Annotated in this window: 50 protein-coding genes, 1 tRNA gene, 2 pseudogenes and 2 riboswitches (1 of these 55 running past the window's edge); of the genes and pseudogenes, 10 read left to right on the top strand and 43 right to left on the bottom strand. The window is 44.6% G+C overall.

The features are described from left to right. The 3 genes from LI091_RS08300 to LI091_RS08290 form a co-directional block, all read right to left on the bottom strand. On the bottom strand, positions 1-558 hold the 5' portion of the coding sequence (locus tag LI091_RS08300) for a U32 family peptidase (RefSeq protein WP_173734262.1). 447 nt of this gene lie to the left of the window's left edge; only the first 558 of its 1,005 coding nucleotides appear in the window; it begins with the start codon at positions 556-558; the stop codon falls past the left edge of the window. A gap of 90 nt (positions 559-648) precedes the next feature. Continuing rightward, positions 649-2,031: a hypothetical protein gene (locus LI091_RS08295; protein WP_173734261.1), complete on the bottom strand. Its 1,383-nt coding sequence runs from the start codon at positions 2,029-2,031 to the stop codon at positions 649-651. Between the two features lie 86 nt (positions 2,032-2,117). Beyond that, positions 2,118-2,993 carry a NifB/NifX family molybdenum-iron cluster-binding protein gene (locus LI091_RS08290; protein WP_265191042.1) on the bottom strand — a complete coding sequence of 292 codons (876 nt, stop codon included), beginning with the start codon at positions 2,991-2,993 and terminating at the stop codon, positions 2,118-2,120. A gap of 204 nt (positions 2,994-3,197) precedes the next feature. On the opposite strand from LI091_RS08290, the gene LI091_RS08285 reads away from it, so the two are divergent. Continuing rightward, positions 3,198-3,971, top strand: a complete 774-nt coding sequence (locus LI091_RS08285; RefSeq protein WP_173746375.1) for an alpha/beta hydrolase — start codon at positions 3,198-3,200, stop codon at positions 3,969-3,971. 11 nt (positions 3,972-3,982) lie between these two features. Here the strand turns inward: LI091_RS08285 and LI091_RS08280 are convergent, their stop codons facing one another. The 11 genes from LI091_RS08280 to LI091_RS08230 form a co-directional block, all read right to left on the bottom strand. Next, positions 3,983-4,729 carry a class I SAM-dependent methyltransferase gene (locus LI091_RS08280; RefSeq protein ID WP_015526666.1) on the bottom strand — a complete coding sequence of 249 codons (747 nt, stop codon included), beginning with the start codon at positions 4,727-4,729 and terminating at the stop codon, positions 3,983-3,985. Position 4,730: 1 nt separating this feature from the next. Continuing rightward, a complete protein-coding gene (locus LI091_RS08275; protein ID WP_173746373.1) occupies positions 4,731-5,483 on the bottom strand; it encodes a class I SAM-dependent methyltransferase in 753 nt (250 codons plus the stop codon). 3 nt (positions 5,484-5,486) lie between these two features. Then, entirely contained in the window at positions 5,487-7,055 is a 1,569-nt protein-coding gene (locus LI091_RS08270) for a nickel ABC transporter substrate-binding protein (RefSeq protein WP_244094848.1), read from the bottom strand. A 29-nt stretch (positions 7,056-7,084) separates the two neighbouring features. Further along, positions 7,085-8,023 carry an oligopeptide/dipeptide ABC transporter ATP-binding protein gene (locus LI091_RS08265; protein ID WP_059086421.1) on the bottom strand — a complete coding sequence of 313 codons (939 nt, stop codon included), beginning with the start codon at positions 8,021-8,023 and terminating at the stop codon, positions 7,085-7,087. Positions 8,024-8,032: 9 nt separating this feature from the next. Beyond that, positions 8,033-8,824 carry an ABC transporter ATP-binding protein gene (locus tag LI091_RS08260; RefSeq protein WP_114002683.1) on the bottom strand — a complete coding sequence of 264 codons (792 nt, stop codon included), beginning with the start codon at positions 8,822-8,824 and terminating at the stop codon, positions 8,033-8,035. After that, the gene (gene nikC / locus LI091_RS08255; protein WP_265191040.1) at positions 8,805-9,668 is read right to left on the bottom strand and encodes a nickel transporter permease; all 864 of its coding nucleotides are present in this window, start codon (positions 9,666-9,668) and stop codon (positions 8,805-8,807) included. The genes LI091_RS08260 and nikC overlap by 20 nt, the downstream gene beginning before the upstream one ends. 15 nt (positions 9,669-9,683) lie before the next feature. Next, complete coding sequence (locus LI091_RS08250; protein WP_015526672.1) at positions 9,684-10,613, bottom strand: ABC transporter permease; 930 nt, start codon at positions 10,611-10,613, stop codon at positions 9,684-9,686. A 136-nt stretch (positions 10,614-10,749) separates the two neighbouring features. Beyond that, positions 10,750-10,923, bottom strand: a riboswitch (cobalamin riboswitch). 147 nt (positions 10,924-11,070) lie between these two features. Then, on the bottom strand, positions 11,071-12,429 hold the full coding sequence (locus LI091_RS08245) for an MATE family efflux transporter (protein ID WP_114002684.1): 1,359 nt from the start codon (positions 12,427-12,429) through the stop codon (positions 11,071-11,073). Positions 12,430-12,584: 155 nt separating this feature from the next. Further along, positions 12,585-13,259 (bottom strand): ABC-2 transporter permease, encoded by a 675-nt coding sequence (locus LI091_RS08240; protein WP_092071575.1) that lies wholly within the window; start codon positions 13,257-13,259, stop codon positions 12,585-12,587. Continuing rightward, positions 13,256-14,104: an ABC transporter ATP-binding protein gene (locus LI091_RS08235; RefSeq protein WP_114002685.1), complete on the bottom strand. Its 849-nt coding sequence runs from the start codon at positions 14,102-14,104 to the stop codon at positions 13,256-13,258. Before LI091_RS08235 ends, LI091_RS08240 begins: the two co-directional genes overlap by 4 nt. Before the next feature lie 2 nt (positions 14,105-14,106). Next, positions 14,107-14,481 carry a GntR family transcriptional regulator gene (locus tag LI091_RS08230; protein ID WP_015526677.1) on the bottom strand — a complete coding sequence of 125 codons (375 nt, stop codon included), beginning with the start codon at positions 14,479-14,481 and terminating at the stop codon, positions 14,107-14,109. A gap of 239 nt (positions 14,482-14,720) precedes the next feature. On the opposite strand from LI091_RS08230, the gene LI091_RS08225 reads away from it, so the two are divergent. Both LI091_RS08225 and LI091_RS08220 read left to right on the top strand, forming a co-directional pair. Then, the gene (locus LI091_RS08225; RefSeq protein WP_114002686.1) at positions 14,721-15,359 is read left to right on the top strand and encodes a DUF3786 domain-containing protein; all 639 of its coding nucleotides are present in this window, start codon (positions 14,721-14,723) and stop codon (positions 15,357-15,359) included. Then, on the top strand, positions 15,346-15,927 hold the full coding sequence (locus LI091_RS08220) for a TetR/AcrR family transcriptional regulator (protein WP_114002687.1): 582 nt from the start codon (positions 15,346-15,348) through the stop codon (positions 15,925-15,927). Before LI091_RS08225 ends, LI091_RS08220 begins: the two co-directional genes overlap by 14 nt. A 142-nt stretch (positions 15,928-16,069) precedes the next feature. Here LI091_RS08220 and LI091_RS08215 read toward each other — a convergent pair whose 3' ends face one another. Continuing rightward, complete coding sequence (locus tag LI091_RS08215; protein ID WP_114002688.1) at positions 16,070-16,285, bottom strand: DUF6462 family protein; 216 nt, start codon at positions 16,283-16,285, stop codon at positions 16,070-16,072. A 282-nt stretch (positions 16,286-16,567) separates the two neighbouring features. Continuing rightward, positions 16,568-16,669: pseudogene (locus LI091_RS18735) on the bottom strand (methionine--tRNA ligase subunit beta); the annotation flags it as partial. 6 nt (positions 16,670-16,675) lie between these two features. Between LI091_RS18735 and LI091_RS08210 the strand changes: the two are divergent. From LI091_RS08210 to LI091_RS08195, 4 genes are all read left to right on the top strand, one after another. Continuing rightward, entirely contained in the window at positions 16,676-17,143 is a 468-nt protein-coding gene (locus LI091_RS08210; protein ID WP_084449142.1) for a S24 family peptidase, read from the top strand. 98 nt (positions 17,144-17,241) lie between these two features. Continuing rightward, positions 17,242-17,442: a helix-turn-helix transcriptional regulator gene (locus LI091_RS08205; RefSeq protein ID WP_004611564.1), complete on the top strand. Its 201-nt coding sequence runs from the start codon at positions 17,242-17,244 to the stop codon at positions 17,440-17,442. A gap of 149 nt (positions 17,443-17,591) precedes the next feature. Then, positions 17,592-18,437, top strand: coding sequence for a MerR family transcriptional regulator (locus LI091_RS08200; protein WP_114002690.1), 846 nt, complete (start codon positions 17,592-17,594; stop codon positions 18,435-18,437). Between the two features lie 542 nt (positions 18,438-18,979). Further along, positions 18,980-19,618: a DUF1847 domain-containing protein gene (locus tag LI091_RS08195; RefSeq protein WP_059086447.1), complete on the top strand. Its 639-nt coding sequence runs from the start codon at positions 18,980-18,982 to the stop codon at positions 19,616-19,618. A 124-nt stretch (positions 19,619-19,742) separates the two neighbouring features. On the opposite strand, the pseudogene LI091_RS18545 reads toward LI091_RS08195, so the two are convergent. The 22 genes and pseudogenes from LI091_RS18545 to LI091_RS08080 form a co-directional block, all read right to left on the bottom strand. After that, positions 19,743-20,687: pseudogene (locus LI091_RS18545) on the bottom strand (tyrosine-type recombinase/integrase). Positions 20,688-20,979: 292 nt separating this feature from the next. After that, the gene (locus LI091_RS08180) at positions 20,980-21,432 is read right to left on the bottom strand and encodes a VOC family protein (protein ID WP_015517515.1); all 453 of its coding nucleotides are present in this window, start codon (positions 21,430-21,432) and stop codon (positions 20,980-20,982) included. Between the two features lie 224 nt (positions 21,433-21,656). Then, a complete protein-coding gene (gene lysS / locus LI091_RS08175) occupies positions 21,657-23,696 on the bottom strand; it encodes a lysine--tRNA ligase (protein WP_118609127.1) in 2,040 nt (679 codons plus the stop codon). Positions 23,697-23,760: 64 nt separating this feature from the next. Continuing rightward, positions 23,761-24,246, bottom strand: a complete 486-nt coding sequence (gene greA, locus LI091_RS08170; RefSeq protein ID WP_015526720.1) for a transcription elongation factor GreA — start codon at positions 24,244-24,246, stop codon at positions 23,761-23,763. 269 nt (positions 24,247-24,515) lie between these two features. Beyond that, positions 24,516-25,466, bottom strand: coding sequence for a glycosyltransferase family 2 protein (locus LI091_RS08165; RefSeq protein WP_015526721.1), 951 nt, complete (start codon positions 25,464-25,466; stop codon positions 24,516-24,518). 115 nt (positions 25,467-25,581) lie between these two features. Next, positions 25,582-26,550 (bottom strand): tRNA dihydrouridine synthase DusB, encoded by a 969-nt coding sequence (gene dusB / locus LI091_RS08160; protein WP_334301030.1) that lies wholly within the window; start codon positions 26,548-26,550, stop codon positions 25,582-25,584. A gap of 9 nt (positions 26,551-26,559) precedes the next feature. Beyond that, positions 26,560-26,928 carry a DUF6145 family protein gene (locus tag LI091_RS08155; RefSeq protein ID WP_015526724.1) on the bottom strand — a complete coding sequence of 123 codons (369 nt, stop codon included), beginning with the start codon at positions 26,926-26,928 and terminating at the stop codon, positions 26,560-26,562. Positions 26,929-27,059: 131 nt separating this feature from the next. Further along, the gene (locus tag LI091_RS08150; protein ID WP_059086451.1) at positions 27,060-27,866 is read right to left on the bottom strand and encodes a biotin--[acetyl-CoA-carboxylase] ligase; all 807 of its coding nucleotides are present in this window, start codon (positions 27,864-27,866) and stop codon (positions 27,060-27,062) included. Next, positions 27,866-28,864: an ornithine carbamoyltransferase gene (argF, locus tag LI091_RS08145; RefSeq protein WP_015526726.1), complete on the bottom strand. Its 999-nt coding sequence runs from the start codon at positions 28,862-28,864 to the stop codon at positions 27,866-27,868. Before argF ends, LI091_RS08150 begins: the two co-directional genes overlap by 1 nt. 26 nt (positions 28,865-28,890) lie before the next feature. After that, positions 28,891-29,832 (bottom strand): SPFH domain-containing protein, encoded by a 942-nt coding sequence (locus LI091_RS08140; protein WP_092071867.1) that lies wholly within the window; start codon positions 29,830-29,832, stop codon positions 28,891-28,893. Between the two features lie 3 nt (positions 29,833-29,835). After that, entirely contained in the window at positions 29,836-30,276 is a 441-nt protein-coding gene (locus tag LI091_RS08135) for an NfeD family protein (protein WP_021652591.1), read from the bottom strand. Between the two features lie 15 nt (positions 30,277-30,291). Then, positions 30,292-31,068, bottom strand: coding sequence for a TrmH family RNA methyltransferase (locus LI091_RS08130; protein ID WP_015526729.1), 777 nt, complete (start codon positions 31,066-31,068; stop codon positions 30,292-30,294). A gap of 36 nt (positions 31,069-31,104) precedes the next feature. Further along, complete coding sequence (locus LI091_RS08125; RefSeq protein WP_114002749.1) at positions 31,105-31,764, bottom strand: potassium channel family protein; 660 nt, start codon at positions 31,762-31,764, stop codon at positions 31,105-31,107. 13 nt (positions 31,765-31,777) lie between these two features. Next, positions 31,778-33,166: a potassium transporter TrkG gene (locus LI091_RS08120; protein WP_331463614.1), complete on the bottom strand. Its 1,389-nt coding sequence runs from the start codon at positions 33,164-33,166 to the stop codon at positions 31,778-31,780. A gap of 11 nt (positions 33,167-33,177) precedes the next feature. Next, a complete protein-coding gene (gene pfkA / locus LI091_RS08115) occupies positions 33,178-34,167 on the bottom strand; it encodes a 6-phosphofructokinase (protein ID WP_021975953.1) in 990 nt (329 codons plus the stop codon). Positions 34,168-34,235: 68 nt separating this feature from the next. Then, positions 34,236-37,703 (bottom strand): DNA polymerase III subunit alpha, encoded by a 3,468-nt coding sequence (locus tag LI091_RS08110; RefSeq protein ID WP_021652587.1) that lies wholly within the window; start codon positions 37,701-37,703, stop codon positions 34,236-34,238. A 105-nt stretch (positions 37,704-37,808) separates the two neighbouring features. Further along, a complete protein-coding gene (locus LI091_RS08105) occupies positions 37,809-38,651 on the bottom strand; it encodes a CvfB family protein (protein WP_015526733.1) in 843 nt (280 codons plus the stop codon). Between the two features lie 177 nt (positions 38,652-38,828). Beyond that, the gene (locus LI091_RS08100) at positions 38,829-40,415 is read right to left on the bottom strand and encodes a Na+/H+ antiporter NhaC family protein (RefSeq protein ID WP_334301029.1); all 1,587 of its coding nucleotides are present in this window, start codon (positions 40,413-40,415) and stop codon (positions 38,829-38,831) included. 185 nt (positions 40,416-40,600) lie between these two features. Then, positions 40,601-40,771: riboswitch (Lysine riboswitch) on the bottom strand. Between the two features lie 193 nt (positions 40,772-40,964). Next, the gene (locus tag LI091_RS08095; protein WP_015526736.1) at positions 40,965-41,207 is read right to left on the bottom strand and encodes a helix-turn-helix domain-containing protein; all 243 of its coding nucleotides are present in this window, start codon (positions 41,205-41,207) and stop codon (positions 40,965-40,967) included. A gap of 204 nt (positions 41,208-41,411) precedes the next feature. After that, a complete protein-coding gene (gene araD, locus LI091_RS08090; protein WP_015526737.1) occupies positions 41,412-42,113 on the bottom strand; it encodes an L-ribulose-5-phosphate 4-epimerase in 702 nt (233 codons plus the stop codon). A 64-nt stretch (positions 42,114-42,177) separates the two neighbouring features. Further along, complete coding sequence (locus tag LI091_RS08085) at positions 42,178-42,885, bottom strand: acyl-[acyl-carrier-protein] thioesterase (protein WP_022426129.1); 708 nt, start codon at positions 42,883-42,885, stop codon at positions 42,178-42,180. 147 nt (positions 42,886-43,032) lie between these two features. Next, positions 43,033-43,104 (bottom strand) — tRNA-Gln (locus LI091_RS08080). A 275-nt stretch (positions 43,105-43,379) separates the two neighbouring features. On the opposite strand from LI091_RS08080, the gene LI091_RS08075 reads away from it, so the two are divergent. Both LI091_RS08075 and LI091_RS08070 read left to right on the top strand, forming a co-directional pair. After that, positions 43,380-44,840, top strand: a complete 1,461-nt coding sequence (locus LI091_RS08075) for a nicotinate phosphoribosyltransferase (RefSeq protein WP_265191034.1) — start codon at positions 43,380-43,382, stop codon at positions 44,838-44,840. A 72-nt stretch (positions 44,841-44,912) separates the two neighbouring features. Then, positions 44,913-45,476, top strand: a complete 564-nt coding sequence (locus tag LI091_RS08070; RefSeq protein ID WP_173761328.1) for a M15 family metallopeptidase — start codon at positions 44,913-44,915, stop codon at positions 45,474-45,476. A gap of 75 nt (positions 45,477-45,551) precedes the next feature. On the opposite strand, the gene LI091_RS08065 is transcribed toward LI091_RS08070, so the two are convergent. After that, on the bottom strand, positions 45,552-46,100 hold the full coding sequence (locus LI091_RS08065) for a stage V sporulation T C-terminal domain-containing protein (protein ID WP_015526740.1): 549 nt from the start codon (positions 46,098-46,100) through the stop codon (positions 45,552-45,554). Positions 46,101-46,213: 113 nt separating this feature from the next. Next, the gene (ppk1, locus tag LI091_RS08060) at positions 46,214-48,295 is read right to left on the bottom strand and encodes a polyphosphate kinase 1 (protein WP_265191033.1); all 2,082 of its coding nucleotides are present in this window, start codon (positions 48,293-48,295) and stop codon (positions 46,214-46,216) included. A gap of 377 nt (positions 48,296-48,672) precedes the next feature. Here ppk1 and trhA point away from each other — a divergent pair, with 377 nt between their 5' ends. Continuing rightward, on the top strand, positions 48,673-49,338 hold the full coding sequence (trhA, locus tag LI091_RS08055; protein WP_114002755.1) for a PAQR family membrane homeostasis protein TrhA: 666 nt from the start codon (positions 48,673-48,675) through the stop codon (positions 49,336-49,338). 164 nt (positions 49,339-49,502) lie between these two features. Here the strand turns inward: trhA and LI091_RS08050 are convergent, their stop codons facing one another. The 3 genes from LI091_RS08050 to LI091_RS08040 form a co-directional block, all read right to left on the bottom strand. Further along, on the bottom strand, positions 49,503-50,300 hold the full coding sequence (locus tag LI091_RS08050; protein WP_265191032.1) for a leucine-rich repeat protein: 798 nt from the start codon (positions 50,298-50,300) through the stop codon (positions 49,503-49,505). Between the two features lie 10 nt (positions 50,301-50,310). After that, on the bottom strand, positions 50,311-57,153 hold the full coding sequence (locus tag LI091_RS08045) for a leucine-rich repeat protein (RefSeq protein ID WP_265191030.1): 6,843 nt from the start codon (positions 57,151-57,153) through the stop codon (positions 50,311-50,313). 230 nt (positions 57,154-57,383) lie between these two features. Continuing rightward, the gene (locus LI091_RS08040) at positions 57,384-57,575 is read right to left on the bottom strand and encodes a hypothetical protein (protein WP_265191028.1); all 192 of its coding nucleotides are present in this window, start codon (positions 57,573-57,575) and stop codon (positions 57,384-57,386) included. Positions 57,576-57,671 lie beyond the last annotated feature (96 nt).

The following is a 57,671-nucleotide window of genomic DNA, read 5'->3' as shown; positions in this document are numbered from 1 at the left end:
CTCCATTCCCGCCTCCGGTCGGATCCCGGCCTGTTTTTCCACTTCTCTCTGAGATGCAATAACAGACTGCATATCCCGGAACGTGTTTTTCCGATGAAAGATCAATCTCTTCAGAGGAAAGCGCCGGAACATCTTCAGCATTTCGCTGTTCACTTCCCCTGTCTCTCCGCTGAGATGGATCTCACAGGAAATCCCCCTGTTTTTCAGATAAACAAGAAGCGCCGGATCTGCAATGATATAGCTTCGAAACCCAATTCCCATGCACTTCTCTATGATATCTCCGATCTCCGGATACTGTTCCGGAAGATAATACAGGGAATTGAAGGTGAGATGCACCGGCTTTTTATATTTTTTTACCATCCGGGAAAGAATTTCCAGCTCACTGTATGCTCCAAGCTGAACATTACAGCAGAGAACCTCCCTGCGATTTAACGGCATTACTGTGCCGTATTTTTCCGCCCAGGAAAATGGTACATAGCCACAGAAAAATTCATCTGCTCCTGCCTGCGCGAAACGTTCATATTCATCTATGGAGCCTAACCCGGCTGTTATTTTCATACTGTTCTCCATGTCCTGTTCCTTTTTTCCGCAATGTATTTTTGTCAAACGGATATTCGCGATCCACCTTCGAAGCCTGCTCATCACCTGTCATATATTAACAACAATGCGATCCGGCTTTGTGCCTTTTATATTTTTCCACATTTCCGTTGACTCCGGAAGTGTTTTATCCACACCAAACAGGGAGTTATACCGCCCTGCCATGTGTAAATGTTCCGGATAAAGCAGTGCGTATTTTTCACAAAATTTCGGACAGTGCTCCGCAAGCTGCTGTGTACCGCGATCTCCGGTGATGCACAAAGCATACAATGGACAGTACTGCGAAGTGTTTGTCTGATAAAAAGGCAAATGCAGACTGTTTTTTCCCGGCGGAAGCTCCTGTGGATATCCGCAGGACTCCCATTCGTATCTGTGAATATGAAATTCTTCAGCCAGAAAACCCCGATAAAACCCCGCATTCAGGCTGTTTTGCTGAAATAATAAAGTATCACCGGATTTATATTTCATTCGCGGATCCTTTTTTCGTTTATTGAGCAATGTGCCCAGAACAGGATGCAGGCGGGATGTTTTTCCACAGAGCATTTCCACCATGGCCCAGTCATTGACTACGATTTCCACATTCACCCCATGAATACAGCACCAGTTATCCACCTTTTCCAGAAGCTTTCCCACAGACGAAAGCATAAATTCCCGGATATACGAAAATGCCAGTGTGATCTCAGATCCCTCCGAATACATTTTATCCATGATAGAAAAAAGCTGCTCTTCTGTCGGAAACAGATTATGGCAGAACTGATTTCCAATATAAAATCTGTCCGGTATCCGACCTGCAAAATAACTGTGAGTGAGATAATTCTTCTGCCAGTAAGACGCCAGAAAAGCCTGCAGCGGCTGGCACAGATATTCTTCATACAGGGAAGTGCAGTTTAATTCCAGGGCAAACTCTGCATTATCCAAAAGCCTTAATTCTTCTGCACCCATTGTATCCTGTGGATTTCCGGAAGCCTTTTCATTTTCTCTGAAAAACCACCGCTTCTTCTGTTCCTCCAGACTCCTGCAGTGCATCTCATCCAGCTCCGCAGGATAACCAGTCAGTGATTTCGCCAGCTCTCCATCGTCTCCATCCAGCTTCAGACGGATATATCTGTTGTACTCTCCGGCCAGCCGCCGAACCTCCTGTACATAATCCTTCTGTTCCACTCTCACAGAATATTCCCTGTAAAAATATTTTCCGGTTTTCTTTTCAACTGGCTGTTGATCCTGCAGGCATTGCTCCTCTGCTGCACTCATCCCAAACCTCCGGATCTCCACTCTCCTGTACCCGGCTTTTTTCATATCATAAAAACAAATCAGAAACTGCTCCGGTTCCGGGCATTCCTCTGCCAGCCGAAATCGAAATCCATCTTCACCCAACTCTGTGATCCGGATTTCTTTGCTATCCATAAAACCGGACAGTAATCCAAATGGTATCATAGCGATCCTCACCAGGAAAGCTTCCTCCCTTCAGACAAAAAAGGAGATGCCATATGCTCCCATACAGCACCTCCCACTGTTCCTGCTTATTTCACTTCTACTAATTCAATTCTGAAATTCAGCTCTTTACCTGCCATCTCATGATTAGCATCGAAAGTAATGGTTTTTTCATCTTTTGCGTTAACTTTAACCGGGAACGGCTGACCATACTGATTGGAGAGGTATACCTGCTGTCCTACAGTAAGATCCTCAGCACCCGGAAGCTGTTCGATCTCAAGTGTAAAAATCGCATCCGGATTCGGCATACCGTAAGCTTCCTCAGGCATCAGATGAACATCTACCACCTGGCCAACCTCCATGTTTGCAACTGCCGCATCAAAGCCTTTAATCATCTGTCCTGCTCCGCAGATGAATTCCAGTGGCTCGCCACGGTCATAGGAAGAATCAAACTGTGTTCCGTCATTAAAGGTTCCTCTGTAATGTGTACGGCAGGTTTTTCCGACATTAGGACCTGTGATAGATGGCTGGGAACCGCATCCGCCGCCACAGCCTCCGCAGGAATGTCCGTCTTCATGACCGCCGCAGGAGTGTCCATCCTCATGGCTTCCGCAGGAATGTCCATCTTCATGATGGTGATGATCACAATTCACACCTGTGGATACCAGCTCGCCCTTCAGATAAGCATCCACAGCCGCATCTACGTCACCCTGTGCTCCGGAACATAACTCAATGCCAGCCTCAGCAAGTGCACTCTGTGCTCCGCCGCCGATTCCTCCACAGATCAGAACGCTGATTCCCTGCTCTGCAAGAAGTCCTGCAAGTGCACCATGTCCGGTGCCATTGGAACCGATCACTTCACTGGAAACAACCTTGTTATCCTCTACCTCGTACACCTTGAAAAACTCCGTTTTTCCAAAATGCTGGAAAATATTTCCGTTGTCGTATGTTGCTGCAATTTTCATTTGTAAAACCCTCCATTAATCAGATATGTATTATATTAGTATATCGTGCAGGCAGGATAAAAGCAAGGTTTAACTTCTCTCACAAAAACACCTCGCGGGACATTGCCAGTGAACAGTAACCTCTTGCTGTCATTCAATGAATCCAGTATAATAGAAGAATCTGTAAAAATAAACGATTTTTTAAATAAGAAGGTTTGAATTAAAATGAAATCATACGAAGAATTACTTTCAGATATTGAAGAAGACATGGAGCTCATGGGTTCCTCACACATTGTTTATTCCATGGAAGAGGACGGCGTTGTTACTGATTATGATTATCTTCCATCCGATTCCTGTACGATCTCCATTACCTTAAAGGAACTTCAGGAAAAGCTTCAGCTGCAAATGCTCTATACAAAAGTTTCCGCTCATACAGCCGGAGCAGATAAAAATGCCCCAAAATTAGCTGTTGTTTTTCCGGGCATCGGATACACTGCTGACAAGCCGCTTCTGTACTATACCAGCCGCCTTGCCAGCAAACAAGGCTACCAGATCCGCACGGTATCCTATGACAACCTCCCGGAAAATGTAAAAGGTGATCCGAAGAAAATGAAACAGGCCTTTGACCTTGCCCTGGAACAAACAGAACGCTCCTTAAGCAGCATCGACTGGAATTCTTATGGCAGCGTTCTGTTTATTTCCAAAAGCATTGGTACAGTCATCTCCTCAGCCTATGCTTCCCGACACGATCTGACTGTAAAAAGCATCCTGTTCACGCCTCTTGCAGAGACCTTTTCCTTCCCACTTGCCGGAAGCATCGCCTTCCACGGCACCGCAGATCCCTGGGCCGAAACCGATTCCATACGGGAACTGGCAGCGCAGAAAGATGTCCCTCTCTTTCTCACCCAAAACGCCAACCATTCTCTGGAAACCGGTGATGTACTGAAGGATATCTTTATTCTAAAAACCACAATGGAGCGGGTCCAGCGTTTTATTTAACGCCGGTCCGCTTATTTTTCTCCACCCACTAAAAACTGAGGTGTCAGCTTGTTCAGCTCACGTTCCATGGAAGTTCTGGAAATATCACTAATGTCCTTCAGGGCAAACACTTTGGAAAAGCCGATCTCCATCATGTAATCCAGATCCCATACTGGACGCTTTTTATCACTCATAAACAGCTTACTGCTGAGCTCTTTCCCTGTTTCCGCATCTTCATGAGCATGGATACCTCTTCCATATTTTTCCCACATAGCAGCATCATGTGCCTCGTAAATCTTTTTCTTTTCTTCATCATAAAGATGCAGATACCAGCAGGCGTCCGATACCAAAAGACGTCCGCCTTTTTTCAGTACACGCAGCCACTCCTTGTAAGCCTTCTGTGGATCGTCCAGCGTCCATGTGATATTTCTGCAGATAACCATATCAAATGTCTCATCCGGAAAATTCAGATTGTGGCAGTCCATAGTCATCAGATCTGCGGATAAACCTGCTGCCTTTACATTTTCCTTTGCTTCATGGATCATATTTTCAGTAATATCGATCCCGGTCACATGATGTCCTTCTTTTCCCAGCATAATTTCAAAAAATCCCGGCCCGCAGCCTACGTCCAGTACTTCCAGATGTTCTTTTTCCGGCGCATACTCCAGAATCAGATTCTTCCAGTTTTCTGCTGTTTCACTTTTCAGTTCTGCCTTGATCCCTTCGCTGTAAATGCCGGCTTCTCCTTCCCAGTACTCTTTGATCTTATCGTTTTGCATGTCACTTCTCCTTCTTTGTGGCTACTACAATAAATTTTTTTCCCTGATATCCGTATTTCCAGAAATCCATCGTCCATGGTCTGTTTAGCCAGCGGTTCTCTCTGATCTGGATCCTGGCAAAGCGTACCTTTTTTAATATCTGAAAGTCCGCTTCCGGACGCTTCTGCGATGTAAATGGCAGCTTTTCATAAATTCCGCTGTTTTCCTTCACGTCAGATCCATATGTTTTTCTTTCTGTAACATAAATAAGAAAATCAGCAATTTTCATACGAATCTTATTTTTTAATGTGGGTTCGATGGTACGATAATCCCCATCAAAATAAATGATCCTTCCGCCTGGTTTTAATACAGCCTTCCAGCGTCTGAAAGCTTTTTCCGGATCATATAATGTCCACACCGCATCTCTGGAAAGTATCACATCATAGCTTTGTTCCTGTTCCAATGGCAAAGTTACACCATCTTCCTCACAGATTTCCACCTGCTGATGATACTGTCGCATATTCCTTCTGGCTTTTTCTACCATTCCTGATGAACCATCGATCGCTTTTACATCATGTCCCAGACGCGCTGCTATGATGCTCATAAAACCCGGGCCGCAGCCCACTTCTAAAATACGAAGGGGCTCAGGTCCAAGAAGTCTTTTCAATTCTTTTGTCCAGTGAGATACCGTTCTTTTGTTACTCAATTGTTTTTGGATCATATCATCATAATCGCCGGAATCTTCTGTCCATTTATTCTCGATCTTTTCAAACATTTTTTACTCCACTACATCCAGTGTTGCCCAGTTAATGCCTTCATAGGCAGTCGGTGCAAGCTCTACATTGGTCAGTCTGGTATTGTTATAGATATAATCACGGTTCGGATAATACAGCGGCACTGTTACTGCCTGATCATTGATACGTGTGAGGATCTTATCGTATAATTCCGTCCGCTTTTCTTCATCCTGTGTCTTTAATACTTCTCCGAGATCTTTGTTCAGCTCCTCATCGTACCAGTTTACTGCCTTTGCTCCATCTTCCGCACAGAACATTGATTTCAGGAATCCATGAGGCATCCAGGAATCTTCATAGCTACGGTAAATGCACAGATCGTAATCTCTGGTGTTCCAGATCTCATCATAGTAAGCTGCGGATTCTTTTTCTACCAGTTCAATACCTACACCGACCTTCTCATATTCAGATTTCAGGAATTCACAAAGAGATTTCCATGAAGCATATTCTTCAGTCTGGAATACCAGTCTGAGGCTCAGTGGTTCTCCGTCTTTTTCTACAATACCATCTCCATCTGTATCCTCATATCCTGCTTCCTTTAACAGTTCCTTTGCTTTATCCGGATCATATGGATAGCCCTTGCTGTTTTCTTCTGTTACATAAGGAACTGTCGGAGACATAAGTCCGGTTGCAGGATTGCCGTAACCATCCAGCAGATCATTTACAATGCTTTCTTTATTTGTTGCATAATTCAGTGCCTGACGTACGTTTACATCCTGAAGCGCCGGTGTATCATAATTTTCGATCAGATAGTAAGAAAGTGTGGAAACCTGTTGTTCTGTCGATAAATTTTTATCTGCCTGGATAATACTGAAGCTTTCGGATGGAATATCCTGAAGATTCAGATCTGCCTCTCCACTCTGAAGTGCCATCACTCTGGCATCACCGTCTACCACCTGTTTCAGAACTACTTTATCAATATTTGGTTTCTCACCGTAATAATTAGGATTTGGTACCAGGACAACCTCCTGACCGCTTTCATAACTGTCGATCATCCACATTCCGGTACCCACTTCCTGACAAAATTCTCCATCTTCATCCAGTGCACTTTCACAGGTAAAACGGAACGGTCTTGGATAGCTGAATTCGATCAGCAGAGTATAACATGGTTCTGCGAACTTAAATTCTACAGTATAATCATCTACCTTTGTAACATTTTCCAGTTTGGCTGAAAAGTTACCGATCACATCCTGTTCCACCCATCTGTTATAATTCCACATCACATTGTCTGCATTAAACTCTGTGCCGTCCGAGAATTTCACATCTTTTCTTAAATGGAACGTATAGGTTGTGCCATCTTCGCTGATATCCCAGGATTCTGCCAATGCCGGTTTGATTTCTCCATTTTCTCCGTAACGTACCAGAGGATCATAGATCATTTCATAAAGACGAAAGTCCGGACCACTTTTTATAGGGTCACAAAGTTCAGGAGTCAGATCAATGGATGTCATTGCCGTAACTACTTTTTCCTCTTTTGCCTGTACATTGACACCTGTCAGTAAAGTTGCCGCCACCATGCTCAATGCTATCAATTTTGCTACACGTCTTTTCTTCATTTCTTCCTCTCCTTTGTTTGTTTTATATTTTACAGCATATGACATGCCGCAAAATGTCCTGTTTCAATTTCTGTCAATTCCGGTATATGCTCTCTGCATATATTTGTACATCTTCTGCACCGGTTCTGATATGGGCAGCCCTGTTCCGGAATGGTATCTGAAAATATTTTCTTTTCCTGCGATCCGATTCTTCGCATTTTCGGTTCTTTTACCGGAATAGAATCAAACAGATCTTTTGTATAAGGATGTACGGCAGTCTCCTTTAAGCTGTCCGTATGATCAATAAACTCGACCACGCGTCCCTGATACATAATAGCCACCTCTTTGCAGAGATATGGAACGTTGGACAGATCGTGAGTGATCAGTAAATAGGTCATCTCATATTTTTCCTGCAGCTCATTTAACAGATGCAGGATCTGCTTTCGTATGGAATAATCCAGACTGGATACCGGTTCATCACAGATCACAAGTTCCGGTCTTAATACCAATGCTCTCGCAATATTAGCTCTCTGACACTGACCTCCTGAAATCTGTCCAACATAACGGTTGCGGATATCCGGATCAAGCCCCGTCTGGATCAAAGCCTCCTTTACTCGCTCTTCATACTCACCCTCTTGCAGTTTTTCATGTAATTTCAAAATTTCCAGAATATTTTCTCCAATGGTATAACCGGGATCAAATACCCCGCTGCTGCTTTGAAAGACCATCTGAAGATTCTTGCGATATGGACGAAACTGCTTTTCAGACAAATCCTGCATTTCCTGTCCCTGAAACCAGAATTTTCCATCTGTAGGTTTCTCCAGGCCGGCGATCAGCTTTCCGAATGTAGTTTTACCACTTCCACTTTCACCGATCAGGGCCATGGATGATCCTGCATGGATTTCCAGACTTACATCATCCACTGCCTTCACAATTTTTTTCTTGCCATAATATTTTTTTAAATGTTCTGTCTTTAGTAACGTACTCATACTTTTCCCCTATAAAACTGCATCCAACAGTTTTTTTGTATATGAATGCTGCGGATGATAAAAGATCTCTTCAACCGTTCCGTTTTCCACTATTTCGCCGTCTTTCATGATCGAAACATCATCTGCGATCTCTGCCACCACACCCAGATCATGCGTAATAAATAACACGCCCAGATTTTCTTTCCTGGATAGCTGATAGATTTCTTCCAGGATCTGCTTCTGTACGGTTACATCCAAGGCTGTCGTCGGCTCATCTGCGATCAGATAATCCGGTTTCATGGACATGGCAATGGCGATCATAACACGTTGGCACATACCACCAGACAATTCGTAAGGTTTTTTCTTCATCAGTTCTTCCGGATCACGCAGATTCATCATCCGCAGACTTTCCAACGCTACTTCCCTTGCCTGTTTTTTGCTCATTTTGCGATGTTTTCTCAGTCCTTCCAGAAGCAGTTGTTCAACTGTAAAAAGCGGATCAAGAGCAGCAGTCGGATCCTGAAAGATCATTCCGATCCTGTCTCCGTATAACTGTCGTTTTTCTTTTCCTGATAACTTCAGAAGACTCTTTTCGTTCAGTGTCACATCTCCGGATATCACCTTTCCATTTCCTGCAAGCAGATTCATGATCGTCAGAGAGGTAACTGACTTGCCGCTTCCACTTTCTCCCACCAGAGCATGGATCCTTCCGCGTTTTACTTCCAGGCTGACATCTTTTACTGCATGAACCATTCCGTGAGATGTCTGAAACTCCACATGTAGTCTTTTTACCCTTAGGACATCATTTTTGGGCTGTTCCATTCTGTATTCCCTCCCCCAGATAATTAAATGCCAGAACAATGATCATGATCAGTATGCCCGGATAAAACATCAGTCTTGGATAAGTCTGGATATAACTTCTACTGTCACTGAGCATGATCCCCCATTCCGGTGTCGGTGCCTGCACACCAAGGCCGATAAAGGAAAAACCGGCAATTGACAGAATGATCGAACCGATTTCCATTGTTGCCAGTGCGATCACAGATGGCAGGATATTTCTCAATACATGCCTAAATATGATCCTTGCGTGGCCGCAGCCGCCGGCTTTTAGTGCGGTCATATAATTTTTATTTTTTTCCTGAAGTGTCAATGCTCGGGCAAGCCTTGCATATTCTGCCCAGGATACGACCGATAAGGACAGAATCAGATGAGCGCCGCTGGCTCCTACGGTTCCTGCAATGGCAAGTGCCACAATAAAGACCGGCATAGCCATAAATACATCAATGATCCTCATAATTATGGAATCGATTTTTCCACCTACATATCCGGCAAACAGTCCGATCGGCACCCCGACACATACAGTAATCAGAAGCACCGTAAAGCTATAGCTCAGTGAATACCGGCTGCCCCAGAGAAGTCTTGATAAAATACATCGTCCCAGCTGATCAGTACCTAAAGGATATGCCGCCGACGGATTCTTTAATTTTATCGAAACATCCACAAGCAGTGGATCATGCGGCGCCAGTACAGGTGCAAAAATAGCTGCCAATGCAAAAATTATGACCACCATCAATCCTATTTTTGTTTTCGGTGACCGGAATACCTGTTTCCAGTACAGATTCTGGATCATGCTTTTTTCTGTTTTCTGCTTTTTTCTGCTTCCCATTCTATGATCTCTCCTTTACTTTAACTGGATTCGCCGGTCAATCGCAGAATAGGCGATATCCACAAGAAAATTTAATACTACAATGCCAACAGCCAGAATAAAGATAAAACATTGCAGCACCGGAGTGTCTTTTGAGATCACGGATTTCAATGCCAGATTTCCGATTCCCTGAATTGAAAAAATACTTTCTATCACAGCTGAGCCACAGAAAAAACCGATCACAATTGATACCAGACGTGTCAGCACAGGAATCAGGATATTTTTCAGACCATGACGCAAAATTACATTTACAGATGACAATCCCTTAGCTCTGCTGGCACGTATGTAATCCTGCTTCAGCACCTGTATCATATTGGTACGGATCAATCTCGTCATAATTCCAAAGAAACTGATATCCATGGCAAATGCCGCAAGAATCGGGATGCCTCCGGCATCTCCTCCGATCACGGAAATCACTTTTAGCTTTACTCCAAATATATAGAGCAGCATCAGACCGATCCAGAAAGACGGCATAGATACACTGAGGGACGACAAAATGCGAATGACTTTATCCAGAACTCTGTTTTCATAAATTGCCGACAAAATTCCAAGAGGGACTGACACGATCATCAACAATAAAAACGAAGTAACTGCCAGTTTAAATGTCTGTGGAAAATATCTTTTTAATTCCTCAAAAGCCGGTTTTCTGGTAGAATATGATTTTCCAAAATCGCCATGAAGTGCCTGATCCAGCCATTTCCCGTATTGTACCAGCACCGGCTGATCCAGTCCTTCCTCATGCCGTACTTCTTCTACCTGCTCCGGTGACGGATGCTCATATTTTTTCTCCGCCAGCACTCTGGCCGCATCACCTGCCGATATAAAACTCAGCATAAAAATAATAAATGTAACCGCCAGCACTACCGGAATCATAAATATAAAACGCTTTGCAATTACTTTTCCCATTTTCATTTCTCCTCATTTTTCATCTGTTTATTCGGTTAAAATAAAAAAAGCTGATATGATCCAGCATCATATCAGCACAAAAAACAAACCTCTACCTCAGGCAGAGCTTATTCCTTCTGTATCCCATCCGAATCAGAATTCTTCTGTCAAAAAGGCAAGTCTCCTGACTCCAGTTCTTCCTACTTACCATCTTCCCGGATCTCTCCAGTGATATTTTGGTTTTCGTCCCTGTCACAGTAGCGGTGGCTGTTCTGGCATTTCACCAGATTCCTTATTAAGTACTTTGTACACCCTTCTGACTATTCAATTTTCATAGTTGCAATGAATAAATATTATAATATCATACTTTTCTTTTTATATAAATAGTTTTTTGTCAAATATAAAATATCTGAACATTTCATAGTGAAACCCGGATATTTTCTGCCTGTATTATTATAAATCTCTTAAGTAAATAACATTATGTATGAACGGTGACTTCTTTATATTTCCGTATAATGATCATATAACTTACGAATAATAAAACAGCTGCGCTGCTCCATGCACAGATCTCTGCATAGTATATTCCATCTTCACCGATCAGTTTTGGCAGCAGCAGCGCAACACTGACACGCATTATAAATTCTGCAATGCCGCTGGCAAGCGGAATCAAAGTATTACCCAGGCCCTGGATAGCGGAACGATACACATACAGCAGATACAGCACCCACAAAAAGACAGCCATAATAAACAAATACTTATATGCTATATCCAATACCTGTCGGGTCTGATCCGGTTCACCGGATACAAACAGGGACAGTACATTACGTCCAAACAGTACCATCATGCCGGAAATGAAAGCCGAAGTGAGCACTGCCATATAAGTGCCGCTGCGCACGCCTTTTCGAATCCTCTGGTATTTTTTTGCACCAAGATTCTGGCCCACATAGGTTGTAATAGCATATCCATATGAAACGGCAGCCATCTCCAAAACCCCATACAGCTTGTTCGATGCCGTAAATCCCGCCACAAACAGAAAACCAAATCCATTGATCACATACTGTACCACAAGTCCTCCCACGGAGATGATCACATTCTGTATCGCAAGAGGAACCGCCAGTTCCAAAAGCCGCAGGCTCATAGAGGGCTGCCTGTAAAAGTCCTTCTTTTCCAGGCGGATATCCGGGATTTTACGTAATACGATCAAACAGTACAAGGCTGAAAATCCCTGTGCGATAACGGTTGCCACTGCTGCTCCGGCAATACCCCAGCCAAAAACCGCCACAAATAACAGATCCAGTCCCACATTGATCACTGCTGCCACTGTCATTGCGATCAACGGAGATCTGCTGTTTCCAAGTGCCCGAAGGATCGCTGCAAATATATTATAAGCAGCTATGATCGGGATTCCCGCAAAGATCAGCCGCAAATATAGCATTGTCAGATTAATGACATTATCCGGTGTCTGTAAAAATAAAAGAACATGATAAACTGTACCTTCACTTACTGCGAGTACGACCACAGACAGTAATGCTGTCATGATATAGCTTTTCGCTACTGCACATTTCAGATTTTCCTTTTCCCTTGCTCCATAATACTGAGATACAAGAATAGAAAAACCCTGTGTGATACCTGTCATGATCCCCAACACCAGCCATACCAGCCAATCTCCGGCACCTACTGCCGCCAGTGCTTTAACTCCTACCACTTGTCCGACAATCATGGTGTCTGCCATTGTATAAAACTGCTGAAAAATATTTCCAAGCATCATTGGTATGGCAAAAGTTATGATCAGTTTTCCGGGAGATCCGGCAGTCATATCTTTTTCATTAGTTCCCATAAGAATCTCCTTTTCTTTTCATCCTTGTCCGTTATTTTACAAGGGACTCTTACGAAACACAAGACTATTTTTTCACAAAGTTTTTCTCATATTTTTGGTAGCTATTACATCTTTATGATCATTATTTTTAATGGATCATTTTTGCCACGCCTATATTAAAACTCTTTCTTCTTCATGGCGCTCATACTATACTTATACGAAGCAAACCATATAAGCAGACTTAGCACAATAAGGGCAATCCCGATTTCAAAATCCCCTATTCCCCCTATCATATGCAGAATACTTTCTTTTAATCCCAAGTTAGTCTTCACAAAAGATCTAATTGTATAACAAATCGCAAAAATAATTAAAATTGCGATTGGCAGCACAATTCGCCCTTTCTCTCCTTCGAACCTTATCCTGATCGCGATCATAATTCCCGCAATTGCCTGAAACACAAAAAATGTGATCAACTCCATTGCCAGCATTTCCAGATCAAACACCTCTTCAGGATTTATGAGTACCATAATTCCTGCACAGATCATTCCAATGCACCATCCACATGCTGTCATGATAAAGGAAAAAATATATTTTTCTCTGACATATATTTTTTTATTTACGGGTAAAGAAAATAAATATGTGTAACCATGGCCATTTTCATCATAACTGATCGTATTACCTGAATATATCGCCAGAACAGATGGGATATACATTGCAATGAAAGCAGCTGCCGTTTTTCCTGTAAGTATAAAAAACAATGCTACAAACACTAACACCAAAAAAAGATTACCACCCTGTCGAAAAAACAATCGAAAATCCTTTTCCAAAAGCCCTCTGATTCCTTTCATCATCTTTCGCCCCCTGTCAACATCAGGATCACCTGATCGAGTGATCCGCTCTCTACTACGATTTCCGGATAATTTTCTATATAATACTGCTTCTCGTTCGTCAGACAGGCAACTCCAAAAAACTCTTTTTTCTCTTTCAAAAGATACCTTTTATCCACTGCCTGATATTGTTCCTCACTGACCTTCAACACTGCATATTTTTCAAGAATCGTATCCATCGCTTCATGAAGTACAATCTTTCCTTTATGTATCACATAAATGTCATCACACAGATGTTCTAAGTCCGAAGAAATATGTGAACTGATCAGGATACTTCTCTCCGGTTCTTCTTCCATATACTCTCTTAAAATATCCAGCATCCTTTCCCTCGCTCCGACATCAAGCCCTGCTGTCGGCTCATCCAGCATCAGGAATTCTGCCTGATGTGTCAATGCAATGATCAGATTCAGCTTTGCTTTCATTCCTGTTGAGTACTCTTTTATAAATTTATCCAACGGAATCTGATATTCTTCACACATCTGATGAAATTTTTCTGCTTCAAACTTTGGATACAATTTGGCAAGGACTGCCTCAACATCTTTCCCTTTCAAGTATCCACTGAATCCGGTTTCTGCCAGGACAACTCCCAGCTCTTCTTTCTCTTTTTCACTTAACTCTTCCGGTATTTTTCCCAGGATCTTTATCTCACCGGCATCATAAGAAATGAGTCCGAGCACTGCCTTGAACAAAGTACTCTTACCGGCTCCGTTCTCTCCAACCAGACCGGTGATTCTTCCTTTTTCTACATTTAACGAACAGTCTAACTGAAATTCACCGTAGCTTTTCTTTACTCCTTTGATCTCCAACATAATCATTCATCCTCCATGATGAGTTCAAACAACGAACGGATCTCTTCCTCTTTCATTCCGCAGCGCCTTCCCTTCTGAATTGCTGCTTCCAGATCCGCCTCAACCTCTTTCCTGCGCTCTTCTTCCATCAGCTGTGTATTCGAAGCCGCTACATACGTTCCTTTCCCATGAACTGTGACTGTCATGCCCTCTGCTTCCAGATTGTCATATGCTTTCTTCACAGTAAGTGCACTGATCTTCAATTCCTTTGCCATTGTTCTCACGGACGGCAATATATCATTTTCTTTTAACTCTCCGGAGATGATCTGCGCCTTGATCTGCTCCATGATCTGTTCATAAATTGGTACCATCGATGTATTATTGATTATAATCTTCATATGTTCCCTCCTGTTGCAAACAGTATATAACAGCGTAATACTGTTGTCAACTGTTATATACTGTTTTGCAGTAGTTGACTGCCGGGATTCTGTCATCTGCCATTAGAAGGTATGGGAAGTCTTAGTCATTTACTTTTCATGATCATTAATTTTTATTTGTTACGCAAAATGTATTGGCTTTATAGACCGATTAGTCTATTTTGTAAATAACTACAACCAAAATATTCTTGGAGAAATATATGACGAAAGCTATCAATAATTATGATAAAACAAAAATTTCAATGGCACATGTTTTCCTGCAATATGATCAGGCTACAATGATACATAAATATTCATTAGATTACAATTCTGACTGGTTATATATTACTTTTATTAACCGTACCTATCGTATTAACCGAAAAACGGGAAGTGTTCAGTGGTCAGATAATGATTTTGAAACAGTTCATGAAGCCAATCATAATGAAGCAATGACTATTTATGATGTTTTATGTTATTCAAAGGATAGATGCCATCTGTCACATGAATTTGTAAATATAAACAGCCTTTCCTCTGTCCGAACAGGAAATCTCTCACCGAACAGAGGATTTTTTCAGAATACCGCTGACTTTTTTAACGGAAAAACCGTTGAATTGCGTAATGCCTGTATATCACTTTCCGGAAAGGAACTGGAAAAAGGAGATGTTGCTTTTAAATTAAATCTTTTTCCTTTTTTGCCGATTATCATTCGTTTCTGGGAAGCTGATGACGAGTTCCCGGCAAGTCTTCAAATTCTTGCAGATAGGAATACTTTAGATTACATGCATTATGAAACGCTTATGTTTGCACTTACACATCTGCTTTCCAGACTGAAGGAGGAAATGCGAATTGAAAAAGGGTGAAGAATCCAGACAACGCCTGATCGAGTGTGCTGCTGAATTATTTTGGAAAAATGGGTATTCTGCTACTGGAATCAGCGAAATTCTCAAACAAACAGAGCTTCCAAAAGGATCTTTTTATTTTTATTTCAAAAGCAAGGATGACCTGGCAACAGCGGTAACGGAATACTATCAAAAAATCTTACTGGAACAATTTCAAAATAGTTCTCAGGGAAATGACTGGGAAAGTTTTATTGAAGAAATCTTTGATTTTTTATCTGAAAGGACAAATGGACAAACATTTGCAGGCTGCCCGTATGCGGTGATGGGCATGGAAACAGCACTTAGCAAGCCTGCAGTTGCATCTGTATTTATGGAAGGACTGAAAAAATTTGAGCAGATTTTTCAGGAAGTATTGTTATGCTCCGGATTGTCTCCAGATCATGCAAAAATTCTTTCTCAGCGCATGCTTTCTATCTATCAGGGATATTTTCTTCTTGGACGAATCAGCGCCGATACTTCTTATTTGAAAAATGCAAAAAAAAATATGATTGAAATGTACCGGGAATACCGGGCATTTCATGGAATCTGAGAGGAACTTCAGTCCAATGCTGTAAAGCTCAGCCCCTTCCTGATAGCGTACAAATTTCTTTGCCATTTTCTTTGTTTTCTCTACATCTTTACGTGCATATCCCATACACCACCTTATCCTTTCCTGTCGCTGGTTCATGGAATTATTCCAGATAGGCATCAAAAATATCCCGGTTGATCAATACGGTTCCATCTATTCTGTAAATCGCACCTGCATCACTGGCAAGTTCAAATAATTTCTTATGAGAAATACTGTAAATAATCTCTGCCTGTTGATAACGCAGATACTGTCGGCGCAATTTTCTAAGCTGCTCCGATACTTCCTTCATACTTGTGATTGGTTTATAATTTTTATCCATGATATTTTCGCATAATTCACTGTTTTACAGAAGTTGACTGCCGGGATATATTTTTTAGTGCGAAAAAAAAGCACCTCTCAGATTAACTCTAAGAAGTGCTCTTGTTGTCATGCATATCAATCATTGATCCAGTGAATCAATTTTGATTTCATTCTCAAACCTGTGTCCTTTCACCTGAAATTCGTCATGCTTCATAACGATTCATCATTCTCCCAAATTTTGTTGTCAAATTGTTGTCAACTGTGGTCTGACATCATGGTTTTAGAGATTTTATATTTAATTTTAGTACAGCTTAGCACCTGCCGGAATATGGTTATCAACCATCAGAAGATGAAGCTTTTCTTCGCCTTCTTCTTCATGAATAGCACTGAGGAGCATACCGCAAAAGCTATGGATTATATCAATCTGCTCCACGCATCCGGAATGTATGAAAAGCAGACTGCTAAGATAATTCCATTCCGTAGCATTGATATTTTTGAAAATGCCGTATCAGCCGGAACCGGTAACTTCCTTGTAGACGGACCGAAAGAGACTGTACGCATAGATGAATCTATCCTGCCGGAAGATACTACTTTCGGTGTCCGTATTAGTGGTGACAGTATGGAACCTGAATTCCATGATGGTCAGATTGCATGGGTATTACAACAGGAATCTGTTGCTAATGGAGAAATCGGCATCTTCGCTCTTAACGGAGAAGCCTATATTAAGAAATTACAAAACGATAAAGACGGAATTTTCCTTATCTCTCTTAATGAAAAGTATGCACCTATCAAGGTTAGTGAAAATGACCGCTTAGACATATTTGGAAAAGTTCTTGGAAAATCTGATGCTTCTGCTATTACAGGACATTGCCGATAAAGCATTGCCGATAAAATTGCAAGTCCTTTTTATTGGACACATTATTTTGCATAATTGACAATAAGAAAATATCTATAGAACTGAAAGAAGGGATTTTTATGGCGGTTACCAATAATATCAGAGAAATCCGGGAACAGCGTGGCATTTACCAGGATGACCTTGCCGCTGCTATCGGATACAGCACCAAAACTGTTGGCAGGATAGAACGTGGGGACAGCACCCCATCTGCCGAATTTATGCTGCGGATATCAAAATACTTTAATATGCTGGTGGAAGATGTATTCCACGTGGAAGATTGAGTCGGAGCAGCAATCCGGTTCACCTTCTATTTTGGACAGCTTTTCATGTCCTTATCAACAACTATAGTTTTTTGATAAATGCTTGACTGTAAACCTTGTTTATAGTTTATTATTAAGTAAAATAGAGTTGCTCGAAAGGAGGGCATAATATGACTATAAAAGACGTAGAAGAGCGAACAGGTTTATCCCGTTCTAATATCCGTTTTTATGAAAAGGAAAAACTTATTGAGCCTTCGAGAAATGAAAGTAATGGTTATAGAGATTATTCTGAAAATGATGTGGAAAATATAAAGAAGATTGCATATCTACGTACATTGGGAATTTCTATTGAAGATATACGAAGTATTATATCCGAAAAAGTAACATTGCAGGAAATGCTTGAGAAGCAAAAGGAAGTATTAAAAAATCAGATTACTGATTTGAATAAGGCGAAACTCATGTGCGAAAAAATACTGGATGAAGAAAGTATTAGTTATGAAAAATTACAGGTAGAACAATATGTAACAGATTTGCATGACTATTGGAAAGATAATCGAACTGTTTTCAAACTGGATTCCGTCAGCTTTTTGTATATATGGGGAAGTATGCTTACCTGGACTATGATTACCGCACTATGCTTGATTATTGGGGCTTTGTCTTATTCTAAGTTGCCGACAGAAATTCCAGTACAATGGAGTAAAGGAGCGGCAACATCCCTAGTTAATAAAAACTGGATTTTTATTTGTCCTGTTATATGTATCATAATCCGTTATTTATTAAAACCTTTTATCTATGCGAAATTACAGATGAACAATTATTATGGAGAAATTATAACAGAGTATTTGACAAATTATATGTGTTTTATTGTGTTGTCAGTGGAAATCTTCTCCATACTTTTTACTTTCGGAGTGGTAAAAAGTGTTGTTGTACTGTTATTTGTGGACACGGCAATTTTTATTGGATTGTTAGTAGTTGGTTTGGTAAAAATGGATTTGAGAGGGAAAGAAGTTTTATGATTCAAATTTTATATTTCAAAAATAACAATAAGATACTATTTTTCCCACGCCTACTATGAGAACGGCGGCTATGAGATAGAAATTGCATATACTGGCGAATAAAAGAACCGCTGTTGCATGGTTTATTGGCTTCCATGTAGCTAGTATTCGGCTGAGGTATTGAAAGAGCTAGGATTAAAATGAGGGAAGTGGATAAATGTTTTGATTGACGAAATAACCTATACATGATAGTATAAATCCAAAGATGATGGTCTATCAGAGAGACTGTTATATATCTTCAAGTTTAAAAAGATAATTTTCAATAATTTTTCAAAAATCAGAATCGACAATTCATGACAAATCAACCCTGAATCGGGGAACGTTTCTCATAGAAAAGAACTACAAAAAATAAGAAAATAAAAACGGAAAACCATTGTCTGTAGTATAAGTATTTGTTATTATGAAGTAAATAGAGGATATTTTACAAAGTAAAGCTTAATCTAGAGAATCTGCCAGTGGCAGGCCTCTGTAGATACCAAGGTATACAAAAGGAGAGTGAAAAAATGAAAAAAGAAGCCATGTCCTGTATCGACTGCGCAGTAAAAAACTGCAGCAAAATGGACAAAACCTATCCGGATTTCTGTCTGACAACACACATGGATGAAGAAGTTCTAAATGAAGCTATGGAATGCTACAATGAAGACGAGAACCGCAAAGTAACAATCGCTGCAGCTGAAGTAGAGTATGAGAATTACTGCAAACATACCCGTGTCGAAGAAATCATGGATTTTGCAAAGAAGATTAATGCGAAAAAGATCGGGATCGCAACCTGTGTCGGATTGTTGAAAGAAAGCCGTATCCTGGCAGATATCCTGCGCAGACATGGCTTTGAGGTGTATGGTGTCGGCTGTAAAGCCGGAACACAGAAGAAGACATCGGTCGGCATCCCGGAATGCTGCGAAGGTGTCGGTGTGAATATGTGTAATCCGATCCTGCAGGCAAAGCTTCTGAACAAGGCGAAGACGGACCTGAATGTTGTGGTCGGACTTTGTGTGGGGCATGACAGTCTGTTTTACAAATATTCCGAGGCACTGACTACGACAGCAGTGACGAAAGACCGTGTATTGGGGCATAATCCGGTGGCGGCGCTTTATACTGCGGATAGTTATTATTCGAAGTTGAAGAAGAGTGAAGAAGAGTAATATTTCTAATTTGGGCGTTTAAAGATACATAAAGATATCCCATTCAAGCATTTCTCTTTTTATCCAACGAAAAAAAGAACACACAACACTCTGTATGTTCTCTTTCTGTATGTGAAGTCCAATATTATACTTTGAAGTAGCTATCCAATCCTTTGAACTCTTCCGCTTTCATTTCTTTTGTAACATCAGCATAGATGTTCAGTGTAGTTGAAATATCTGAATGTCCGAGTGCGTCTTGAATGACCTTTATATTTACTCCAGCTTCACACATTCTTGTTGTAAATGTATGTCTAAGCGAGTGGCAGCTAAAATGAGGAAGTAACACATCAGGTTCATCACTGTACAAAAACTGCTCATCATTGCAATCACGGATAATTCTTCGGATTGCTTTGTTGAGTGTGGCTTGGTGCTGTGCCTGACCAAAACGATTGATGAAAATAAAATCTGTATATCCGTCAATCGTGACCTCGCAATGAAGTCCTAAATCTTCCTGCTTCTGTTTCTCATGTTCCAATGCTTCTTTCACAAAACCGAGCATTGGAACCTACCTCATACTCGCCGGAGTCTTCGTTGTATTTACATTGAAATAACAGCCACTTTTACTTCCCTCGGTTCTGTGGTCATAATATACAAGAGTATGATTAACATCAATCATTCCACTTTCCATATCAATATCACACCATCTCAATCCAGTTACTTCCCCCACACGAAGTCCAGTTCCTATCATTACTGCAAAGACCGGATACCAGTGTTCATATACAGGGTGGGTTTTCAGGAAATTCAGAAATAGCTCCTGCTCCGGTTTCGTCAACGCTCTACGCTTTTCCGACTGAAAACAATGTGCTTTTTTCAATTCTCTCAACACATTATCTGACGGGTTATTTCTGATAAAGTCATCATCGACAGCAATCTGTAAAACCTGATGAAGAACCGTATGTATATTATCAATCGTTGAAGGCTTCAAATTTCTTTCATCAACAAGATAATTGTAGTATTTCTTAATATCCGATTTCTTCAGCGTTGATATTCTTTTACTTCCAATCACTGGTCGCACAAAAGTATTGTACATATATTTGTAATTTTCAAAGGTATTATTCTTCAGCCTCTTTTCATATTTGCCCAAGCGGTAAGTTTTTCTCCGACCACTCCGAAACAAGTTCCGGATGTACTTCTGCTAAACTGTTATTCATAGCCAAACCGGGGCCTCCTTGTGCTTAGAATATATGAAGTTTTAGCTTTGTCTTGTAGTTTGCGAATATCCGTATAAATAGAAAAAGCCCTTTGAGAAAAGGATTTCTCCCCTCTCAAAGGACAACCAGACAAACTGAAAGTTGCCACTTTCCTGTACTTACCATTTTTCATTAAAGCGGCTGCATCATCTCAAGAATGATTCCATCCGGGTCTCTAAAATAAAAAGCTCTACTTTCCCCAAATCCATCTGCTCTAAAATCGAAATACTGCGGTTCAGACAAGCACTCCACATTATTATCTACGAGATGTTTGTAAGCAGAATCAATATCATCTGTGTAGAAACATACTTCCGAGATAGATGTTGTAAACAAATCAGAGGGAACTTTCTTTACTTCGTTGTTTACAAACTGAATCAGCTCAACTGGCGGTGCTTCAACAGCCTTGGAGCCATTCAAATAAGCGACCCTTGCTTTGCAATTTACTCTACGAAACATTTTATCTGTTTCTTCGCCTTCCATAAAAATCTCTCCTTGAAACTCAAGCCCAAGGACATCTCTGTAGAATGCAATTGAGCGTTCCAAATCAGAAACCGTTAGTCCTACATGATAAATTCTTCCAACCATATATATTTCTCCTGTAAATTTCGATATGTATTTTTGTTTGTTTAAAAAATGGGCAATCCCGATTGGAATTGCCCACTCATTGTACTAATTATGCGATTTTTTCTTGCTTGCACCGATTTCTGCATCAAATGATGTAAGTTTGATGTAAATCGCTGTTTTTTTAGTTTTTTATCAAATGAAGTACGTCCCGTCTATTCGGTAAAACGGTACATCTTTACATCATCTTAATAGAGCTTTGCACCTGCTGGAATATGGTCATCAACCATCAGAAGATGGAGCTTTTCTTCGCCTTCTTCTTCGTGGATAGCACTGAGGAGCATACCGCAAGAGTCAATGCCCATCATAGCTCTCGGTGGAAGATTTGTGATAGCGATAAGCGTCTTTCCAACCAGTTCTTCAGGCTCATAAAAGCTATGAATACCGCTTAAAATGGTTCTGTCTGTGCCTGTTCCGTCATCAAGCGTAAACTGTAACAGTTTCTTTGACTTCGGTACTGCAACACACTCTTTAACCTTTACTGCACGGAAATCTGACTTGCTGAATGTGTCAAAATCAACTGCTTCCTCAAACAAAGGCTCAATCTTTACCTTAGAAAAATCAATCTTTTCAGGCTCAGCTTTCACTTCTGCAGCTGCCGGAGCTGCTTCGGAAGTCTTGGAAGCTTTCTTATCAGCGTCCAGGGACTTCATTGTCGGGAACAGAAGTACGTCACGAATTGCCTGGCTGTCTGTCAGGAGCATAACGAGACGGTCGATTCCGTATCCGATACCACCTGTTGGCGGCATACCGATCTCCAGTGCATTCAGGAAGTCTTCATCTGTGTGGTTGGCTTCCTCATCACCTGCGTCTGCAAGAGCATCCTGTGCTTTGAAACGCTCTCTCTGATCGATCGGGTCGTTGAGCTCGGAATATGCATTACACATTTCCCATGTATTGATAAAGAGCTCAAAACGCTCTACCTTGTTCGGATCGGAAGGTTTCTTCTTGGTCAGCGGAGAGATCTCGATCGGATGATCCATGATAAATGTCGGCTGGATCAGCTCTTTCTCACAGTACTCCTCGAAGAAGAGGTTGATGATATCACCCTTCTTATGACGATCCTCATACTCGATATGATGCTCGTCAGCAAGCTTCTTGGCTGCCTCATCATCTGCTACTTCGTCAAAGTCGATTCCTGCATATTTCTTGATGGCATCGTTCATGGTCAGACGTGCGAAAGGCTTTCCAAGATCGATCTCGATACCATTGTAGGAAATCTTTGTGGAACCGCAGACCTTCTCTGCAAGGTAACGGAACATGGACTCTGTCAGCTCCATCATTCCCTCATAATCAGTATATGCCTGATAAAGCTCCATCAGAGTGAACTCCGGATTGTGACGGGTATCAACACCCTCATTACGGAATACACGGCCGATCTCGTAAACTCTCTCAAGTCCGCCTACGATCAGTCTCTTAAGATAAAGCTCCAGGGAAATACGAAGCTTAACGTCTTCGTTCAGTGCGTTGTAATGTGTCTCGAATGGTCTTGCAGCTGCACCGCCTGCGTTGGAAACCAGCATTGGTGTCTCAACTTCCATGAAGTCACGTCCTGCAAGGAAGTTACGGATCTCCTTAAGGATCTGGGAACGTTTGATAAATACATTCTTGCTGTCTTGGTTCATGATAAGATCCACATATCTCTGACGATAACGGGTATCTGTATCTGTCAGTCCGTGGAATTTCTCAGGAAGGATCTGTAAGCTCTTGGAAAGAAGAGTCATCTTCTCTGCATGAATGGAGATCTCACCTGTTCTTGTTCTGAAAGCAAATCCCTCCAGACCAAAAATATCACCGATATCAGATTTCTTGAAATCTGCATAGGAATCGGTTCCAATGGCATCTCTTGCCACATAAACCTGAATGTTACCCTGTAAATCCTGGATATTGCAGAAAGAAGCTTTTCCCATTACACGCTTGAACATCATACGTCCTGCGATCGATACATGGATCGGGCTTGCGTCCATGATGCTTCTTCTTTCTTCATAATCCTTCTTCTGAGCCTCTTTTGCCTGCTCTTCATCAAGACCTGTTACATCAAGCTCCTTGCGATCTTTGAGAAGCTCTGCCTCATGTGCTTCATAGAGATTCTTTACCTCAAGGGAATGATGTGTCTGATCAAATTTTGTGATCTGAAACGGGTCCCTGCCATTTGCCTGAAGGTCTGCCAGTTTGTCACGACGTACCTTAAGCAGCTGGTTTACATCCTGCTTCTTCTGCTCTGCCACTTGTTGGCCTCCTTAATCTATCTGTCGTTCAAGCGGATCTGTGCGATCCGCTCCGTTGTCTGCTTTATACGTTTCTCTGGATCTCAAGAACCTTGTATTTCATGATTCCGGACGGCATCTCAACCTCAACGATATCGTTGGTGTGTGCACCGATCAGTGCTTTACCTACCGGAGACTCATTGGAGATCTTTCCCTCAAGGCTGTTAGCCTCTGTGGAACCTACGATCTTCAGCTCCATATCTTCCTCAAATTCATAATCATGAACCTTAACCTTGCAGCCTACGCTGATTCTGTCAAGATCGACTTCGTCCTCTACTACAACCTCAGCGTTCTTGAGGATCTTCTCGATCTCCTCGATACGTGCCTCGATATCTCTCTGCTCATCCTTTGCTGCATCGTACTCTGCGTTCTCAGAAAGGTCTCCCTGCTCTCTAGCCTCTTTGATCTTTCCTGCTACTTCTTTTCTCTTAACAACTTTCAGATCGTGCAGCTCGTCTTCCAGTTTTCTAAGTCCTGCGTATGTGAGTAAGTTCTTCTTTGCTTCTTCCATTTTGCCTTACTTCCTTTCAAAACCGTGCTGTTTTTTCTGAAAAAAATACAGCTTCGGATATTTCTGTTGCTACCATTCCCAAGAGCTCTTTTTTCTAAAAAAGAGCGTAAAAATCTCAGGATATTCACAATTCCTGTATTATACCGAAAAGCCCCAGTATTGTCAAGCATTCCACGTCGAAAAAGGGTCCCTGAAATATGCAAAAAAAGCCGCGCGAAATCTCAGATTTCAACACGGCTTTTCTGTATTATCCTACCCGGTCTGATTCCTTATTTCTTCTCCGGAAAAAGATCTTTATAACGATTAGTCACCATCTGTGTCTGATACTCAAAATCCTGTTTATGCTGATTGACCAGTGTAGAAAGGATGATCCCGGAAAACCAGCAGATGATAGCTGTCAGGATCACAAACCCGCTGACGATCAGTGTCGGGATCTTTTCCACTGTCCCAACCTCCAGAAAATGTACCAGCACCGGAATAAAGAATACCATTCCCACCACAAACAGCACTGCTGCGATAAGGGAGAAGAACTCCAGCGGCTTGTAATTCTTGAACATTTTCACAATAGTCTTCAGGACCTTAAATCCATCTGCATAAGTATTCAGCTTAGACTCACTTCCCTCCGGCCTGTCACGATATTCAATGACTACATTCTCAACCTGCATGTTCTTATCGATAGCGTGGATCGTCATCTCTGTCTCGATCTCAAAATTCCTGGAAAGTACCGGGAATGTTTTTACAAAGCGGTAACTCATGGCACGGTAACCTGTCATGATATCCTTGATGTTGCTTTTGAAAAGACGGTTAATGGAACCTCTTACGATACTGTTTCCAAAGTTGTGGAAAGGTCTCTTGTTCTCTGTAAAATATGTAGAAGAAAGGCGGTCACCAACTACCATGTCTGTGCCTTTCTCCAGAACCTTGCTGCACATTTCAGCTGCAAACTCTGCCGGATAAGTATCGTCGCCATCTACCATAAGATAACACTGCGCATCGATATCCCGAAACATACTGCGGATCACGTTTCCTTTTCCCTGCTGATACTCATAACGGACAACTGCCCCTTCTTTTCTGGCGATCTCGTCAGTTCCATCTGTAGAGTTATTATCATATACGTAGATCACAGCTTCCGGAAGTGCTTTTTTCATATCGCGGATAACCTTTGCTACCGTCTTGCTTTCGTTGTAGCAAGGAATTAAAACTGCTATTTTATCTGCCATTATTTTTCTCCTGTAAAACAAAAAAACTTTCTGCGGATTCCCGCTAACTGACTGTAGCACGCGCCCCGTTCCTTGTCAATAGAACGTTTCGTTTTCTCCGACATACTTTTCTCTTTTATCGCTCCAGTACCATGTCTGTAAGCTTTTTCAATTCTTCATAGCTTGAAATATTATTAGATTCTCTCCGGATTCCCGCACTGTGCCGCATACCGGCTGTATACCAGGCTACATGCTTCCGCATTTCGCGGATCCCGATATACTCACCCTTTATCGCGATCTGATCTTCGGCATGGCGCAAGATCATCTCGCAGACTTCCTCTACGGTTGGTCTGGAAAGCTTTTCCCCGGTGTGGAAATAGTGGTTCAGCTCCCGGAAGATCCACGGGTTCCCACGTACTGCACGGCCGATCATCACCGCATCGCAACCAGTTTCTTTAAACATGGCTTCTGCAGTTTCCGGTGAAACGATATCTCCGTTTCCTATCACCGGAATAGTCACCGCTTCCTTCACCCTGCGGATAGCATCCCAGTCCGCCTGACCGGAATAATACTGCTGTCTGGTCCTTCCATGAACTGCGATGGCTGCTGCACCGGCATCCTCCACCCGTTTTGCGATCTCCACCACATCCACCGGCGTATTTTCATCAAAGCCAATGCGGACCTTCACCGTTACCGGCTTGGAAACTGCTCCGGAAACACTGCGGACGATCTCTTCGATCAGCTGAGGATCCTTCAGAAGAGCTGAGCCCTCGCCATTATTTACCACCTTGGGAACCGGACATCCCATATTGATATCGAGAATGTCAAAGGGACGCTCCTCAATGCTTTTTGCCACCTCTGCCATAAGGTCCGGCTCGCTGCCGAAAAGCTGCATGGATACCGGATGCTCCCCGGGATCGATCTCCATCAGCGCCTCTGTATTCTTATTATGAAAAGAGATCGCCTTGGCACTGACCATTTCCATACAGATCAGGCCTGCACCCTGCTCCTTGCAAAGTCTTCGAAATGCCAGATCCGTAACCCCTGCCATCGGTGCAAGCACAAAGGGGTTCGGTATCTCCACATTTCCGATCTTCCACTGCATCTTCATGGATCATTCCTCAACGGCATCTGCTTTTTTCTGCAGTTCCTCATCCGGGATATCTCCCAGGAAAAATACCTTGTAATACATTTCCAGAGATTCCAGAAGCTCTCTTTTGTCCCGCTGGAGTTCCTTGATCTTCAGTGCACTTCCGATCTCGTCAAAACGGGCATCTGCCTCCAGGGCCTCAGTCTTAAACTGCAGACTGCCGTCCTCATCAAATTCCAGTGTCAGGATCCCGCCTACATCCTCTGTGAAAAGCACACACATGATCTGCAGCTCCTGCTTTACCGTCTCAGGAAGAGACGCAAAATCCTGGTTAAAATAATATTTCTGCTCATAAGAGCTTGCTCCGCAGAGCACAATGTTATCCTGATACATAAAATCTCCTTTATTTATAACTTGACACTCCCCACAGCTAAAGCAGGGAGATTCTTGTTTTTTCCACTACTGCAATAAAACATCAACGGAAAATTGCTGCCGGAAATTTTATCCGATCTGTGCTGCATGTTTTACACATAGCTGTATAAACCACGTACAGAAACCTCTCCGGAATTTACTTCCTCGACTGTACCGTCTGCACGCTCTACCAGAAGCTCTCCGCCGGCATTGATCCCTCTTGCGATCCCCTCATATGGATCATTCTGATCCAGTACACGTACCGGCTGGTTCAGATTGGCCAGCATTTTCTCATAATCCGGTTTCAGGCCGCTGAGATCCTCTGTCTGTACAAATCTCTCATAATTTTCCTCAAAATGCTTCATCACAAGTCCGACTACCTGTGCCCGGTCAAAGGGATGTCCGCTTTCCAGATACAGAGAGGTAGCCTTATCTGCCATTTCTTCCGGAAAGCTTTCCATGTTTACGTTAATCCCGACTCCGATAACTGCACAGCCGATCTTATCCTGCTTCATGGTCATTTCGGTTAAGATACCGCAGATCTTTTTGCGGGAAACAACTACATCGTTAGGCCATTTGATCCCTACCTCAAGACCGAGCTCTGCTACTGCCTGTGCAACTGAAAGTCCCATAACAAGTGTCAGCATCGGCGCCTTCTGCGGAGAAAATTCCGGGCAGATAAGGATACTCATAGTAATGGCACTGTCCGGCGGCGCACTCCATCGTCTTGTAAAACGTCCGCGTCCTGCGGACTGATATTCTGCCACAAACAACTCTCCGTGTCCTGCGCCTTCTTCCCTCCAGGCACGTTTTCCCCAGAGGTTGGTGGAATCTGTTTCTCTTGCAAAATGGACGGTTTTGCCCGCCCATTTTGTATGTGTTGCCTGTGAAATTATTTCTTCATTAAATAAATCTGACATTATTTCTCCGGCTCTCCTAATGTTGCAACGATCACAGCCTTAATGGTGTGCATACGGTTCTCAGCTTCGTCGAATACCTTGGACTGCGGAGACTCGAATACCTCGTCTGTAACCTCCATATCTGTAAGGTTGAAACGCTCGCCCATCTCTTTTCCGATCTTTGTCTTAAGATCATGGAATGCCGGCAGACAGTGAAGGAAGATCGCCTTTTCACCGGCGTTCTCCATTACATGTCTGGTAACCTTGTATGGTGTCAGGTCGTGGATACGCTCTGTCCATACTTCGTCAGGCTCGCCCATGGATACCCATACATCTGTGTAGATGATGTCCGCATCTTTTGTTCCTGCCTCCACATCCTCTGTGAGAGTGATGGTGGAACCTGCCTCTTCTGCCCACTGCTGACACTGTGCTACAAGCTCATCATTCGGGAAATATTTCTTATTGGTGCAGGCTACGAAATCAAGACCAAGCTTGGAGCATACAACCATCAGGGAGTTACCCATGTTGTAACGGGCATCGCCCATGTATACAAGCTTCAGGCCTTTCAGTTTGCCGAAATGTTCACGTACTGTCAGCATATCTGCAAGCATCTGTGTCGGATGATACTCGTTTGTCAGACCATTCCATACTGGTACACCTGCATGCTTCGCAAGCTCCTCAACAATATCCTGACCGAAGCCACGGTACTCGATTCCCTCATACATTCTTCCGAGAACTCTTGCAGTATCTGCGATGCTCTCCTTCTTTCCGATCTGGGATCCTGTGGGATCCAGATAGGTAGAACCCATTCCCAGATCATGAGCTGCCACTTCGAAGGAACAGCGTGTTCTTGTGCTTGTTTTTTCAAAGATCAGGGCAATATTCTTACCTCTGTAATACTCATGAAGCTCTCCTGCTTTTTTCTTTGCCTTCAGATCTGCTGCAAGGTCGATCATGTAAGTGATCTCTTCCGGTGTAAAGTCTTTCAGTGTCAGGAAATTTCTTCCTTTAAGATTCATAATATGTCCTCCTCATGGCTGCAGATTTATTTCTGCTCTGCCGGTTTATCTGTCATGATTTCCTTCAGGGATGTTGCCAGCCCTGCGATGCCCTGTATCTCGGACGGAATGATAATCTTCGTTGCCTTGCCGTCAGCAACCTTTGTAAGAGCCTCCAGGCTCTTCAGAGTAAGAACAGATTCATCTGCTCCTGCTTCCTTGATCATACGAAGTCCTTCTGCAGTTGCCTGCTGTACTTTAAGGACTGCCTGTGCCTGTCCTTCAGCCTCTTTGATCATACGCTCCTTCTGAGCCTCCGCATGAAGGATTGCCGCCTGCTTCTCAGCCTCAGCATCCAGGATAGCGGACTGTTTTTTACCCTCTGCAACAAGGATGGTGGAACGTTTCTCTCCTTCTGCTTTCAGAATGGCTTCTCGTCTCTCACGCTCAGCCTTCATCTGTTTCTCCATGGCATCCTGGATGGCTGCCGGAGGAATGATGTTCTTAAGCTCCACACGGTTAACCTTGATTCCCCATGGATCTGTAGCCACATCAAGGGAAGCACGCATCTTGGTATTGATAACCTCTCGGGATGTCAGTGTCTCATCCAGCTCCATATCACCGATGATGTTACGAAGTGTTGTAGCAGAAAGATTCTCGATCGCCATGATCGGATTCTCAACGCCATATGCGTAAAGCTTCGGATCTGTGATCTGGAAAAATACAACCGTATCGATCTGCATGGTTACATTATCTTTGGTAATTACCGGCTGCGGTGGAAAATCCACAACCTGTTCTTTCAGGTTTACTCTTCTTGCAACACGCTCAATGAACGGAACCTTGAAATGGATTCCTGTACCCCAGGTAGCCTTGTAAGCGCCAAGACGTTCCAGTACCACTGCATAGGCCTGCGGTACAATGCGGATACAGGATGCAAGTACCCACAGCACAAGAACGATGACTACAAGCAAAACAACAACTCCACCCATAATTTAGCCCTCCTTGCTAATTTCTTTTACGATCAGCTTCACTCCGCGGATCTCTTCGATCTCAACCACTGCACCTGTTGGAATTTCTTCCCCGTCATCTGCGGTCCGTGCAGTCCACTCGATGTCATTGATCCTCACCTGCCCGGTCTGGGCCAGGTTGTTGACCGGCTGTATCACTACGGCTCTTTTTCCCAGAAGGCTCTCTGCATTGGTCTTTTCCACGCCCTTGTTCATGTAGCGGACCGCCAGAGGTCTGGTAAAGATCAGAAGCACCACGGAAACTCCGAAAAATAAAAGGAGCTGTACAACAATTCCCCCACCAAGCCACGAGGCAATGCACGCCACAAGAGCACCGCCTGCAAACCAGACAGTGGTAAGTCCTACCGTGATTGCTTCAATTACCAGTAAAATTGCCAGTATTCCAAGCCAGGCCAAAGGTGTCATAAAACCCCTCCTCTCTTATTCTCTTCTCTGTCTTGCAGCTTCGTACATCAGGATTCCTGATGCCATGGCAGCATTCAGTGATTCTACTTTTCCGCACATGGGAATGCGGATCAGACAGTCTGCTGCCTCCGCTGCCTGATCGGTCAGGCCCTTTCCCTCGTTTCCGATGAAAAAAGCGGTGCCGCCCTTATAGGATTCCTGATCATAGGAATTCTCACCCTTCAGATGAGCTGCAAAACTGCGGATTCCCTTTTCTTTCAGCTTCTTTTCTAATGATACCACATCTTCCACATATAGAAAAGGCATTCTGTAAATGGAGCCCATAGTAGAACGGATCACCTTGGGATTTGTGATATCCACGCAGGTTTTTGTGAGGAAAACTCCGCTTACGCCGGCGCCCTCACCGGTCCTGAGAATGGTTCCCGCATTTCCCGGATCCTGAAGATCCTCCAGAACCATGACCAGAGGATTTTTTCCCGCCAGTACCTCTTCCTCGCTCCAGGAAGGCAGCTTCAGAACTGTCAGGATCCCCTGGGGAGTCTTGGTATCACACATCTGACGAAATACGGAATCCTTCACGATCTCACAGGGATATTTTTCTGCCTGAGACATCAGCTCTCCATCCCGGGAAACGGTCTCGGAGACAAACACCTGGGAAACCCAGCTTTCCGGTGCTTCCAGAAACATTTTCCGGCCCTCTGCCACAAAAAGTCCCTGCTCTCTTCTGGCTTTTGCCTTCTGGTTCAGCTGCATGACATTTTTTATTTTTGCATTTGATACACTGGTTATCATACTTTTATTTCTCTCCTTCCGGCAATCCGTATTCGGTTAACGTAATTCCTCACGACTTGCATTCAGATCCTTGTTTTTTCCGATGGCGATTATGGAACAGTTGTCCGGAAGCGGTTCGGAAGGATCCAGATCTACCGTGACATTTTCACCCTGCTTGATGCCAATGATATTAATGTGAAAACGCTCCCGTACATTCAGATCTACCAGATTTTTTCCAATCCAGGATACCGGCATGGAAAACTCCGCCATACTGAACTCCGCCGAAAGCTCAAACACATCCAGATACCCGCCGGACATAAGATTTCTGGCAACCCGCAGTCCCATGGACTGTTCCGGATAAATGATCTTATCTGCACCAATTTTGTCGAGTATACGTCCATGAAGAGAATTCATACTTTTTGCAACTACAAAGGGCACTCCCAGATCTTTGGCCTGCATGGTTGCGGAAATACTGGCTTCCAGATTTTCGGCAACTGCGATAATGGCTACATCCACATTCTGAACTCCCAGAGCCTTCAGGATTCCCGGTTCACGGACATCTGCTTTTACCGCATAGGTTACTTTTTCGGAAATCTCTTCGATATTTTCTTCTTTGTCATCAATGGCAAGGACATCACAGTCTGACTCTGCCAGCGTCACCGCCAGAGTCATTCCAAACTGTCCAAGCCCGATCACGGCAAAAGATTTATTTTTCATTCTATTCTCCTGTTTAACCGATCATGATATCTTCTTCACCGAGATGCGTGGTGCTTCCCGGCCTGTTGCGTACACGCATCACAACTGCTGTTCCAAGTGTCAGCGGTCCGATACGTCCCAGATACATGGTAAGGATCACGATCCACTTGCCTGCCACATTCAGCTGAGGTGTCAGTCCTCTGGAAAGTCCTACTGTAGCCCCCGCAGAAGTGATCTCATATAAAACATCTGCCAGATCCACTCCCGGCATTACTGCGGACAAAAGCACCGTCATGGTAAAAAGGATCAGCACACTGGTTCCTGCAACAACCATGGCAGAACGGAGATAGCTCTCACGGATCCTGCGGCCGTATACCTCTACATCCTTTTTTCCCTGAAGATATGCTGCAATAGAAAGGATCAGAACCGCAATGGTAGTAGTCTTCACACCACCGGCAGTGCCCATGGGTGATCCTCCGATAAACATCCACAGCAGGGAAATGATCACGGTAGGTGTGGACAAAAGCGACTGATCCATGGTATAAAATCCCGCCGTACGTGTTGTCACTGACTGGAAAAAGGATGCCATGAGCTTTGTTCCCAGTGGTGCCCCCTTCAGCGTGGAAGGGTTTCCGGATTCAAAGACAAATACCAGAAATGCTCCTGAAAATACCAGGATCCCGGTCATCGTAAGGACCAGCTTGCTCTGAAGCCGCAGTACACGAAAAACTCTGGATGGGGAGAGCTCTTTTCTCAGAACCTTGCGGAATTTATCCCACAGATCCCACCAGACGATAAATCCAAGACCTGACACAATGATCAGGCCAATCGTAGTGATATTGACCAGCGGATTGCTCACATATACCGAAAGGCTTGTTTCCCCGAAAAGATCGATCCCTGCGTTGCAGAATGCAGATACCGCCAGAAATATGGCATGCACCAGACCTTTTTTTATTCCAAATTCCGGTACAAAGCAAAACGCATACAGGACCGCACCGATTCCTTCTGCAAGAAACACGCATTTCACCACACTGCGGACTACAGCCACGACTCCACCCATTTCATCCAGGTTGTAGGATTCCTTGATGATCCGCCGGTTTTTCAGGGAAATTTTCCGCCGGAGGCTGATGAATATCATATTCGCCAGTGCGATCAGTCCGATCCCGCCGATCTGTATCAGGCACAGGATAACCGCTTTTCCAATGGGGCTCCACTGGACTGCCATAACAACTGTGGAAAGTCCTGTTACACATACGCTGGTCGCCGCTGTAAAAACAGCATCCGGGAAGGTAACAGCCTGCCCGGGTGCACTGCAGAACGGCATCCACAAAATAAGTCCACCTACAAAAATCACCCCCGCAAAGCCGAGGGCAATTATTTGTGACGTATTCAGTTTATGCAATCCGTCTGAAACTTTTTTCAAGTTCATATTTTTTATTTATTGTAGTTGTGAGAAAGAGAATTGCAAACCTCCCACATGTAGGAATCTACATTCTTCTGCATTGCAAGAGCCTCATTGATGTCAAAATCAACGAACTCACCGTGGCGATATCCAACAACACGGCTGCGTTTACCGGCAACAAGAAGGTCTACTGCAAGAGCACCCATCATGGACGCATATACACGGTCCTTACATGTAGGGCTTCCACCACGCTGCATGTGACCAAGGATCGTTGCACGTGTCTCGATACCTGTTGCAGCCTCGATACGCTTCGCCATAGCCTCTGAATGGCCGATACCCTCAGCATTTACGATGATATGGTGTTTCTTGCCTTTCTTACGGCTCTCTACGATATTGTCAATAAGCTTCTGCTCGTCGTAATCATATTTCTCCGGGATCAGGATATCCTCAGCACCGTTTGCGATACCGCACCATACTGCAAGGTATCCGGCGTTACGTCCCATAACCTCGATGATACTGCATCTCTCATGGGATGTGGATGTATCACGTACCTTGTCAATAGCTTCCATAGCTGTATTTACAGCAGTATCGAAACCGATGGTGTACTCGGTACATGCGATATCAAGGTCAATAGTTCCCGGCAGGCCAATGGTATTGATTCCAAGGTTCGCAAGCTTCTGAGCACCTGCGAAGGATCCGTCTCCACCGATAACAACAAGGCCGTCGATCCCATGCTTTCTGCAGATCTCTGCAGCCTGCTGCTGTCCTTCCTCTGTTCTCATCTCTGCACATCTGGCAGTATAAAGAATTGTTCCGCCTCGTTCAATCGTATCGGAAACGTCCCTTGCTGTCATATCTCTGATCTCTTCATTTAAGAGACCGCTGTATCCTTTATAGATTCCCTTTACGTTCAGTCCGCTGCTTAATCCTCTTCTGACAACAGCACGGATTGCAGCATTCATTCCAGGTGCGTCACCGCCACTGGTCAAAACGCCGATCGTTTTGATTTTGTTCTCTGCCATATTGTTATCCTCCATCTTATGAAACAACCTATTGTAATACACATATTCGGGTATAGTTTATAGCATTTTTATAAGTTTTTCAATACTCTCTCCACAATTTTAACATTGGAACTTCCATATTTTTTACACATGCGCTCCAGCCAGGAATCCTCGATATGGACCTGATAAGCAGGGGGAAGTTTCTTCATTGCCTTGACATCTTTGAGATAAATAACCACCGTGCTGTTTCCTCTGGATTCCATCAGATCGTCTACCAGACCGGTCTCGGCTTTTGCGTACTCTTCCCGGCTTTCAAACTGGAGCCACAGTTCTCTTGGCATATCATCAAAAAGACGGACCTTTTCCAGGATCAGCTTGCTGGCTTTGTCGTCTTCTGCGGATACTCTTCCCTGAATAAAGAGCCGGGCATCTTCATTCAGGAACATCTGGCATTTTTCGTAATCACGTGGAAATACCACAACCTCCACGGTGCCTACCAGATCTTCCACTGTAAGGAACGCCATTACCTTATTATTCTTTGTATATTTTATGGTTTTATCCGTGATCATTCCACCCACGATCACTTTCTGGTTATCGTAAACCTCCGGTATCCCTGTTTCATCATCCGGCTGAAAATCAGAAGTTTTTGCAGAGATCATTTTTTCCATCATATTCCGGTAACGCTCCAGCGGATGACCGCTGAGATAGATGCCGAGAACTTCCTTCTCAAAGGTCAGTATCGTCTCCTTCGGATATTCTGCTGCCTGCGGCATACGGATCTCAAATTCCTTTTTATCTTCTTCAGGCGCAATATCAAAAAGACTCAGCTGTCCCGCCATGGTATGCTTCTTATCCTGGTTGATACTGTCTATGATCTGCGTATAAACCGTCATTTTCTGATTCCGGTTTCCCTCCAGGCAATCCAGCGCTCCGGCCTTGATCAGATTTTCCACAACTCTCTTGTTGATCTGGTCGATATTTCGCTCAATAAATGTTTTCAGGGAGGTATATTCTCCGTGCTCCTCACGCTCCCGCACAATCCCCTCGATTACCGGACGGCCGATACTCTTGATGGCAGAAAGTGCATAACGAATGGAACCATTGTCAACAGAAAAGCCATAAACACCATGATTGATATCCGGCGGAAGGATCCGGATCCCCATCTGGCGGCATACAGAAATATACTCGGCAACCTTGTTCGGCATTTCCACAACGGATGTCATCAGTGCAGCCATAAATTCTACCGGATAGTAATATTTGAGATATGCCGTCTGGTAGGAAACCACTGCATAAGCGGCAGCATGAGACTTATTGAAGGCATACTTTGCAAAATCTGTCATCTCATCGTAGATCTTGTTTGCGATCTCCTCGGAAATACCGTTGGCGATACATCCCGGTACTCCCTCTTCCACGTTTCCGTAAACGAAATTCTGACGTTCTTTTGCCATAACAGAAGCTTTTTTCTTGGACATGGCACGGCGCACCAGGTCACTTCGTCCAAGGGTGTAGCCTGCAAGCTCACGGACGATCTGCATAACCTGCTCCTGGTATACGATACAGCCATAGGTCGGCTTCAGAATCGGCTCCATCTGCGGACAGTCATAACGGATGGTATCCGGACGGTTTTTTCCGCGGATGTACTGCGGAATGAAATCCATGGGACCCGGACGGTAAAGCGAAATTCCCGCGATCACGTCCTCAAGGCTCTGAGGCTTCAGCTCCTTCATGAAGCTTTTCATTCCGGCACTCTCCAGCTGGAACACGCCGTCAGTACGTCCTGTTCCGAGAGAATCCAGTACCTTTTTGTCGTTGTAGTCGATCTTTTGCATATCCAGGAGCATACCGGTACTTTTTTCCACCATTTTCACAGCATTCTGGATAACCGTCAGGGTACGGAGACCCAAGAAATCCATTTTCAGAAGTCCCAGCTCTTCCAGTGTTGTCATGGTAAACTGCGTGACAATGGAACCATCCTGTGCTCTGGAAAGGGGTACGTATTCCGATACATCCTTCTGGCTGATCACAACACCTGCCGCATGCATGGAGGTATGCCTCGGAAGCCCCTCCAGACGTTTTGCCAGATCGATCAGACGATGGATATCGTCCTGTTCCTCGTAAGCCTTGCGAAACTCCGGATTCATTCCCAGTGCCTTGTCAATGGTGATATTCAGCTCCTGTGGGATCATCTTGGCGATGGTGTCCACCTGGGCATAAGGCATATCCAGAACACGGCCTACATCACGGATGACACCGCGGGCTGCCAGTGTACCGAAGGTAACGATCTGAACCACGCAGTCATCACCATATTTTCTTCTTACATAATCAATAACCTCCTGTCTCCGTTCGAAGCAGAAATCCACATCGATATCCGGCATGGATACTCGCTCCGGATTCAGGAAGCGTTCAAAGAGCAGATCATACCGGATCGGGTCCAGCTGAGTGATCCCAAGTGTATAGGCAACCAGGCTTCCTGCGGCAGAGCCTCGTCCCGGACCGACCATGATATCGTTGTCCCTGGCATATTTGATAAAATCCCATACAATGAGAAAGTAATCTACATATCCCATGTTTTTGATCGTAGACAGCTCATAATCCAGGCGCTTTTTCAGCTCCTCTGTTACCGGATGATAACGCTGCTCAAGTCCCTCATGGCAAAGCTTGTTCAGATATTCCCAGGAGGTAAGTCCGTCCGGCACATCATATTTCGGCAGCTTGGTCACACCAAATTCAATCTCCACATGACATCTCTCCGCGATCCTGTGCGTATTTTCCAGCGCTTCCAGCGCATATGGAAAAAGCCTCGCCATCTCCTCCGGCGATTTCACATAATACTGGCCACCCTCATAGCGCATTCTGTTCTCATCGCTGAGCTTTTTCTGAGTCTGCAGACAAAGAAGAACATCATGTGGTTCCGCATCCTCTGCCATAGTGTAATGCACATCATTGGTGGCAACCAAATCGATCCCCGTCTCTCTGTGCATACGGAGAAGCTGCTGGTTTACGGTCTGCTGCTCCGGGATCCCATGGTCCTGAAGCTCCAGAAAGAAATTTCCTTTTCCGAAAATATCCTGGTAACGTAATGCCGCGATCTTGGCATCCTCATACATTCCACGTGCAAGATATCTGGCGACCTCTCCTGCCAGGCAGGCGCTTAAGGCAATGATCCCCTCGTGATATTTTTCCAGAAGCTCCAGATCCACACGTGGCTTGTAATAAAATCCTTCCACAAATGCCTTGGATACAATTTTCATCAGGTTGCTGTATCCCTGATTATTCTCAGCCAGCAGGACCAGATGATAATAGCGGTCATCCCCACTTCCCACTTCTCTGTCAAAACGGGAGCCCGGAGCCACATAAACCTCGCATCCGAGGATCGGATTGATCCCGGCTTCTCTTGCAGCCCTGTAAAAATCGATCACACCATACATAACGCCATGATCGGTGATCGCCGCACTGTCCATACCCAGTTCTTTTACTCTGGCTACATACTCTTTGATCTTATTGGAGCCATCCAGAAGGCTGTATTCTGTATGGACATGTAAATGTGTAAACTCCAAATTTATTCTCCTTATCGTAAAAAACAGGGCTCCGGATCCTCCCCGCTCTGCACTTTTCTCTGAACGTGCCGGAGCGTGTCTGATCCGGAGCCGGTCAACACCTTGTTATTTTTTAATGTAGATCCTCTTGTCACGGATCTCTACTTTTCCTTCCTTCATCAGATGACCGACTGCACGCTTGAATGCGTTCTTGCTGAGGCCAAACTCTCTCTTGATGACTTCCGGTGAGGCATGATCATCAAATGGCAGTACCCCTGCAAATTCCTCGATCACGCTGAATACGCTCTCTGCATCCTCATTGATCTGGATGTAAGCCTTCTGGCGGTCACTGACGTTCATCTTGCCATCCTCCTTCACCTCTGTGACACGAAGATCAAGAATGGCTCCCGGTCTGTACTTGCCTGTTGCCTCCCGTGCCGGGATCAGAGCGGAATATTTATCATCTACCGCAACAAAAACGCCGAAATTCCCACTGATCTCATAGACACGGCCCTTTACCGCATCTCCCGGTACATAGGGAGTTCTGGTGGAAAGATAATGATACACCTTCATGGTTGCACAGAGTCTGCTGCTCTTATCTACATAAAGAGCTACCAGACACTCCTCGCCCTCACGGACCCGGTTGGTCTGCTCATGATACGGAAGAAGAAGATCCTTCTCCAGTCCCCAGTCAAGAAAAGCACCGATCCTGGTGACCTGTTTTACCTTAAGGACTGCGGTCTGTCCCACCTGAAGCATGGGCTCACGGGTGGTTGCGATCAGTCTGTCCTGGGAATCCTTATAGATGAATACTTCGATCTCATCACCTGCTTTGGTTCCTTCCGGTACCTGTTTAGACGGAAGAAGCACCCGCTCATTCTGAGGTGCGTTTCGGTCCTCTCCAAGATATATTCCGAAATCCACGGTTTTTACAACCAGTAATTTCTGTTTTTTACCTAATTCTATCATTCTTACTCCTGTTCCTTAAAACTATATATGATCATTTACTATTTGCTGTCTGTCCTGCATTATAACATAAGAGAATTATTATAGAAAGCACAAAAAAGGCAGCTTCGGAAATTTCTTTCCGTCACTGCCTTTTATTCGCCATTCATGGGGGATCTGCCCCCACATTGGGTCAGTCTGTTATTCTGTAGGCTTCTCAACCGGCATCGGGTTCATCATCTTGATGACAAAAAGTACGATCAGCATCAGCACGATTCCCACCGGAAGGGCGATCCATGCTGTTTTTACAAAGCCTGCAACAATATAAGTTACAAAGGATACTGCCGCAGCCAGGATCGCATACGGAAGCTGTGTGGAAACGTGAGTCACATGATCACACTGTGCTCCTGCGGAAGCCATGATCGTTGTATCGGAGATCGGTGAACAGTGGTCTCCGCAAACTGCACCTGCCATGCAGGCAGACATGGAAATGATCATCATCTCAGGACTGGATTTCTCAAATACCGCAACAACGATCGGGATCAGGATACCAAAGGTTCCCCAGGAAGTACCTGTAGCAAATGCAAGTCCGCATCCAACCAGGAAAATAATGGCCGGAAGGATAACTTCAATGCCACCGGCAACGGAGCGCATTGCTTCTTCTACGAATACCGCTGCACCAAGTGAGTCTGTCATAGCCTTCAGTGTCCATGCAAAGGTCAGGATCATGATCGCCGGTACCATGGCCTTGAAGCCTTCCGGGATGCAGCCCATACAGTCTCTGAAATTGACCACACGGCGAATCATATAGAAAATAATGGCAAATACCAGACCAAAAGCACTTCCCATTGCAAGGCCTACAGAAGCATCACTCTGTGAAAATGCAGTAACAAAATCTGTTCCGCTGAAAAATCCTCCTGTGTAGATCATACTGATGACACAGCAGATAACAAGCACAACGATGGGGATCACAAGATCGATCACCTTTCCTCTCGGATTCGGTGCCCCATCATCCGTTGCATTCTCATACGGTCTTGCAGATGTTGTATAAAGATCTCCGTTCAGAGCATTGATCTCATGTGTTCTCATAGCGCCAAACTCAGTTTTCATCAGTACCATACCAACCATCATCACAATCGTAAGGATCGCATAAAAGTTATACGGGATAGTTCTTACAAAAATCGCAAGTCCATCCTGTCCCTCTACGAATCCGCTGACTGCTGCAGCCCAGGATGAGATCGGTGCGATGATACATACCGGAGCAGCTGTCGCATCGATCAGGTATGCAAATTTTGCTCTGGATACATGATGTCTGTCTGTTACCGGACGCATAACGCTTCCTACAGTCAGACAGTTGAAATAATCATCAATAAAGATCAGAATACCAAGCACAATTGCGGCAAGCTCTGCACCTACACGTGTGTGGATCTTTTTGCTGGCCCATCGTCCGAATGCGGCGGAGCCGCCGGCCTTGTTCATCATACATACCACAGATCCCAGGATTACCAGGAAGATCAGGATACCTACGTTATAGCTGTCAGAAAGAACCTTGATGATTCCTCCCTCAAAAATCTGTGTTACCGTTCCTTCAAATTTAAATCCGGAATAGATCAGTGCTCCTACTACAATTCCCACAAACAGAGAACTGTATACTTCTTTTGTGATCAGTGCAAGGACGATCGCAACAAGAGGTGGAAGCAGTGCCCAGATCGTTGCATACAGAGCAGGCTGGTAAGTCTCCTCCGCATCCGCAGCCAGCACAGTCAGGGGACTTGCCAGTGCGCCCATGAATACCATTGCCATAACAGACAATGCTGTTCCTGCTTTTTTACTCATTTTTCTCCTCCCTTTTCGGGGACAAAAAAACGGAGGCTGTCTCTTCTTAAGAACACCTCCGGTTAAATAATCCTTATTTAACTAATAGCCTGTCAGAAAATCTCCATTCAGCATATTAAATGCAGATCTCCCGAAGTGCTACCGATAGCGCTCCACATCCGTGACAGTACAACGCATATTCTGCGTTATCCCAGCACCCTGTCATCTGGCCTTCCAGAGCACTTCGGCAAATTTTCCTTTCTTTATGAACAGCCTGCCAGGGCCTTGCATCCATAAATACTGATAAAATCCGCGCCTCTATCTTCTTATCCGTGACCGTTTGTCCTCCGCAGGACTTCCCGGCCATCTTTTTTTCTTTATACTGTAGCAGTTTCCGACATAAATATCAAGTAGTTTACACAGATTCCTGCCATTCAGACCAATATTGTTACTTTTCACTCCGTTTTCAGTAACACGCTTCGCGGAATATTACCAGCGAACTGTAATCCAATATTGCCTTATTTACTGCTCATTCAGCAGCCACTTCACATCCACTCCCAGCACCTTTGCAAACACCCGCAGTTCATAATCTGCTACAAAACGTTCTCCTCCTTCGATCCGGCTGATACTGTCACGCTCCAGCATCACTCCTTCCACCTGCATTTTTGCTGCCAGCGCAGATTGCGACATCCGTTTCATATTCCTCATCTGGCGTATTTTTTCTCCGGAAACGTTCTTTTTTCCCTGATAAGTGTATATTTTCATCCTGCCACCTATTTTAATAAATGTGTTAATGTTCTGCATTTTTCTTGACATTAGCATATATTTCGGCGGCACCTGTGTTAAAGGTCAGCAAATCTGACATTTTCTGCATTTTTCGACAAAAAATGCCGCGGTACTGTTCCGCGGCATTTCCACTCAAGCGGATATTGACAATCCACCATCGGGTCAAACTGTTTTTTCTTCTGATCAGTCTTCCTGTCCTACCTGACCATAATATGCATTTGCACCATGTTTTCTGTAGTAATGCTTATCCTGAAGCTCCTGCGGTGCCGGTTTTACATCCGGATTAATCAGCTCGCAGCGAGATGCCATCTTGGCAACCTCCTCAAGAACAACTGCGTTATGAACTGCCTCATGAGCATCCTTACCCCAGGTAAAAGGTCCGTGGTTCTTACACAGCACAGCCGGTACTGCTTCATAATCTTTGTTTTTGAAATAATCAGCAATAAGAACTCCCGTGTTCTTCTCATATGCCTCTTCGATCTCTCTTTTGGTCAGATTACGTACACATGGTACTTCTCCGTAAATGTAATCTGCATGTGTGGTTCCATAACACGGGATCGATCTGCCTGCCTGCGCCCAGCTTGTTGCCCAGGATGAGTGGGTATGTACGATACCGCCGATATTCGGAAACGCTCTGTAAAGAACTGCATGTGTCGGTGTATCAGAGGATGGATTGTATCTTCCTTCTACTTTATTTCCATCAAGATCTACCACTACCATGTCTTCCGGTGTCAGCTTGTCATAATCCACACCACTTGGCTTGATCACAAAAAGTCCCTGCTCCCTGTCGATCCCGCTGACATTTCCCCATGTAAAGGTAACAAGACCATATTTTGGCAGATCCATATTTGCTCTGTAAACTTCTTCTTTTAATTTTTCAAGCATAGCGCGCCCTCCTTTTACGGTATAGTTGTTTCAAAAACGATGTACTAATCTCTACCGCCTATATTTATTTTGTAAACTCAACTACTGCGTAAGGTTCTTTATCCTCCGCGTTGAGAACTACAGCTTCTTTATTTTCTGTCATATATACTTCCGGAATGATAACATTATCCAGTACTGCCTGACGTTTATATTCAGCACGAAGCTGACCAACTTTAAAATCCTCAGGCAGATGATCCGCTGCCATCCGGATATACTGACAGTTGTTCACATGATGATTGGTGTCCAGATGATGCTTCTGTACGGAAAAAGCATTCTGCACTTCCCGTTCCTTCGGAAGCGCGATCTTTCTTGGTGCATAATCCATCTCTATTTTTTCGCCCAAATCATAGGGATCTGTATCTGCCGGTGTCAGCTTTTCCGGAAGACCGGTTTCTGTATTGATAAAAGACCAGTAGGAATTGGCCCATGCCAGCTTCTCACCATCCATTGTCTCAAGAATAAAATTACGCATTCCGATAAATCCACGGAATCCATAAGGAATTGTTGTTACTTTTATATTTTCACCAAGCTTTGGATACCGCTTCATGATCACCTGCCATGCAGAAAGTACCCAGGCTCTTTTCTGTTCCTTTAATACTTCCATACCGACTCCTGTCTGCTCGGATTCAAAGGTACAGCAATCCTGAAAATAATCCAGAACTCCCGGCAGCGTCAGACAGCCATCTTCTCCGATCTCACTGAATCTTACTCGACTCTCAAAACTGTAACTCATTCATGCCTCCTGTCATACTGTCTATACTTTATTGTAACACTTGGCAGGAAGAAACGCACTTGTTTTTTTTGGGGGCGAAGCGGATTGCGAATATCTTCTTATTTTTGAGTACAAAAAAAGTACCTCGCAACTGAGGTACTTAAGAAGCAGGGCTACAAGGATTCGAACCTTGAACTGACGGAGTCAGAGTCCGTTGCCTTACCGTTTGGCGATAGCCCTATGTGTTTTGTTTTTCGCTTGCCTTATCGCTTGCGACGGATGTTATTATATAACAGCTTTTTTGAAATTGCAACCCCTTTTTTTAATTTTTTTTATTTTTTTTCAAAATTTCTTAAACTGCTGTTAAAACTCCTTATTATATGCGGGTTTACGCAGTAAAAAAAATTTTACAATCCACTCCTTTGTGTTATAATAAGCCGTATAATAAAAAGAACGGAAACAACCGTGTATTTCCCTCCGGTCACAATATCCGGAGGCATCCAAAGGAGAACGCTATGCGAGCAAATAACCTTACTCTGCTCACGGACCTCTATGAGCTTACCATGATGCAGGGATATTTCAAAAACCCTACCAACCAGACCGTTGTCTTTGACATGTTCTACCGCAACAATCCGTGCGATGGCGGTTTTGCCATCTGTGCAGGACTGGAGCAGATGATCGAATACATCGAAAATCTCCGTTTCTCAGAAGAAGACATTACCTATCTGAGAAATCTTGGCATCTTTGAGGATGATTTCCTTGAGTATTTGAGCAACTTCAGATTCACCGGTGATATCTATGCAATTCCGGAGGGAACCGTGATCTTCCCGAGAGAGCCAATGGTCAAGGTTATCGCACCGATCATGGAAGCTCAGCTTGTAGAGACGGCCATCCTGAACATTATGAACCATCAGAGTCTTATTGCTACCAAGGCAGCACGTGTATGCCACGCAGCCAAGGGCGATCCCATCATGGAATTCGGTCTTCGCCGTGCCCAGGGTCCGGACGCCGGGATCTTCGGTGCCAGAGCTGCAGTGATCGGCGGATGTGCCGGTACTTCTAACGTACTGACCGGTCAGATGTTTAACGTTCCGGTTCTCGGAACACATGCTCATTCCTGGATCATGAGCTTCCCGGATGAGTACACTGCCTTTAAGACCTATGCGAAGCTTTACCCGAATTCCTGTACTCTTCTGGTCGACACCTACGATGTCCTGAAATCCGGTGTTCCCAATGCGATCCGTGTATTTGAGGAGATGCGTGAGGAAGGTATCCAGCTGAAGAACTACGGAATCCGTATCGACAGCGGTGACCTTGCATACCTTTCCAAAAAAGCTTACAAGATGCTGGCTGCTGCCGGTTTCGATGATGCTACCATCTCCGCCTCCAGCGATCTTGATGAATATCTTATCGAGAGCCTGAAGGCCCAGGATGCCAAGATCAATTCCTGGGGTGTTGGAACCAAGCTGATCACAGCCGATAACAATCCGGCATTCGGCGGCGTATACAAGCTTGCCGCTGTAAAAGACGCTGACAGCGATACCTTCCAGCCGAAGATCAAGCTTTCCGAAAACACAGAAAAAGTTACCAACCCGGGCAACAAGACTGTATACCGTATCTACAGCAAGAAGACCGGCAAGATCAAGGCCGATCTGATCTGCCTTGCAGATGAGAAATTCGATCCGGAAGAAACTATGGTGATCTTCGACCCGGTTGACACCTGGAAAAAGACCAAGGTTCTTGGCGGAACCTACGAACTCCGTGAGCTCCTTGTTCCGGTAATTAAAGATGGTAAGAGCGTTTACAAGTCTCCATCTGTCATGGAACTCCGCGACTACTGCAAACAGGAGCAGAACACACTGTGGGATGAATCCAGACGTTTCGTTAATCCGCAGAAGGTTTATGTAGATCTCTCCCAGTCACTCTATGACATGAAGAAGGCTCTCCTGGAAGAAATGAGTGAAAAAGAGCTCTGATAAACAGAAATAAGCATTCATAAACCCTCCTTTCTTATCATAAGCTTATGGATAAGGAAAGGAGGGTTTTTATTGCACAGAGAATTTTATACCCGGCTGATCAGCAGGGAGCATCCTCTGCCGGAAGCTTTTGTGCCGGAACATCTTATCGATATCGGACTTCCATTTGAAGCAGCACCGGGAGATCCGAAGCGGCTTCTGGAGTATCAGGCTGCAAAAGCCGCTTCCCAGCTTTTCCATGCCTGTCACAGATGCGGTCTGAACCTGTGGGCAGTTTCCGGATATCGTTCCTACCAGCGACAGAAGGAGCTTTTTACAGGAAGTCCTTTCGTTGCAGAGCCAGGAACAAGTGAGCACCAGAGCGGACTTGCTCTGGATGTATCCTGTCCTTCCATCCATATGGAGCTCACCGAAAGGTTTTCCACAACAGGAGAAGGCCGCTGGCTGAAAAAGAACGCTCCGCTCTATGGTTTTATCCTCCGGTATCCCAAAAGCAAAGAGGAGATCACCGGCATCCCTTACGAGCCATGGCACATCCGCTATGTGACCAAACCTCTGGCTTCCTGGCTCACTATCACAAATCTGACTCTGGAAGAATACCACTGCTTTCCTTCCCGGTGTCCGCACCCTCCCTGATCTGCTGCTCCTGGCATCTGCATCTGATGTTTATATCTTGATCTGCACACATTTTTCTGTACATCTGATGCACTTTTACTGCTCCATCTGTCTGCCAAGAAAACCGGCTGCTGTGCGGATAAGGGCACGTTCTGTGTCTCCCAGTGCTGTTTTTTCACTTTTAGTCAGAAGGATCACTGCTCCAATGGCGTCACTCGCACACAGGATCGGCTGTATCATTTTCTGGCAAAATGAATCCATAGCGTCGGAAATGACTGATATATTTTCCCTGCTGTCCTGACTGACCATTCTGCCTTTCCTGCCGGCAATGACTGCATCCAGATCAGAACTGATCTCTTTTCCTTCCAGTTCCCGGCTTCCGCTGCCGCATGCCGCCACGACCTGATCACGATCTGTAATACAGGCAGTCAATCCGGTGGTCTGTACCAGCGCTTCCGCATATTCCGCAGCAAACGTATTCAGCTCTCCAATGGGCGAATATTTTTTCAGGATGATCTGTCCTTCCCTGTCTGTAAAAATCTCCAGTGGCGTTCCTTCCTTGATCCGCAGTGTCTTTCGTATCTCTTTTGGAATCACAACCCTGCCCAGATCATCGATCCTGCGAACAATTCCCGTTGCTTTCATCTTCCTGAATTCCTCCTGTATTTTCTGTTCATTGTACGTCAATGTTATGTTAACTATTTGTTTTTCATATGGTTATTATGCGAAAAACTGGGAGAAATATGCATAAAAATCTCTTATTTATCTGTCGCAGGAGCCGCATTGTCGTATGCCTGCTGCAGAAATACTTCCTGAGAATTAAGCGGAGCATTATCGGATGATTCGATCTTATAAATTCCCTTATTGTTCATGCTCCTTGCTTTTCGATTATCACTGAGCATTGTCACAAACATTTCCTGGATCTGCATACGGATATCCGGATCCTCGATAGGTGCCGCAACTTCTACACGACGAAGAGTATTTCTTGTCATAAAGTCCGCAGAAGAAATATAGATCTTTGCTCTCTCCTGTGTTCCGAAAATATAAATGCGGGAATGTTCCAGAAAACGTCCTACAATACTGATAATGTGGATATTTTCTGTCTGTCCCTTTACTCCCGGGATCAGACAGCAGATACCACGGATTACCATATCAATGTGTACTCCTGCACAGGATGCTTCTACAAGCTTGCTCATAATACGTTTATCTGTCAGAGAATTCATTTTCAAGCCAATATATGCCGGTTCTCCGGCCTTCGCATGCTCGATCTCCTCATCGATCATGGCAAGCACTTTGTTCTGAAGACATCTTGGTGCCACAAGAAGATACTCCATATCTTCAACGGTTTCTCCCATTGCCAGTGCCTGGAACACTCTGGCCGCCTCCATACCGATCTTCGGATCCGCAGTCATCAGAGAAAGATCTGTATACAGACGAGCTGTTTTTTCATTGTAGTTTCCCGTTCCGATCTGTGTATAATATTCCACATTTCCATCTTTTTTCTTCATGATCTGGCAAAGCTTGGAATGTACCTTATAACCATCCAGACCGTAGATCACGTGACAGCCCGCATCCTCCAGGAGCCGGGACCATCCAATATTGTTTTCCTCATCAAAACGCGCCTTCAGCTCCACCAGAACGAAAACTTCCTTTCCGTTTTCTGCTGCTTCGATCAGAGCCTCCACAACCTTACTCTGTTTTGCCACACGGTAGAGTGTCATCTTAATGGAAACTACAGCCTCATCATTGGCAGCCTCATGAAGCATTGTAAGAAACGGCTTGATGCTTTCATATGGGTAGGAAAGAAAACGGTCCTTTTTCGCGATCTGGTCAAGGATCGGTTCGTGATTGTTAAACAGAGGAGACTTCTGAGGAATTCTTTTTTCATAAAAAAGCTCTGTTCTTTTTCTCAGGCCATCCTGGATCTGGAATACAAAAGAAAGATCCAGTGGTATATCTCCCCGGAATACATAATTCTTGTCCACTTCCAGATACTCGCAAAGTGTTTCAACAACATCTCCGTCCATTTCTCTTGACAGCTCCAGACGGATCGGTGCCAGTTTCTTTCTTGCCTTGATCAGTTCTACCATAAACTCACGGTAATCCAGATCTTCATCATAAAGAGCATCTGCGTCAATATCCGCATTTCTGGTAATACGAAGCAGGGACTTTGCCTTGATGTGATAGCCCTTGAAGATTTTTGAAACAAAGTGAAGGATCAGCTCTTCAGACAACATGTAGGTGCCGGTTTTTCCCGGAACCGGGATCAGACGCTGGATACCTGCACTGCTGCACGGAATGATACCCAGCTTTTCTTTTCCTTTTTTTGTTTCCAGAACTACTACCGCATAGATCTCCTTATTCCGGAGAAATGGAAACGGCTGTCTTTTTCCGACGATAGACGGAGAAATAACCGGAGCCACCTCTGCTTCAAAATAGCGGTCCAGATAATTGCGATCCTCTTTTTCGATCTTATGGAAATTCAGCATATGTATGCCGTATTGTTCCAGCTTTTCCATGATTTCTTCATAAACTGCATCTCTTTTCCGATTCAGCTTTTTTGTTCTGGCAAGGATCGCATCCAGCTGTTCTTCCGGTGTCATATTGGTTTTATTTTCACGGATATCCTTTGCCAGAAGCATCTGATCCACCAGAGATCCCACACGTACCATATAAAATTCATCCAGGTTGCTCTGATAGATGGATGCAAATGTAAGACGTTCACACAGCGGATTTTCCGGATTCTCAGCCTCCTCGAGTACTCTTTCATTAAACTTCAGCCAGGATAATTCCCTGTTCATGTATATTGTATCTGCCATTTTTTCCTCCTGCGCCGCCATATATTTTCTTTTTCGGCCGACTTTATCTGTAATTATCCGTATCGTATCAAGCGGGCATTCAGATTTTGCCTGACTGCATGTTCATGAATGCCCTCTCTTCACGGTTTGCATACAAGTATACTGATCGAATGTTTATTCCATAACAAGACTTTGTAAAATCCTGATAAAATTTTTTTTCGAAAATAGGGGTTGCATTTTTGAATAATAGTGGTATAGTATTCGTATACTTGATATGTAGTTTTGAATACTACATGTTATTTTATCAGTTTCTACATTGTTGTATCATAAACTGTCGCAATGATCCATCATTGATGAACTGATCATGAAGTTGTCCATATGATATAAACAGCAGTTTTTTTTGCAGGAGGTGTTTTTATATGAAATTTAGATTAAAAGATCCGGGAAGCGCCATAACCCACGGAATCGGCATGCTTCTTGCCGTGGCCGGAGCCACTCCGCTGATCGTGAAGGCGGCCAGAAGCGCAGACGTTCTCCATGTTTTTGCAGTAAGTGTTTTTATCCTTACCATGATCCTTCTTTACCTGGCAAGCACACTTTACCATTCCGTAAACTCTACAGCCAAGGTGAACCGCCGTCTGAAAAAAATGGATCACATGATGATCTTTGTGATGATCGCCGGCAGCTACACTCCTGTATGCCTGATCGTTCTCCACGGACGCATCGGCTATATCCTCTGTGCCCTCGTATGGACTGTTGCCATCATCGGAATGATCCTCAAGGGCTGCTGGATCAACTGCCCGAAATGGCTTTCCTCTGTGATCTACATTGGAATGGGCTGGCTGTGTGTACTTGCTTTTGTTCCGATTTTCCACAATCTGCCCCGCGCAGGCTTCGGATGGCTCCTTGCCGGCGGTATCATCTATACCATCGGCGGTGTGATCTATGCTCTGAAGCTTCCGATCTTCAATGCGAAGCATAAGAATTTCGGTTCCCACGAAGTATTTCATGTTTTTGTGATGCTGGGAAGTGTGTGCCATTTTGTTGTAATGTATTTCTTCGTAGCCGGTATGGCGATCCACTGAGTTACTCTGTAGTCAGATAGATAAAAGCCTCCTCGGATACCTGCAAAACTTAAAGCCCCGGAACACGGGCAGACCTCAGGAAGTCGAAGTTATGACTTCTCTGAAGCTGCCTCGTGTTCCGGAGCTTCTTATTATACCTGATCCGGCCTGTGATCCCGATGATCTCAGCCGATGGTCAGTGTGGAAAGGCCACTGCAGTTAAAATATGCAAATGCGCCTATAGTCTGAACGCTGTCCGCAATGTCAAGCTTTACAAGATTTTCGCAGTCTGCAAATGCATAAGCTCCGATGCTGGTAACACCTTCCTCGATCCGGACCTCTGTTATCTGGTCGCGGTATCCATTCCAGGGGACTTCTTCCTCATTTTTCCATTCATTCATAGCTCCCTGTCCTGTGATCTCGAGAACTCCGTTTTCATCAAAGCTCCAGGATACGGTATTCTCCTCCGCTCCGCAAAAACCGCTCTTTTCTCCTGCCGGATCGGTTTCTGTTTCCATATCTTCCGATGCTGCGTTCTCCTCAAATGCTGCTTCCGGCTGATCTTCCTGATCATCCGGGAGCATTTCCTGCGGAATGTCCGCTTCTTCATTTTCCGGAAGCTCTGTTTCTTCCGGTATTTCTGATGTATCCTGTGTCTCCGGATCATCCGGTACCTCTGAAACGTCCGCTGTTTCCGAGTCATCCGGTGCTGCCGGTTCATCTGACATGTCTGGTGTCTCTGAAATCTCAGATTTATTTCCCGGTGCTGCGTCAGGAAGTTCTGCCGCGTCCATTGCCTGGCCTTCTCCTGTTTCAGTCCCTGTAACGGATTCTGCCGACGGATCTGTCACTGTATCCGATACAGCTTCTGCTGACTCCTCCGCACTGAATGTATCTGCCGCAAAAGCACTTTCCATCCATATCCCGCAGGTCAGCATACTGACTGCTGTAAGCCCTGCAAGTATTTTTTTATTTATCCTCATTTCCATGCCTCTACTTTCTGATCCTTACTGCTTTTACCTTGCTCCAGGAAGAATAATATTTCTTTGTTCCTGATTTTTTGTATGTGCGGATCCTTACGTAATACGTTTTGTTTTTCTGAAGTTTTGTCAGCGTGTATTTCGTTTTGGATACCCCGGACAGTGTTTTTTTGCTGCCGGATCTGAAATTTTTGTTTACGGAATACTGGATCTCATATCCGGTCACGTATCGGTTTTTCTTCCATGTGATCTGCGCTTTTCTGCCTGACAGATTCTTTGCCGTCGTCAGGGTAATTCCTGCTGGATTCACTGTGACTGTAATACTCTTTGTGGCGGCATTATATCCTGCTGTGGCGGAAGAACGGATCGTGATCCTTGCACTGCCGGTGAATTTTGCCGCAATGGTAATCCTTCCTTGTTTGTCTACCTTTACAGATTTACTGCTGGAAGAATATTTCAGCGGAGCTTTTCCAGAAGCTTTTGCATTGATGCTGATCTTTCTGGCTTTTGCATACCAGGTTCGCCGGATATTGGATGCTTTGATGGTATTGCTGCGTTTCGTTACTTTGATGGTACAGAATGTAGAACCGGAGGTATAATTGGTTCCCTTTGCAGCGTATGCCATGATCGCCGCGGTTCCTCCGCCTTTGATAGTTACTTTACCAGTGGTCGGATCTACGACAGCAACTTTAGGATTGCTGGAGCTGTAGGTTATGGTTCCGTCTGTTGTTTTTTCAGACAGTACACAAAGGAATGGTTTTGTGCCGTATTTTACAGTTATTGTTTTTTTGTCAAATTTCAGGCTCGGCGCTGTCTGTTCGATGAGGAATCCTGCTTTATAGATTCCGCTGTAATTTCCGGCTCCTGTGATCTCCAGTTCTGCATTTCCCGCATTGGTGTTATTGCTGCATTTTACGGTGTAATCTGTGTTTTTCTGCAGTGTATAGTTTCCATCCATGATGACCATTTCCGGTGTTTTTTCGGTTCCGTCATAGGTGTATTTCTGCTCTGCGATCCTGATATCGCACAGTGCAAGGCTTCGTTTTGCCGGACTACCTGTTTTTGGATCCCATGGTACCCAGGTAATATTTCCACCGTAATCCCGGAGGATATCCAGGGACCAGGTTTTGTCTGTGTATGGATAGTATACAGTTGCAGTTACATTTTTGAAGATGTTATTTCCGAGTTTCGGGCTGTTGCCGTAGAAATAGATATTCTGCAGATTTTTGCTGTCTGCAAATGCGTTGTCGCCTATTTCTGTTACGTTTTCTTTGATATTCAGATCCACCAGGTTTGTACAGTTGCTGAATGCCCCCGGTTCGATCACAGTTGCATTTTCCGGAAGTGATCTTCTGATCTCAAAGGTTATTGTAGTCGTTCCTGTATAGTCGCTGTCGGTTTTTGCGATCACGGTGATCTTTGCTGTTCCCGGATTTACATTATCTGCGAAATATACCTGGTAGTCTTTTCCTTCTGTCAGTGTTTTTTCGTTGTAAGTGATGGTTACTGTCGGTGTTTTTTCGGTTCCATCATATACATAGGTCTGTTCTGACAGCTGAATGCTGCAGGCTGACAGATCGATCTTCGCTTTTTCCAGTATCGGAAGCTGGCGGTATTCTTTGTGTGATGCATTTCTTCTGCAAACTCTTTCCGCCTGTCCCGGTTCTGTATAAGTTGCAGCCTTTATTGTTTTCCACTCTCCGTAATCATGTCCTAACGCTGCTATTGTGGTCTGGGACTTGAGTACGGTTCCGCAGACGCTGCAATGACTTCCTTCGGTTTTTCCGGTTGTCTCGCAGGTGGCTGCTACCGCCGCGTCTTTCACTGCCTTGTGTCCTGCGGCTGCGATCGTTTCTGTTCGTGTTTTCTTGCAGCGGGTACAAGTGTAGGTCTTTGTTCCGGCTGTGGTGCAGGTTGCTGCTTTTGTTACCTTTCCTCCGTCCCAGCTATGGCCGAGTGCTGCTGTAGTGGTCTGAGCTTTGATTACTGTGTTGCAGACGCTGCAGTGGCTTCCTTCTGTCTTTCCGGTTGTTTCACAGGTAGCTGCTACTGCTGCGTCTTTCACTACTTTGTGACCTGTGGCCGCGATCGTTTCTGTGCGTGTCTTTTTGCAGTGGGTACAGGTGTAGGTCTTTGTTCCGGCTGCGGTGCAGGTCGCTGCTTTTGTTACTTTTCCGCTGTCCCAGCTGTGACCAAGCGCTGCTGTTGTGGTCTGGGACTTGAGTACGGTTCCGCAGACGCTGCAGTGACTTCCTTCGGTCTTTCCTACGGTCTCACAGGTGGCTGCTACTGCTGCGTCTTTCACTACTTTGTGACCTGTTGCTGCGATCGTTTCTGTGCGTGTTTTCTTGCAGCGGGTACAGGTGTAGGTCTTTGTTCCAGCTGTGGTGCAGGTCGCTGCTTTTGTTACTTTTCCGCTGTCCCAGCTGTGACCAAGCGCTGCTATTGTGGTCTGGGCTTTTATTACGATTCCGCAGACACTGCAGTGACTTCCTTCGGTTTTTCCTGCGGTCTCACAGGTAGCTGCTACTGCTGCGTCTTTCACTGCTTTGTGGCCTGTTGCTGCGATCGTTTCTGTTCGTGTTTTCTTGCAGCGGGTACAGGTGTAGGTCTTCGTTCCGGCTGCGGTACAGGTCGCTGCCTTTGTCACTTTTCCACTGTCCCAGCTGTGGCCAAGCGCTGCTGTTGTGGTCTGAGCTTTGATCACTGTGTTGCAGACACTGCAGTGACTTCCTTCGGTTTTTCCGGTTGTCTCACAGGTGGCTGCTACCGCTGCGTCTTTCACTGCTTTGTGACCTTCCTTAACAACAGTTCTTGTTCCGAGTTTCTTTAAAGTGCCACCGCTTCCGGTGCCTGAATTATCAGCATACATCACCCAGATTTCCAGAGTATTATTTCCTTCCTTCAAGCTGCTTCCGGAAATCTTCACTTCATATGCCCTGGCATTCGGGATTGTCTGTGTAGTGGCATTCGCGGATGTAGTATAACTGATTCCATTTACCACATATTTAAAAAGTGAAATCTCTTTTGAACTGTCTCCGGCCCATCCTTTAAAGATAACCTCATCACTGTCCTTACAGCTGATCTTCGTATTATCAGCCGGTGAAAGGATCTCGTCACCAAACTGTACTTCCTCCGAAGTATCATCATAAAATTCCACACTTACCGTATAAGACTTCTTTGTAACCCCATCCGGTGCTGTAAGCGTATATACAACCGGACTGGTAAAATCATGCGTCGAACCATTCCAGAAGTCTGAAGAAAGTCCAGTTCCCATACCTGAGCCATAATCAATCGAAGGCTTCAATTTTGTAACATTCGTCCCCTTCGGCACCCGAAGAACGATCGTATCCTCCCCGATCGCACCGATAACATCCTGCTTCAGTCCAGGATTTTCCACCTTCTTAAGCACAAAACTGTAAAATGCAGCCTGATCAGAAGGAACCACATGGATCGTCACAGTCACCTGAATACTCTCCTGTGTCTCTGTATCGCTGATCTTATACTGTGAACTGTAATCTCTGGCTGACGCCGTAACAACACCCGTATAGCCAAAAGCATTATATTTTTCTCCGGGCAGATTCGTGCGTGTCAATCCTGCCGGCAGCTTTTCCTCAATTACTGTAGTCGCATACGTTCCACTTCCACCAGTCACATTATCTGTGCACGGATACTGCGCCGCACTTTTTCCTGCACTGACATACAAATCCAGTGCCGGTACAGTCAGCGGACTCCGCACCGTGATCGTCGATGACGCCACAACTACCGAGCCATACTCTGACGGCAGTTTATCCGTCGCATAAAATACGATCGTACTTCCGCTGTCATCACTTTCCAGAACCTTATCTGCTGCAACCGTTGTAAAAGATCCATTCTTTCCAAAAGCAACATGAACACCATATTTCTCCAGCTCATCCGCTTTAAATATCGGAGTCTGCGTCCCATCATTATATGTGATCTGCAGTTTCACACCGGACAGATCCAGCGTGTTCCCAACTGTAAACTGAGTTTTTGCCGGTGCTGCAAGCACGGAAAGCTTCTTTGCTTTTCTGGCTGTTACCGTAATACTTACCGGAATTTCTTTTCCAAAATAATTGAATATCACGGAGGTATCCTCAGACTTCAGCGGACCTGTTTTATCATAGGAAAAGCCACTGTAAATATATACATAACGTCCACCTATTGTGGCAAAAAAGCTGGCGCCTGAAGGATCAAACTTCTGGTTTTCACTGTATGTCGTCTTCGGATGACCGGAAAGCACAATACTTGTAATATCACTGGCAGATGGTTTTTCGACTGTCATCGACCAGCTGGTCTGTTTTCCCTTATAATTGATCGTCAGTTCCCTTGTCCCCGTTTCCGAATTTTCAAATCCGGCGATCATATCCTTCGTGATCGTTACTGATGTAGAATTATTAACAATAAGCCTTCCCCAATACGCCGGAACTTCTCCCACGTAACATTTTGTCGGTACACCGGAAACAGACAGCGATCTGATCGCCGATGCATCTGCACGTTCCGGCAGTCCATCCTTGGAAATCTGCCAGTCTCCGTCAAAGCTCCAGCCTTTATATGAGTTCGGATTCTTCATCTGCTCTGCTGTAAGAACACCGCCTGTTGTAAGCGTCTGTTCCGTGTTTGTCCCGATGAGCGCTCCCTGGCCGTTTTTACCATAACAGTCCGAAACATGTCCATTCAGACCGATAGCAGAATTGAGTACATTTGCATTTACCTGTGCACAGATCTGACCTGTAACTGCTGTTCCGCCAGTCACGCGAAGCGTACCTGTAAAAGCACACTGTTTCACATATCCGCCCATGTTTCCAAACTGTTCGATCCGGCCGGCAATGCCTCCAAGGTAAACCTGATAAGAATTTCCGTTAGCCTGTGTGACAGAAAGATTTCCTCCTGCAACACATTTTTCAATAGTACCAATGTTTACTCCTGCGATACCACCAACATAGCTGTCTGTAGCTGTCATGGATATGGAAATATTTACTCCGGACGAACAGCCGCTGATAGTACCGGCCACCTCATTCTCTCCGACAATCCCGCCAAAAGCCGGATGGCTCATGGAACTGGTGGATCCCATATGTCCTGTTACCGTTCCGGTTACCTTGCAGTCCTGGATCTTACCGGTATTATACTGTGCCACAACACCATGGATATCATGACTGTCATAATCAAAATCCGCAACAATATTCAGATCCTTTATCGTTCCTGCATTCTGCTGGATCAGAGGTTTTTGGAGACCGGTTATTGTGAAACCGGCTCCGTCCAGCGTTCCGCTGAAATACGATGCCGAAAAATTTGTCCTTCCGTCTGTACTGATATTTTTTGTCAGACGATAGTATGCTCCCTGGTTCGCCTGGATCAGATTAAGATCATCGATCGAAGATATCTTATATGGATTTGCAGATGTACCATCTCCCTCTGCCGGTGCAAGGGAAGCGCTTCTGCTTCCAATGATACGATAAACAATCCCTGCGGAGCCATCCGTCGGAACGGTAAACTTACCGTTCGACAGCTTCACCAGGATTGCCGATGCTGCCGGCAATGTATGGTTTTCATTGCTGTCCCCTGCATAAACCGGAAATGTCGCTGCCTTTGCCGCAGCAATGGTATCCCCGTAAAAGCTGTATTTACCGGAGCTCTCACCGGCTACAACTGCCGTATAAAAATCCGCCATAAGCTCCTTAAAAGAAACTCCGGTTACTTTCTCCAGATATTGCTCACAGCTGAGAGAAGAAGCATCGATCGTATAAAACTTTGGAAGCACCTTCATAGGCTGATAGCTTCCTGCCATCCGGTCGATAACATATCTTACAAAAAGATACGGCATTCCATAGTCCTGTGCATTGTCATCCCGGTAATTCTCGTAGATCAGCGAAGCCCCTGAACGGATGGCCGTATTACTTCCAATACCATTCAGCCAGCCGCTGCTGTCCGTTCCTCCCCAGAGATAGTCCATGACAGCCACTGCAAGACCCTCATTCAGCCACGAATATCTGCCGGTACTCATAAATCCGGTTTTCAGCCAGAGGATTGCATGCTGTCCCTCATGAACAAGAAGGCCATTTCGCTTTGACATCTCCCCCGAAACATAAGAAGATGCTGACGGTGTGTTGATATGGATCGCTGTGATCCCTTCATCATACATATACATACCGCTGGCGCTGCTTAAAGACTCCAGCAGGATCGACAGCTTGCCTGAGCCATCCTGTGCCGGAAAATCACCTGCACAAAGCTGGTTAAGGATACGGTAAGGCTGACCATCGTAGACAGCTGCCATATCCGCAGCGATCAGAGATGTTTTCCCTGCGGTATCGTAATCTGCCTTCAGGGTCTCATCCATCCACACATAGCAGTGTTCCCCAACTCCGATGCAGACATATGTTTTTCCATATGTATCATGGCCGTTAGTTCTATAGATGTACTTTTTTTCACCTACCTGATAGGTGGTCGCCGCAGCCTGTACAGCAGTCAGCATCGGTTGGTCATCCTGCATGTATGCCTGCAGCTGATCATCCTCCAGACTCTGTACCTGCCCCACATCTGCTGCCTCTCCCGCAGTTCCCTCTGTTGCCGCCTGCGCCGATGCATTGCTTCCACCCTGCACGACTGCATAATCTTCTGCTTCAGAGTCCGACGCCTGTGCCGATGTCCCGTCAAACTGCAAGGTTCCCGTATTTCCGGGATTTGTGGTATCTGTGTTAATGATAACTGCATATTTCCCGGAAAATGTTTCTCCTGGCTTACCCTCCTGAACTGCTGCAAAAACCTCTGTTCCACAAAATAACCCCAGAAACAGAAAACAGCACATAAGCCGGAGACAAAAATCTTTTGTCTTTTTCATCCTCTTTCCTTTCCTCTTCTCAGCTGACTGAGTTCTTTGATTTTTGTGTTTATTCTACCATGTTCGCAATATTCGCACAATTCCAAATATTTGATTTTTATTATCATAAAGCGTCTTTTTCTGCCTCCGTTGCAGTTGCCCGCCTGCCGTGTATACACAAAAAGAGCGAAAAGCTCTGATATTGGTATCGTGCAGAACTTTTCGCTCTTTTTGAGCTACTCTATAAACTTTTAGCCTATCTGATTTTTATTTATATTTTTCTTCAGTTCATCCAACTGCTCCTGCTCAAGCCCTGTAACTTCTCGAATTTGAGTATCCGTAAATTCTTTGAGTTTCAGCATACTAACTGCGGTTTGGATAATTCCCTGACTAAGCCCATTGGCATACCCCTCTTCCATGCCTTCCTCACGGGTCTGTCTCATATGCCGTTCTTCGTCGTACTCATATATACTCACTTTCTTCGCCGTTACTGAAAACTTATAAAAAGTTATAAACTTCTATGTTTCATTCCTACTTCA

Source organism: Blautia sp. MSK20_18, from assembly GCF_020553125.1.
GTDB lineage: Bacteria > Bacillota > Clostridia > Lachnospirales > Lachnospiraceae > Blautia_A > Blautia_A fusiformis.
The sequence above is the reverse complement of the archived record's forward strand: the minus strand, read 5'-3'. Positions and strand labels throughout refer to the sequence as shown.

Coding starts and splice junctions, on each gene's coding strand:
- LI091_RS08135 (WP_021652591.1), bottom strand. CDS start 30,276: ATGACACCTTTGGCCTGGCTTGGAATACTGGCAATTTTACTGGTAATT.
- LI091_RS08130 (WP_015526729.1), bottom strand. CDS start 31,068: ATGATAACCAGTGTATCAAATGCAAAAATAAAAAATGTCATGCAGCTG.
- LI091_RS08095 (WP_015526736.1), bottom strand. CDS start 41,207: ATGAAAATATACACTTATCAGGGAAAAAAGAACGTTTCCGGAGAAAAA.
- LI091_RS08125 (WP_114002749.1), bottom strand. CDS start 31,764: ATGAAAAATAAATCTTTTGCCGTGATCGGGCTTGGACAGTTTGGAATG.
- trhA (WP_114002755.1), top strand. CDS start 48,673: ATGAAATTTAGATTAAAAGATCCGGGAAGCGCCATAACCCACGGAATC.
- LI091_RS08100 (WP_334301029.1), bottom strand. CDS start 40,415: ATGGGCGCACTGGCAAGTCCCCTGACTGTGCTGGCTGCGGATGCGGAG.
- LI091_RS08180 (WP_015517515.1), bottom strand. CDS start 21,432: ATGGTTGGAAGAATTTATCATGTAGGACTAACGGTTTCTGATTTGGAA.
- LI091_RS08050 (WP_265191032.1), bottom strand. CDS start 50,300: ATGAGGATAAATAAAAAAATACTTGCAGGGCTTACAGCAGTCAGTATG.
- nikC (WP_265191040.1), bottom strand. CDS start 9,668: ATGGGAAGCAGAAAAAAGCAGAAAACAGAAAAAAGCATGATCCAGAAT.
- LI091_RS08085 (WP_022426129.1), bottom strand. CDS start 42,885: ATGAGTTACAGTTTTGAGAGTCGAGTAAGATTCAGTGAGATCGGAGAA.
- LI091_RS08065 (WP_015526740.1), bottom strand. CDS start 46,100: ATGAAAGCAACGGGAATTGTTCGCAGGATCGATGATCTGGGCAGGGTT.
- LI091_RS08280 (WP_015526666.1), bottom strand. CDS start 4,729: ATGCAAAACGATAAGATCAAAGAGTACTGGGAAGGAGAAGCCGGCATT.
- dusB (WP_334301030.1), bottom strand. CDS start 26,550: ATGCAGTGGAAGATCGGAAATGTGGAGATACCGAACCCCTTTGTGCTT.
- LI091_RS08140 (WP_092071867.1), bottom strand. CDS start 29,832: ATGGGTGGAGTTGTTGTTTTGCTTGTAGTCATCGTTCTTGTGCTGTGG.
- LI091_RS08275 (WP_173746373.1), bottom strand. CDS start 5,483: ATGTTTGAAAAGATCGAGAATAAATGGACAGAAGATTCCGGCGATTAT.
- LI091_RS08165 (WP_015526721.1), bottom strand. CDS start 25,466: ATGGCAGATAAAATAGCAGTTTTAATTCCTTGCTACAACGAAAGCAAG.
- LI091_RS08245 (WP_114002684.1), bottom strand. CDS start 12,429: ATGGGAACTAATGAAAAAGATATGACTGCCGGATCTCCCGGAAAACTG.
- LI091_RS08200 (WP_114002690.1), top strand. CDS start 17,592: ATGACTATAAAAGACGTAGAAGAGCGAACAGGTTTATCCCGTTCTAAT.
- LI091_RS08075 (WP_265191034.1), top strand. CDS start 43,380: ATGCGAGCAAATAACCTTACTCTGCTCACGGACCTCTATGAGCTTACC.
- LI091_RS08270 (WP_244094848.1), bottom strand. CDS start 7,055: ATGAAGAAAAGACGTGTAGCAAAATTGATAGCATTGAGCATGGTGGCG.
- LI091_RS08040 (WP_265191028.1), bottom strand. CDS start 57,575: ATGAGACAGACCCGTGAGGAAGGCATGGAAGAGGGGTATGCCAATGGG.
- LI091_RS08230 (WP_015526677.1), bottom strand. CDS start 14,481: ATGAAGATTATAATCAATAATACATCGATGGTACCAATTTATGAACAG.
- argF (WP_015526726.1), bottom strand. CDS start 28,864: ATGAATCTTAAAGGAAGAAATTTCCTGACACTGAAAGACTTTACACCG.
- LI091_RS08225 (WP_114002686.1), top strand. CDS start 14,721: ATGACGAAAGCTATCAATAATTATGATAAAACAAAAATTTCAATGGCA.
- ppk1 (WP_265191033.1), bottom strand. CDS start 48,295: ATGGCGGCGCAGGAGGAAAAAATGGCAGATACAATATACATGAACAGG.
- LI091_RS08150 (WP_059086451.1), bottom strand. CDS start 27,866: ATGTCAGATTTATTTAATGAAGAAATAATTTCACAGGCAACACATACA.
- LI091_RS08215 (WP_114002688.1), bottom strand. CDS start 16,285: ATGGATAAAAATTATAAACCAATCACAAGTATGAAGGAAGTATCGGAG.
- araD (WP_015526737.1), bottom strand. CDS start 42,113: ATGCTTGAAAAATTAAAAGAAGAAGTTTACAGAGCAAATATGGATCTG.
- LI091_RS08210 (WP_084449142.1), top strand. CDS start 16,676: ATGGATTATATCAATCTGCTCCACGCATCCGGAATGTATGAAAAGCAG.
- LI091_RS08285 (WP_173746375.1), top strand. CDS start 3,198: ATGAAATCATACGAAGAATTACTTTCAGATATTGAAGAAGACATGGAG.
- pfkA (WP_021975953.1), bottom strand. CDS start 34,167: ATGGCAGAGAACAAAATCAAAACGATCGGCGTTTTGACCAGTGGCGGT.
- LI091_RS08290 (WP_265191042.1), bottom strand. CDS start 2,993: ATGAAAATTGCAGCAACATACGACAACGGAAATATTTTCCAGCATTTT.
- LI091_RS08195 (WP_059086447.1), top strand. CDS start 18,980: ATGAAAAAAGAAGCCATGTCCTGTATCGACTGCGCAGTAAAAAACTGC.
- LI091_RS08155 (WP_015526724.1), bottom strand. CDS start 26,928: ATGTATCAGGATAACATTGTGCTCTGCGGAGCAAGCTCTTATGAGCAG.
- LI091_RS08260 (WP_114002683.1), bottom strand. CDS start 8,824: ATGGAACAGCCCAAAAATGATGTCCTAAGGGTAAAAAGACTACATGTG.
- LI091_RS08045 (WP_265191030.1), bottom strand. CDS start 57,153: ATGAAAAAGACAAAAGATTTTTGTCTCCGGCTTATGTGCTGTTTTCTG.
- LI091_RS08250 (WP_015526672.1), bottom strand. CDS start 10,613: ATGGGAAAAGTAATTGCAAAGCGTTTTATATTTATGATTCCGGTAGTG.
- LI091_RS08205 (WP_004611564.1), top strand. CDS start 17,242: ATGGCGGTTACCAATAATATCAGAGAAATCCGGGAACAGCGTGGCATT.
- LI091_RS08295 (WP_173734261.1), bottom strand. CDS start 2,031: ATGATACCATTTGGATTACTGTCCGGTTTTATGGATAGCAAAGAAATC.
- LI091_RS08240 (WP_092071575.1), bottom strand. CDS start 13,259: ATGATGAAAGGAATCAGAGGGCTTTTGGAAAAGGATTTTCGATTGTTT.
- greA (WP_015526720.1), bottom strand. CDS start 24,246: ATGGAAGAAGCAAAGAAGAACTTACTCACATACGCAGGACTTAGAAAA.
- LI091_RS08105 (WP_015526733.1), bottom strand. CDS start 38,651: ATGATAGAATTAGGTAAAAAACAGAAATTACTGGTTGTAAAAACCGTG.
- LI091_RS08265 (WP_059086421.1), bottom strand. CDS start 8,023: ATGAGTACGTTACTAAAGACAGAACATTTAAAAAAATATTATGGCAAG.
- LI091_RS08235 (WP_114002685.1), bottom strand. CDS start 14,104: ATGTTGGAGATCAAAGGAGTAAAGAAAAGCTACGGTGAATTTCAGTTA.